The 54,903-nt window shown below is 69.0% G+C and carries 59 protein-coding genes and 1 other RNA gene (2 of these 60 cut by a window edge); 26 read left to right on the top strand and 34 right to left on the bottom strand.

Features of this window, described 5'->3' with window-relative positions; genetic code table 11:
• The 5 genes from leuA to ACT54X_RS02790 all read right to left on the bottom strand — a co-directional run.
• On the bottom strand, positions 1–790 hold the start of the coding sequence (gene leuA, locus ACT54X_RS02770) for a 2-isopropylmalate synthase (protein WP_476344902.1). 920 nt of this gene lie to the left of the window's left edge; only the first 790 of its 1,710 coding nucleotides appear in the window; its start codon is at positions 788–790; its stop codon lies beyond the left edge, outside the window.
• A 190-nt stretch (positions 791–980) separates the two neighbouring features.
• On the bottom strand, positions 981–1,805 hold the full coding sequence (gene pssA / locus ACT54X_RS02775) for a CDP-diacylglycerol--serine O-phosphatidyltransferase (RefSeq protein WP_017759055.1): 825 nt from the start codon (positions 1,803–1,805) through the stop codon (positions 981–983).
• 183 nt (positions 1,806–1,988) lie between these two features.
• Positions 1,989–3,005 carry a ketol-acid reductoisomerase gene (ilvC, locus tag ACT54X_RS02780; protein ID WP_476344904.1) on the bottom strand — a complete coding sequence of 339 codons (1,017 nt, stop codon included), beginning with the start codon at positions 3,003–3,005 and terminating at the stop codon, positions 1,989–1,991.
• Positions 3,006–3,155: 150 nt separating this feature from the next.
• Positions 3,156–3,647: an acetolactate synthase small subunit gene (ilvN, locus tag ACT54X_RS02785; RefSeq protein ID WP_017759053.1), complete on the bottom strand. Its 492-nt coding sequence runs from the start codon at positions 3,645–3,647 to the stop codon at positions 3,156–3,158.
• Between the two features lie 128 nt (positions 3,648–3,775).
• Positions 3,776–5,542: an acetolactate synthase 3 catalytic subunit gene (locus ACT54X_RS02790; RefSeq protein ID WP_476344906.1), complete on the bottom strand. Its 1,767-nt coding sequence runs from the start codon at positions 5,540–5,542 to the stop codon at positions 3,776–3,778.
• A 292-nt stretch (positions 5,543–5,834) separates the two neighbouring features.
• On the opposite strand from ACT54X_RS02790, the gene ACT54X_RS02795 reads away from it, so the two are divergent.
• From ACT54X_RS02795 to ACT54X_RS02820, 6 genes are read left to right on the top strand one after another with little or no spacing between them, the layout of a single operon-like run.
• On the top strand, positions 5,835–6,407 hold the full coding sequence (locus ACT54X_RS02795) for an RNA polymerase sigma factor (protein WP_017759051.1): 573 nt from the start codon (positions 5,835–5,837) through the stop codon (positions 6,405–6,407).
• A gap of 11 nt (positions 6,408–6,418) precedes the next feature.
• Positions 6,419–6,826, top strand: a complete 408-nt coding sequence (locus ACT54X_RS02800) for a DUF3619 family protein (RefSeq protein ID WP_294369518.1) — start codon at positions 6,419–6,421, stop codon at positions 6,824–6,826.
• A gap of 11 nt (positions 6,827–6,837) precedes the next feature.
• Positions 6,838–7,584, top strand: a complete 747-nt coding sequence (locus tag ACT54X_RS02805; RefSeq protein WP_476344909.1) for a DUF3106 domain-containing protein — start codon at positions 6,838–6,840, stop codon at positions 7,582–7,584.
• 22 nt (positions 7,585–7,606) lie between these two features.
• Positions 7,607–8,161 (top strand): RDD family protein, encoded by a 555-nt coding sequence (locus ACT54X_RS02810; protein ID WP_476344911.1) that lies wholly within the window; start codon positions 7,607–7,609, stop codon positions 8,159–8,161.
• A complete protein-coding gene (locus tag ACT54X_RS02815) occupies positions 8,158–8,559 on the top strand; it encodes a diacylglycerol kinase (protein ID WP_476344913.1) in 402 nt (133 codons plus the stop codon). Before ACT54X_RS02810 ends, ACT54X_RS02815 begins: the two co-directional genes overlap by 4 nt.
• Before the next feature lie 16 nt (positions 8,560–8,575).
• Positions 8,576–9,172: an LOG family protein gene (locus ACT54X_RS02820; protein WP_294369527.1), complete on the top strand. Its 597-nt coding sequence runs from the start codon at positions 8,576–8,578 to the stop codon at positions 9,170–9,172.
• Positions 9,173–9,235: 63 nt separating this feature from the next.
• On the opposite strand, the gene ACT54X_RS02825 is transcribed toward ACT54X_RS02820, so the two are convergent.
• Entirely contained in the window at positions 9,236–9,574 is a 339-nt protein-coding gene (locus ACT54X_RS02825; RefSeq protein WP_017757297.1) for a P-II family nitrogen regulator, read from the bottom strand.
• Between the two features lie 184 nt (positions 9,575–9,758).
• On the opposite strand from ACT54X_RS02825, the gene ACT54X_RS02830 reads away from it, so the two are divergent.
• The 3 genes from ACT54X_RS02830 to ACT54X_RS02840 all read left to right on the top strand — a co-directional run bounded on the left by ACT54X_RS02830 (position 9,759) and on the right by ACT54X_RS02840 (position 12,613).
• Positions 9,759–10,706, top strand: coding sequence for a DMT family transporter (locus tag ACT54X_RS02830; RefSeq protein WP_476344915.1), 948 nt, complete (start codon positions 9,759–9,761; stop codon positions 10,704–10,706).
• A 7-nt stretch (positions 10,707–10,713) separates the two neighbouring features.
• Positions 10,714–11,898, top strand: coding sequence for a GNAT family N-acetyltransferase (locus ACT54X_RS02835; protein ID WP_354318665.1), 1,185 nt, complete (start codon positions 10,714–10,716; stop codon positions 11,896–11,898).
• Positions 11,899–11,980: 82 nt separating this feature from the next.
• Positions 11,981–12,613 carry a YitT family protein gene (locus ACT54X_RS02840; protein WP_354318666.1) on the top strand — a complete coding sequence of 211 codons (633 nt, stop codon included), beginning with the start codon at positions 11,981–11,983 and terminating at the stop codon, positions 12,611–12,613.
• Positions 12,614–12,693: 80 nt separating this feature from the next.
• Here the strand turns inward: ACT54X_RS02840 and ppa are convergent, their stop codons facing one another.
• Complete coding sequence (ppa, locus tag ACT54X_RS02845) at positions 12,694–13,221, bottom strand: inorganic diphosphatase (protein ID WP_234192296.1); 528 nt, start codon at positions 13,219–13,221, stop codon at positions 12,694–12,696.
• 236 nt (positions 13,222–13,457) lie between these two features.
• Between ppa and ACT54X_RS02850 the strand changes: the two genes are divergently transcribed.
• Positions 13,458–15,608, top strand: coding sequence for a sodium-translocating pyrophosphatase (locus ACT54X_RS02850; protein ID WP_354318667.1), 2,151 nt, complete (start codon positions 13,458–13,460; stop codon positions 15,606–15,608).
• A gap of 3 nt (positions 15,609–15,611) precedes the next feature.
• Here ACT54X_RS02850 and ACT54X_RS02855 read toward each other — a convergent pair whose 3' ends face one another.
• The gene (locus ACT54X_RS02855; RefSeq protein WP_354318668.1) at positions 15,612–16,202 is read right to left on the bottom strand and encodes a TetR/AcrR family transcriptional regulator; all 591 of its coding nucleotides are present in this window, start codon (positions 16,200–16,202) and stop codon (positions 15,612–15,614) included.
• 141 nt (positions 16,203–16,343) lie between these two features.
• On the opposite strand from ACT54X_RS02855, the gene ACT54X_RS02860 reads away from it, so the two are divergent.
• A complete protein-coding gene (locus ACT54X_RS02860) occupies positions 16,344–17,165 on the top strand; it encodes a metal-dependent hydrolase (protein WP_476344919.1) in 822 nt (273 codons plus the stop codon).
• Positions 17,166–17,260: 95 nt separating this feature from the next.
• Here the strand turns inward: ACT54X_RS02860 and ACT54X_RS02865 are convergent, their stop codons facing one another.
• On the bottom strand, positions 17,261–17,500 hold the full coding sequence (locus tag ACT54X_RS02865; protein WP_017757288.1) for a hypothetical protein: 240 nt from the start codon (positions 17,498–17,500) through the stop codon (positions 17,261–17,263).
• Between the two features lie 159 nt (positions 17,501–17,659).
• Between ACT54X_RS02865 and ACT54X_RS02870 the strand changes: the two genes are divergently transcribed.
• Positions 17,660–19,093: an aldehyde dehydrogenase family protein gene (locus ACT54X_RS02870; protein WP_476344921.1), complete on the top strand. Its 1,434-nt coding sequence runs from the start codon at positions 17,660–17,662 to the stop codon at positions 19,091–19,093.
• Positions 19,094–19,112: 19 nt separating this feature from the next.
• Here ACT54X_RS02870 and ACT54X_RS02875 read toward each other — a convergent pair whose 3' ends face one another.
• Positions 19,113–20,039, bottom strand: coding sequence for a ZIP family metal transporter (locus ACT54X_RS02875; protein WP_476344923.1), 927 nt, complete (start codon positions 20,037–20,039; stop codon positions 19,113–19,115).
• Positions 20,040–20,338: 299 nt separating this feature from the next.
• On the opposite strand from ACT54X_RS02875, the gene moaA reads away from it, so the two are divergent.
• From moaA to moeA, 3 genes are read left to right on the top strand one after another with little or no spacing between them, the layout of a single operon-like run.
• The gene (gene moaA / locus ACT54X_RS02880) at positions 20,339–21,472 is read left to right on the top strand and encodes a GTP 3',8-cyclase MoaA (protein ID WP_354318672.1); all 1,134 of its coding nucleotides are present in this window, start codon (positions 20,339–20,341) and stop codon (positions 21,470–21,472) included.
• A 58-nt stretch (positions 21,473–21,530) separates the two neighbouring features.
• Positions 21,531–22,184 (top strand): molybdenum cofactor guanylyltransferase MobA, encoded by a 654-nt coding sequence (gene mobA, locus ACT54X_RS02885; protein WP_354318673.1) that lies wholly within the window; start codon positions 21,531–21,533, stop codon positions 22,182–22,184.
• Positions 22,185–22,230: 46 nt separating this feature from the next.
• The gene (gene moeA / locus ACT54X_RS02890) at positions 22,231–23,526 is read left to right on the top strand and encodes a molybdopterin molybdotransferase MoeA (RefSeq protein ID WP_476344926.1); all 1,296 of its coding nucleotides are present in this window, start codon (positions 22,231–22,233) and stop codon (positions 23,524–23,526) included.
• Between the two features lie 51 nt (positions 23,527–23,577).
• Here moeA and rnhA read toward each other — a convergent pair whose 3' ends face one another.
• Together rnhA and ACT54X_RS02900 are read right to left on the bottom strand one after the other, a co-directional pair.
• Entirely contained in the window at positions 23,578–24,027 is a 450-nt protein-coding gene (rnhA, locus tag ACT54X_RS02895; protein WP_017761721.1) for a ribonuclease HI, read from the bottom strand.
• Positions 24,024–24,800, bottom strand: coding sequence for a class I SAM-dependent methyltransferase (locus ACT54X_RS02900; RefSeq protein ID WP_476344928.1), 777 nt, complete (start codon positions 24,798–24,800; stop codon positions 24,024–24,026). Before ACT54X_RS02900 ends, rnhA begins: the two co-directional genes overlap by 4 nt.
• On the opposite strand from ACT54X_RS02900, the gene gloB reads away from it, so the two are divergent.
• Both gloB and ACT54X_RS02910 read left to right on the top strand, forming a co-directional pair.
• Positions 24,799–25,587, top strand: a complete 789-nt coding sequence (gloB, locus tag ACT54X_RS02905; protein WP_354318675.1) for a hydroxyacylglutathione hydrolase — start codon at positions 24,799–24,801, stop codon at positions 25,585–25,587. The genes ACT54X_RS02900 and gloB overlap by 2 nt on opposite strands.
• Positions 25,584–27,176 (top strand): transglycosylase SLT domain-containing protein, encoded by a 1,593-nt coding sequence (locus ACT54X_RS02910; RefSeq protein ID WP_476344930.1) that lies wholly within the window; start codon positions 25,584–25,586, stop codon positions 27,174–27,176. The genes gloB and ACT54X_RS02910 overlap by 4 nt, the downstream gene beginning before the upstream one ends.
• A gap of 15 nt (positions 27,177–27,191) precedes the next feature.
• On the opposite strand, the gene ACT54X_RS02915 is transcribed toward ACT54X_RS02910, so the two are convergent.
• The 5 genes from ACT54X_RS02915 to dnaX form a co-directional block, all read right to left on the bottom strand.
• On the bottom strand, positions 27,192–28,226 hold the full coding sequence (locus tag ACT54X_RS02915) for an ABC transporter substrate-binding protein (RefSeq protein ID WP_354318678.1): 1,035 nt from the start codon (positions 28,224–28,226) through the stop codon (positions 27,192–27,194).
• Positions 28,227–28,438: 212 nt separating this feature from the next.
• A complete protein-coding gene (locus ACT54X_RS02920; RefSeq protein ID WP_476344933.1) occupies positions 28,439–28,831 on the bottom strand; it encodes an MAPEG family protein in 393 nt (130 codons plus the stop codon).
• Between the two features lie 10 nt (positions 28,832–28,841).
• Complete coding sequence (recR, locus tag ACT54X_RS02925; RefSeq protein WP_017759409.1) at positions 28,842–29,432, bottom strand: recombination mediator RecR; 591 nt, start codon at positions 29,430–29,432, stop codon at positions 28,842–28,844.
• Positions 29,433–29,454: 22 nt separating this feature from the next.
• On the bottom strand, positions 29,455–29,787 hold the full coding sequence (locus ACT54X_RS02930) for a YbaB/EbfC family nucleoid-associated protein (protein ID WP_017759408.1): 333 nt from the start codon (positions 29,785–29,787) through the stop codon (positions 29,455–29,457).
• 48 nt (positions 29,788–29,835) lie between these two features.
• A complete protein-coding gene (gene dnaX / locus ACT54X_RS02935) occupies positions 29,836–31,812 on the bottom strand; it encodes a DNA polymerase III subunit gamma/tau (RefSeq protein ID WP_476344934.1) in 1,977 nt (658 codons plus the stop codon).
• Between the two features lie 87 nt (positions 31,813–31,899).
• Between dnaX and ffs the strand changes: the two genes are divergently transcribed.
• Together ffs and ACT54X_RS02945 are read left to right on the top strand one after the other, a co-directional pair.
• Positions 31,900–31,996, top strand: an RNA gene (gene ffs, locus ACT54X_RS02940) — signal recognition particle sRNA small type.
• Between the two features lie 246 nt (positions 31,997–32,242).
• Positions 32,243–32,554 (top strand): hypothetical protein, encoded by a 312-nt coding sequence (locus tag ACT54X_RS02945; protein ID WP_294369587.1) that lies wholly within the window; start codon positions 32,243–32,245, stop codon positions 32,552–32,554.
• Positions 32,555–32,595: 41 nt separating this feature from the next.
• On the opposite strand, the gene fliR is transcribed toward ACT54X_RS02945, so the two are convergent.
• From fliR to fliF, 13 genes are all read right to left on the bottom strand, one after another.
• Positions 32,596–33,366: a flagellar biosynthetic protein FliR gene (gene fliR, locus ACT54X_RS02950; RefSeq protein ID WP_294369590.1), complete on the bottom strand. Its 771-nt coding sequence runs from the start codon at positions 33,364–33,366 to the stop codon at positions 32,596–32,598.
• Positions 33,367–33,412: 46 nt separating this feature from the next.
• Entirely contained in the window at positions 33,413–33,682 is a 270-nt protein-coding gene (gene fliQ, locus ACT54X_RS02955) for a flagellar biosynthesis protein FliQ (RefSeq protein WP_017757546.1), read from the bottom strand.
• Between the two features lie 24 nt (positions 33,683–33,706).
• Entirely contained in the window at positions 33,707–34,456 is a 750-nt protein-coding gene (gene fliP / locus ACT54X_RS02960) for a flagellar type III secretion system pore protein FliP (RefSeq protein ID WP_294369593.1), read from the bottom strand.
• Positions 34,449–34,742 (bottom strand): FliO/MopB family protein, encoded by a 294-nt coding sequence (locus ACT54X_RS02965; RefSeq protein ID WP_294369596.1) that lies wholly within the window; start codon positions 34,740–34,742, stop codon positions 34,449–34,451. The genes fliP and ACT54X_RS02965 overlap by 8 nt, the downstream gene beginning before the upstream one ends.
• Before the next feature lie 37 nt (positions 34,743–34,779).
• A complete protein-coding gene (gene fliN / locus ACT54X_RS02970; RefSeq protein ID WP_476344937.1) occupies positions 34,780–35,145 on the bottom strand; it encodes a flagellar motor switch protein FliN in 366 nt (121 codons plus the stop codon).
• Positions 35,135–36,076 (bottom strand): flagellar motor switch protein FliM, encoded by a 942-nt coding sequence (gene fliM, locus ACT54X_RS02975; protein ID WP_476344939.1) that lies wholly within the window; start codon positions 36,074–36,076, stop codon positions 35,135–35,137. The genes fliN and fliM overlap by 11 nt, the downstream gene beginning before the upstream one ends.
• A 27-nt stretch (positions 36,077–36,103) precedes the next feature.
• Positions 36,104–36,694 (bottom strand): flagellar basal body-associated FliL family protein, encoded by a 591-nt coding sequence (locus ACT54X_RS02980; RefSeq protein WP_294369604.1) that lies wholly within the window; start codon positions 36,692–36,694, stop codon positions 36,104–36,106.
• 113 nt (positions 36,695–36,807) lie between these two features.
• Positions 36,808–38,061, bottom strand: coding sequence for a flagellar hook-length control protein FliK (locus ACT54X_RS02985; protein ID WP_476344942.1), 1,254 nt, complete (start codon positions 38,059–38,061; stop codon positions 36,808–36,810).
• 275 nt (positions 38,062–38,336) lie between these two features.
• On the bottom strand, positions 38,337–38,804 hold the full coding sequence (locus ACT54X_RS02990) for a flagellar export protein FliJ (RefSeq protein ID WP_294369610.1): 468 nt from the start codon (positions 38,802–38,804) through the stop codon (positions 38,337–38,339).
• 32 nt (positions 38,805–38,836) lie between these two features.
• Complete coding sequence (gene fliI / locus ACT54X_RS02995) at positions 38,837–40,210, bottom strand: flagellar protein export ATPase FliI (protein WP_476345103.1); 1,374 nt, start codon at positions 40,208–40,210, stop codon at positions 38,837–38,839.
• Positions 40,211–40,232: 22 nt separating this feature from the next.
• Positions 40,233–40,994: a flagellar assembly protein FliH gene (locus ACT54X_RS03000; RefSeq protein ID WP_476344944.1), complete on the bottom strand. Its 762-nt coding sequence runs from the start codon at positions 40,992–40,994 to the stop codon at positions 40,233–40,235.
• Positions 40,995–41,034: 40 nt separating this feature from the next.
• Positions 41,035–42,024: a flagellar motor switch protein FliG gene (gene fliG / locus ACT54X_RS03005; RefSeq protein ID WP_017759319.1), complete on the bottom strand. Its 990-nt coding sequence runs from the start codon at positions 42,022–42,024 to the stop codon at positions 41,035–41,037.
• 6 nt (positions 42,025–42,030) lie between these two features.
• Positions 42,031–43,848, bottom strand: a complete 1,818-nt coding sequence (gene fliF / locus ACT54X_RS03010) for a flagellar basal-body MS-ring/collar protein FliF (protein ID WP_476344946.1) — start codon at positions 43,846–43,848, stop codon at positions 42,031–42,033.
• A 158-nt stretch (positions 43,849–44,006) separates the two neighbouring features.
• Between fliF and fliE the strand changes: the two genes are divergently transcribed.
• Positions 44,007–44,324 (top strand): flagellar hook-basal body complex protein FliE, encoded by a 318-nt coding sequence (gene fliE, locus ACT54X_RS03015; RefSeq protein WP_294369614.1) that lies wholly within the window; start codon positions 44,007–44,009, stop codon positions 44,322–44,324.
• Positions 44,325–44,343: 19 nt separating this feature from the next.
• Here fliE and ACT54X_RS03020 read toward each other — a convergent pair whose 3' ends face one another.
• From ACT54X_RS03020 to ACT54X_RS03035, 4 genes are all read right to left on the bottom strand, one after another.
• A complete protein-coding gene (locus tag ACT54X_RS03020; RefSeq protein ID WP_043114550.1) occupies positions 44,344–44,643 on the bottom strand; it encodes a flagellar protein FliT in 300 nt (99 codons plus the stop codon).
• A 22-nt stretch (positions 44,644–44,665) separates the two neighbouring features.
• Positions 44,666–45,091 (bottom strand): flagellar export chaperone FliS, encoded by a 426-nt coding sequence (fliS, locus tag ACT54X_RS03025; protein WP_017759946.1) that lies wholly within the window; start codon positions 45,089–45,091, stop codon positions 44,666–44,668.
• 68 nt (positions 45,092–45,159) lie between these two features.
• Positions 45,160–46,608, bottom strand: coding sequence for a flagellar filament capping protein FliD (gene fliD, locus ACT54X_RS03030; RefSeq protein ID WP_476344948.1), 1,449 nt, complete (start codon positions 46,606–46,608; stop codon positions 45,160–45,162).
• Positions 46,609–46,711: 103 nt separating this feature from the next.
• On the bottom strand, positions 46,712–47,557 hold the full coding sequence (locus ACT54X_RS03035) for a flagellin N-terminal helical domain-containing protein (RefSeq protein ID WP_234192324.1): 846 nt from the start codon (positions 47,555–47,557) through the stop codon (positions 46,712–46,714).
• 553 nt (positions 47,558–48,110) lie between these two features.
• Between ACT54X_RS03035 and flhD the strand changes: the two genes are divergently transcribed.
• From flhD to ACT54X_RS03065, 6 genes are all read left to right on the top strand, one after another.
• Complete coding sequence (gene flhD, locus ACT54X_RS03040; protein WP_017760131.1) at positions 48,111–48,443, top strand: flagellar transcriptional regulator FlhD; 333 nt, start codon at positions 48,111–48,113, stop codon at positions 48,441–48,443.
• Positions 48,444–48,470: 27 nt separating this feature from the next.
• Entirely contained in the window at positions 48,471–49,022 is a 552-nt protein-coding gene (flhC, locus tag ACT54X_RS03045; protein WP_294369639.1) for a flagellar transcriptional regulator FlhC, read from the top strand.
• 121 nt (positions 49,023–49,143) lie between these two features.
• Positions 49,144–50,007, top strand: a complete 864-nt coding sequence (gene motA / locus ACT54X_RS03050) for a flagellar motor stator protein MotA (protein ID WP_234192326.1) — start codon at positions 49,144–49,146, stop codon at positions 50,005–50,007.
• Positions 50,008–50,054: 47 nt separating this feature from the next.
• Complete coding sequence (gene motB, locus ACT54X_RS03055; RefSeq protein ID WP_354318685.1) at positions 50,055–51,053, top strand: flagellar motor protein MotB; 999 nt, start codon at positions 50,055–50,057, stop codon at positions 51,051–51,053.
• A gap of 130 nt (positions 51,054–51,183) precedes the next feature.
• Entirely contained in the window at positions 51,184–53,634 is a 2,451-nt protein-coding gene (locus ACT54X_RS03060; protein WP_476344952.1) for an HAD family hydrolase, read from the top strand.
• Positions 53,631–54,903, top strand: partial view of a methyltransferase domain-containing protein gene (locus tag ACT54X_RS03065; RefSeq protein WP_476344954.1) — the 5' end (the start) only. It continues 1,328 nt past the right edge of the window; the window shows 1,273 of its 2,601 coding nt (coding positions 1–1,273); the start codon lies at positions 53,631–53,633; its stop codon lies off the right edge, out of view. Before ACT54X_RS03060 ends, ACT54X_RS03065 begins: the two co-directional genes overlap by 4 nt.

Here is a 54,903-nt window from a genome sequence, read left to right on the forward strand (position 1 = left end):
CACCGGCCATCACTGCGAACTCGGCAGCGGCCGTACCCGTCCCACGATCGTTGTGCGGGTGCACCGAAAGCACGATGGATTCACGCCGCGCCAGATTGCGGTGCATCCACTCGATCATGTCCGCGAAGATGTTCGGCGTGGAATGCTCGACCGTGGACGGCAGGTTGACGATGCACTTGCGCTCGGGCGTCGGTGCCCAGACCTCGGTCACGGCATCGACGACACGCTTGGAGAAGGCCAGGTCGGTGCCGGAGAACATCTCGGGCGAATACTGGAAGGTCCATTGGGTGGCCGGCTGGCGCGCGGCCTGGTCCTTGAACATCCGCGCATGGGTCACGGCGAGTTCGACGATGCCGTCTTCGTCGAGGCCGAGCACCACGCGCCGCATGACCGGCGCCACGGCGTTGTAGAGGTGCACGATCGCGCGCGGGGCGCCTTGCAGTGATTCGAAGGTGCGTTCGATCAGGTGCTCGCGCGCCTGGGTCAGCACCTGGATCGTCACGTCGTCGGGAATGCGGTCTTCCTCGATCAGCTTGCGCACGAAGTCGAACTCGGTCTGCGAAGCCGAGGGAAAGCCGACCTCGATCTCCTTGAAGCCAATGGCCACGAGCGTCTCGAACATCCGCATCTTGCGTTCGAGGTCCATCGGTTCGACCAAGGCCTGGTTGCCGTCGCGCAGGTCGGTCGACAGCCAGATCGGCGCACGGGTGATGACGGCGTCGGGCCAGGTGCGGTCCTTGAGACCGATCGGTGCGAAGGCGCGGTACTTGGTGTGAGGCTGCTGAAGCATGTCGATTTCTCTGCAAGAGGTTGGAACCGACCAGCAACCCCATAGACAAACGGCCCGTTGCTGGTGCAAACGGGCCGTGTCGAGGGTGTTTTGCGCGTGCGCCTTTACCTTCTCCGCCCGTCGGGGGAGATCAGTAGTAGGGCCAGGGCAAAAACGTTCATGAGGGCTCCGACTCTAACACAGGGCCCGATCATTCGTGCAACCCACGCTCATCGGGCTCGTCGGTGGAAATGCTGATCATGCTCACCGGTTGGCCCTTGGCCTTGCGCCATGCATAGATCGCGTAGCCACTCAGGCCATAGAGCACGAAGAGGCAGAACAGCACGGTGGGCGGATGGATGTTGATCACCGCGATGCCCAGCGCGATCAGCACCAACGTGGCGAAAGGCACACTCTTGCGGATCTGCATGTCCTTGAAGCTGTAGAACGGCGCATTGGTCACCATCGACAGTCCCGCGTACAGCGTGAAGAAGAAGGTGATCCAGGTGATCTGCGTCCAGCTCAGGTACCAGACGTCGGCGCCGCGCCGGCCCCAGTCGGTCATCAGCCAGATGAAGCCGGCCACCAGCGCCGCTGCGGCGGGCGAAGGGAGACCCTGGAACCAACGCTTGTCGACCACGCCAGTGTTGACGTTGAAGCGCGCCAACCGCAGCGCCGCGCAGGCACAGTACACGAAGGCAGCGATCCAGCCCCAGCGGCCCAGGCCCTTGAGCGACCATTCGTAGGCGATGAGCGCCGGCGCCGCGCCGAAGGACACCATGTCCGCCAGCGAGTCCATCTGCTCGCCGAAGGCACTCTGGGTGTGCGTCATGCGTGCCACGCGGCCGTCCAGGCTGTCGAGCACCATGGCGCAGAACACGCCCACCGTGGCCAGGTCAAAGCGGCCGTTCATGGCCATGACGATGGCATAGAAGCCACCGAACAGCGCCGCCAGCGTGACCAGGTTGGGCAGTACGTAGATGCCCTTGCGGCGCTTGCGGATCGGCGCGTCGTTCAAGGGGGAGTGGTCGTGCATGAATTCGGCCTCCGGCCTTCCGGGAAACGTGGCAGTGTAGTCAATGACGTCGTCGCGCCCCGCGCCGGATTGCCGCTTCCAAAGGACATCGGCGCACACGCCATCAAGGGGTGACGACAAAGAAAAAGGCCACCGCACGCGGTGGCCTTCGCAGCTGGCGGAGCATGCCCCGCCGAAGCCCGATCAGTTGCGACTCTGGTCGACCAGCTTGTTCTTGGCGATCCAGGGCATCATGGCGCGCAGTTGGCCACCGACCTGCTCGATGGAGTGGTCGGCGGTGTTGCGGCGGCGGGCCGTCATCGACGGGTAGTTCAGGCGGCCTTCCTGGATGAACATCTTGGCGTAGTCGCCGTTCTGGATGCGCTTGAGGGCGTTGCGCATGGCGGCGCGCGACTGATCGTTGATCACCTCGGGGCCGGTCACGTACTCGCCGAACTCCGCATTGTTGGAGATCGAGTAGTTCATGTTGGCGATGCCGCCTTCATAGATCAGGTCGACGATCAGCTTGAGCTCGTGCAGGCACTCGAAGTAGGCCATCTCGGGTGCGTAGCCGGCTTCGGTCAGCGTCTCGTAGCCCATCTTGATCAGTTCGACGGCGCCGCCGCACAGCACGGCCTGCTCGCCGAACAGGTCGGTCTCGGTCTCTTCCTTGAAGTTGGTCTCGATGATGCCGGCCTTGCCGCCGCCATTGGCCATGGCGTAGCTCAGGGCCAGGTCACGAGCCTTGCCGGACTTGTCCTGGTGCACGGCCACGAGGTGGGGCACGCCGCCGCCCTGGGCATAGGTGGAACGAACGGTGTGGCCCGGAGCCTTGGGCGCCACCATCCACACGTCCAGATCGGCGCGGGGCACGACCTGGTTGTAGTGCACGTTGAAGCCGTGGGCGAAGGCCAGAGAGGCGCCTTCCTTGATGTTCGGCTCGACGTTGTTCTTGTAGACCTCGGCGATCTGCTCGTCGGGCAGCAGGATCATCACGACGTCGGCGGACTTCACGGCGTCATTGACTTCGAGGACGTTCAGGCCAGCCTTGCCGACCTTGTCCCACGATGCGCCGCCCTTGCGCAGGCCGACCACGACCTTCACGCCGCTGTCGTTCAGGTTCTGGGCATGCGCGTGGCCTTGCGAGCCGTAGCCGATGATGGCGACGGTCTTGCCCTTGATCAGGCTCAGGTCACAGTCCTTGTCGTAAAAAACTTTCATGTCTTCTCTCCGTTTAGCTGAAGGGGTTGCGATGGGTGGTTGCCGTCCGTACTGAGCCTGTCGAAGGGCTCATTGCAGACCCGCGGCCGGCTGGCTTGCGGGGCTTCGACAGGCTCGGACCGGACGGGCAAGGACCGAGCCCCGATTCCGTCACACGCGCAGGATGCGTTCGCCGCGGCCGATGCCGCTCGGGCCGGTGCGCACCGTCTCGAGGATGGCGCTGCGGTCGATGGCATCGAGGAAGGCGTCGTTCTTGCCGTGGTCGCCGGTGAGCTCGATGGTGTAGCTCTTGTCGGTCACGTCGATGATGCGGCCGCGGAAGATATCGGCCATGCGCTTCATCTCCTCGCGTTCCTTGCCCACGGCGCGCACCTTCACCATCATGAGCTCGCGCTCGGTGTAGGCGCCTTCGGTGAGGTCGACCACCTTGACCACCTCGATGAGGCGGTTGAGGTGCTTGGTGATCTGCTCGATCACGTCGTCCGAACCCTGGGTCTGGATGGTCATGCGCGACAGGCTCGGGTCTTCGGTGGGGGCCACCGTCAACGACTCGATGTTGTAGCCGCGGGCCGAGAACAGGCCCACCACGCGGGAAAGTGCGCCGGGCTCGTTCTCGAGCAGCACGGCAATGATGTGCTTCATGGTGTCGATTCCTCTTTTCGCCGCCCTCCCCTGCGCACGGTAATGCGCAGGCTCGGCGGGCAATAGATTCGTCTGGAAGGGAAAGGGAAACGCGGCGCCGGCCGCGCACGGCCAGCCCCGCTCAGGGCTCAGAGGTCTTCGCTGCCCAGCAGCATCTCGGTGATGCCCTTGCCGGCCTGCACCATCGGGAACACGTTCTCGGTGGGGTCGGTGCGGAAGTCCATGAACACCGTGCGGTCCTTGAGCTTGCGGGCCTCGCGCAGCGCGGGCTCGACGTCCTGCGGCCGCTCGATCAGCATGCCGACGTGGCCATAGGCCTCGGCCAGCTTCACGAAGTTGGGCAGCGCGTCCATGTAGCTGTGGCTGTAGCGGCCGGAGTACTCGATCTCCTGCCACTGGCGCACCATGCCCAGGTAGCGGTTGTTGAGCGAGCAGATCTTGATCGGCGTGTTGTACTGCAGACAGGTCGACAGTTCCTGGATGCACATCTGCACCGAACCTTCGCCGGTGATGGTGAAGACCTCCGCCTCCGGCTTGGCCAGCTTGATGCCCATGGCGTAGGGGATGCCCACGCCCATGGTGCCCAGGCCGCCGGAATTGATCCAGCGCCGCGGCTCGTCGAAGCGGTAGTACTGGGCGGCCCACATCTGGTGCTGGCCGACGTCGGAGCAGACGTAGGCCTCGACGTCCTTGGTCATGTTCCACAGCGTCTCGACGACGTACTGCGGCTTGATCACGTCCTGGTTGTCGCGGTCGTACTTCAGGCAGTCGCGGCTGCGCCAGGTCTCGATGGTCTTCCACCAGTCGGCCAGCGCCCCGCCGTCGGGCTTGGTGCCGCTCTCGCGGATCATGGAGATCAGCTCGGTCAGCACGTCCTTGACGTCGCCGACGATCGGCACGTCCACCTTCACCCGCTTGGAGATGCTCGACGGGTCGATGTCGATGTGGATGATCTTGCGTTCGTTCTGCGCGAAGTGCTTGGGGTTGCCGATCACGCGGTCGTCGAAGCGCGCGCCCACAGCCAGCAGCACATCGCAGTTCTGCATGGCATTGTTGGCTTCGATGGTCCCGTGCATGCCCAGCATGCCCAGAAACTTGCGATCACTCGCGGGGTAGGCACCCAGGCCCATCAACGTATTGGTGACCGGATAGCCGAGCATGTCGACCAGCGTGCGCAACTCGTTGGTGGCATTGCCCAGCAACACGCCGCCGCCGGTGTAGATGTACGGACGCTTGGCCGTCAGCAGCAGTTGCAGCGCCTTGCGGATCTGCCCGCCATGGCCTTTGCGCACCGGGTTGTACGAGCGCATCTCGACCTTGTCCGGGTAGCCGTGGTAGGCCACCTTCTTGAAGGAGACGTCCTTGGGCACGTCCACCACCACCGGGCCGGGCCGGCCGCTGCGGGCGATGTGGAAGGCCTTCTTCATGGTCGCCGCCAGATCCTTGGGATCCTTGACCAGGAAGTTGTGCTTCACGATGGGGCGCGTGATGCCGACGGTGTCGCATTCCTGGAAGGCGTCCAGGCCGATGGCCGCCGTGGGCACCTGGCCGGCGACGATCACCATGGGGATCGAATCCATGTACGCGGTCGCGATGCCGGTAACCGCATTGGTCAGGCCCGGGCCCGAGGTGACCAGCGCCACGCCGACGTCGCCCGTCGCCCGGGCATAACCGTCGGCGGCGTGCACGGCCGCCTGCTCGTGGCGCACCAGCACGTGCTGGATGGTGTCCTGCTTGTAGAGCGCGTCGTAGATGTAGAGGACGGCGCCACCGGGGTAGCCCCAGATGTACTTGACGCCTTCGGCCTGCAGTGCCTTGATCAGCACTTCAGAGCCCATGAGTTCTTGGGGTTGGCCAGCCGCGACCGCGGCGGTCTCTGCCTTGGAGATTTCCATTTGATGAACCTTCCGAGTTTTCGGGAACGAAAAACCTTGGGTGCCCCTTGCCAGCCCTTGTGGGGCCGCGCCAGGACTTGAGGCCAAAACCATGGGCGGACAGGTGAACCGCCGGACTTTGACCCGTTTGCCTTTTGACTGCGAGCCGGCGATTATGACACCGGACAGGACAAAAGCCAGCCTCCTGCCAGCCAATGCAATAATCCATGAGTTTGTCTGCGGGCCTTTGTCACAGGTTCGCGCCATAGCCCCTCCGCAGTCGCCCCTCCCTCGCCCTACGGCAACCTCGCGCTTGGCCACCGAACAAGAACTCTCAGATTTTCTCAAGAGCGTCGAAAAGCGTGCATTCAAGCGTTCGCTGTACCACGTTCGCGATGAAGAGGCGGCCCTGGACATCGTGCAGGACAGCATGATGAAGCTGGCCGAACACTATGGCGACAAGCCACCGGCCGAGTTGCCGATGCTGTTCCAGCGGATTTTGTCCAACTGCACCCTCGACTGGTTTCGGCGACAGAAGACGCGCCGGGCCCTGTTCTCGAACCTCAGCGACTTCGAGAGCGACGACGACGACGCGGGCGATTTCGATCTGCTCGGCAGCTTCAACGGTGACCTCGACACCCGCGAGACCGAAAGCGCCGAGGATGTCACCCGCCGCACCCAGGTCTTCCACCAGATCGAAGCCGAGATCGCGGCGCTCCCCACTCGTCAACGAGAAGCTTTCCTGTTGCGTTACTGGGAGGAGATGGATGTGTCCGAGACAGCCGCCGCCATGGGCTGCTCAGAAGGCAGCGTGAAGACGCACTGCTCCCGGGCCATCCAGGCACTCAGCCGCGCCCTCAAGGCGAAGGGGTTTCTGCCGCCATGACTTCGACACGCATGACCTCCTCCTCCAATCCGGAAGACCTGTTCGGCCGCGCCATCGCCGCTCGACTGAGCGCCGGTGCAGACGACCTGCCGCGCGACATCAGCGAGCGCCTCCGAGCGTCCCGCACACGGGCGCTTTCCCAGCGAAAGCGCGAGATGGCCCACACCGTCGTGGTCGAAGCCGGCGGCAGCGCCATCCTCGGCCTTCAGGGCTGGTGGCAGCGCGCGCTGGCCGTGGCGCCCCTGCTGCTGCTGACGATTGGCCTGCTCACCATTGGCCTGACCCAGGAAGAGCGCCGTACCGCCGAACTGGCCGAGGTCGATGCAGCCTTGCTGACCGACGACCTCCCGCCCGCCGCCTACACCGACCCCGGTTTTGCCCAGTTCCTGAAGGCGAACGCCGCCGCTGCGCACCAGTGATGGAGGTCGATATGACCCGGCCTTCGCACGAGAATCTTTCGCCTGGCGACCATGCCAAAGGTCGTCAAATGTTGCCAGCACACAACATTTTTGCGCTGATCATGGCCGTCATGACGATCGGGGCGGGTTCGATTCCAGTGCATGCCGGCGAAAGTGGTCCAGCCGCAGGGTCGGTCAAGTCGGCAGCGCAGACGCGCAGTGGACCGCGGTGGACAACGCTCACCAAGGCCCAGCAGCAGGCGCTTGCGCCCCTGGCACCCCACTGGAACACCCTGAGCGATGCCCAACGCCGCAAATGGATCGCGCTGTCCCGCAACTTCGACCAGATCGGGACAGCAGAGCAGGCCAAGTTGCATGAACGCATGACGGACTGGGCTGCGCTGAGTCCGCGCCAGCGCGCGCTGGCTCGGCTCAATTTCGCCGAAGTGCGCAATCTCGCGCCGGCCGATCAGCTCAAGGCCAAATGGGAGGCCTATCAGGCTCTGAGCGAAGCGGAGCGGCGCAAACTGGCGGAAAGTGCGGGTGGACGCAGCATCGGTGCCGCTCCTGCAGCGCGGCCGGTGCCGGCAGACAAACTGGTTCCCGTACCTGCCACCGCCTTCCAGCAGCCGCATGGCGGCCCGCGGATCCAGATCACGCCCTCGCCCGGGCCGGAGGCTGCCAATGCCGCGCCGATCGGCGACGCCACAGGGCAGGACGCGGGCAGCGTCCTGATGACAGGACGGCCGTCGGCCGAGCCGACGGCCACGGCACCTTAGCCGGCGTGCCCGACAATAGGGCATGCCTTCGTTGCGCACCCCGGCTTCCTCCATTTCTCCAGCCCGCCAAGACGTACCGACGCCAGTGGCTCCCCCCGGCATCTGGCGCCGGATGGCCTGTTGGCTCTACGAGGGACTTCTGCTTTTTTCCGTCGTGTTCGTGGCTGGTTGGCTCTTCAGCACGCTGGGGCAGATGCGTGACGCCATGGATGCACGCCGCCCCCTGCTCCAGGCTTTTCTCTTCGTGGTGTTCGGCATCTACTTCACGGTGTTCTGGTCCCGCGGCCAGACACTCGCGATGAAGACCTGGAGACTGCGCCTGGTGGATCGAAACGGCCGCCCTCTGACCCAGGGTCGCGCGCTGGTCCGCTACCTTCTCGGCTGGATCTGGTTCCTGCCGCCGTTGGCGGCCATCCATGCCCTCCCGTTCAAGGTGAGCGGCGGCGAAGTGCTCGTTCTGATGACAGGCTGGGTCGCCATCTGGGCCCTGCTGGCACGTTTTCACCCTCAACAACAGTTCTGGCACGACGCATGGGCAGGCACCCGCATCGTCGATGCCTCGCCGATTCCCCGATGAGCACTCCTGACCCCACCCTGCATGTCAATCCCCAGAAAGCGCGCAAGGGTCTAGACCGTCTTTGGCATGCCACCCTCTACTCCCTCAATGGGCTGAAGGCAGGCTGGGGTGAGCCCGCCTTCAGGATGGAAGCTTGCCTTGCGATCGTCCTCCTGCCGCTGGCCTTCATCGTCGGGCAGAGCTGGATCGAGACGGCGTTTCTGGTCGCCGGCGTTCTTCTGGTGATGATCGTGGAACTGCTCAACACCGCGGTCGAGGCCGCCATCGACCGCATCGGGCCCGAGTGGCACGACCTGTCCAAGCGTGCCAAGGACATGGGCAGCGCTGCCGTCTTCCTCACCAGCCTTCTGGCCGGGGGCATCTGGCTCGCTGCGCTCTGGCAACGCTTCATCGCTTGAGTGGGAAGGCGCGCGCATGAATCACCCTTCCTCCTTTTCCGTCTGCGTGTACTGCGGCTCCCGGCCTGGCACGCGACCCGAGTACATGGAATCGGCCGAGGCCACGGGCCGCTGGATCGGCACAAACGGTGGCCAACTGGTCTACGGCGGCGGCCGCACCGGCCTGATGGGCGCCGTCGCCGAAGCCACGCGACTTGCGGGCGGCCGTGTGGTCGGCATCATTCCCAAGGCGCTTGTCGACAAGGAACTGGCCAACACCTTGTGCGACGAACTGCACGTGGTCGACACCATGCACGAGCGCAAGGCCATGATGGCCGCGCGGGCGCACGCCTTCCTTGCGCTGCCGGGCGGCATCGGCACCTTCGAGGAACTCTTCGAGATGTGGACGTGGCGCCAATTGGGCTACCACGACAAGCCCATCGGCCTGCTCAACGTCGCAGGCTACTACGACGGACTGCTCGCTTTCGTGGACCAGAGCATCCGTGCAGGGCTGATGAACGACTGGCAGATGGGCTTGATCGAATCTGGCAGCGTACTGGATGTCCTTCTGGAGAAGCTGCGGCAGCAAGCTCCTCGAGATCGCAGCGCGCCGCTCCTCACCCAGAACATCTGAGGGGCGCGGCTGGGCCTTCGCGCAGGCCTATGGCGGACGGCCCCGCGCTGGAGCCGCGCGCCCTCAGACCGCGCTCTCGTTCTCCTCGCCGGTCCGGATACGAACGATGCGCTGCACTTCGGTCACGAAGATCTTGCCGTCGCCGATCTTGCCGGTGCGGGCCGCCGTGACGATGGCGTCGACGCAGTTCTCCACGTCGGCGTCGGCGACCACCACCTCGATCTTCATCTTGGGTAGGAAGTCGACCACATACTCGGCGCCGCGATAGAGCTCCGTGTGACCCTTCTGGCGGCCGAACCCCTTCACCTCGGTCACCGTCAGGCCGGAGACGCCGACTTGACCCAGCGCCTCGCGCACGTCGTCGAGCTTGAAAGGTTTGACGATGGCAGTGATCTGCTTCATGGCGGTGTTCCTGTAATGAGAGTGATGCAAGAGACTGGGTGACAGGCCGCGCGCACGCAGACCCCTGGGGCACGAGGTGTCGCAAGCCGCTGATGCGGCGCGAAGTTGCACCCACGCTCGGAAATTATGTCATTCGCACCATCGCCCAGCGCACCGGGCGGTCGGCTGCTACGCTCGCCGATCCATGCCTTCGACTTCCCCGCCTGCGCTTCACGGGATCGCCGCCGCATACCGGCGCGCCAGCCACAACGCCACGCTGCTGCTCGTGTTCACCACCCTGATGTGGGGATGCAATGCCGTCGCCGCGCGGCTCGCCGTCGGAAACATCTCGCCCATGATGCTGACCACGGCGCGGTGGACGATCTGCTGTGTGGCGCTGTGGTTCACCGCCCGGCACGAGATCGCCCGGCATTGGCGCACCGTGGCGCGATCCTGGCGTCTGATCGCCATCATGGGGACGGCGGGCTTCACCGCCTTCAATGCCCTCTTCTACGCGGCGGCCCACCACACCTCGGCCATCAACATCGCCATCATCCAGGGGACGATCCCGGTGCTGGTGCTTCTGGGAAGCTTCGTGTTCGCAGGCCGACGCTTCCGACCCACGCAGGCGCTGGGGGTGGCCGTGACCCTGGCGGGCTGCGTCGTCGTGGCTTCGCGCGGCCAGCTTCACGTGCTCGCCACGCTCGACTTCAACGTCGGCGACCTCTGGATGCTGCTGGCCAGCCTCTTCTACGCGGGGTACATGCTCGGGCTGACCCGCCGGCCACCCGTGCCGCCGATCGTCTTCTTTGCCGCCGCCGCCGGCGTCGCGGCGTTGACCTCCCTGCCGCTGCTGGCCTTCGAGGTGGTCACGGACCGCTTCTTCATGCCCACGGCGACCGGCTGGGCGTTGATGCTGTTCGTGGGCCTGCTGCCCTCCTTCGTGTCGCAGATCACCTTCATCCAGGCCGTCTCACTGATCGGGCCGGAGCGCGCCGGGGTCTTCGTCAACCTGACGCCGATCTTCGGCCCGCTGCTGGCAGTGCTGGTGCTGGACGAGCCGCTGCGCCCCTTCCACCTCGCCGCACTGGCGCTCGTGCTGGGCGGCATCTGGATCGCGGAGCGCCGCCGGCGCGCTGTCGACACGGAGTGAAGCGGTCATGCCTGGAGCGTCCCTCGAATTCAGGATCGTCCACGATCCATTGCAGATCGATGCCTCGGCCTGGAACGCCCTGCTCGCCCGGCAGGCCGCGCCCAGCCCCTTCATGCGGCACGAGTACCTTGCGGCGATGCATGCGAGCGGAAGCGCAACGCCGCAAACGGGCTGGGCTCCCGCCTTTGCCACGCTGTGGCGGGGCAACGAGTTGGCGGCGGCCTGCGCGCTCTACCTGAAGTCCCACTCCTACGGCGAATACGTGTTCGACTGGGCCTGGGCGAATGCGTATGAACAGCACGGCCTGCGCTACTACCCCAAAGCCCTGGTGGCGGTGCCGTTCACGCCGGTGCCCGGCACCCGGCTGCTGGCGCTCGACCCACCCACGCGCCTGGCGCTCCTCCGATCGCTGGTGGCCTGGGCGGCGGACAACGAACTGTCTTCCCTGCACCTGCTGTTCGGCGTAGACGAAGACATTGCCGCCTGCGAAGCCGCTGGTCTCATGCTGCGGCACACGGTGCAGTTCCACTGGGAGAACGCGCACCCTGCGCAGGACGAGCAGGCGCGCCGCTATCGGGATTTCGACGACTTCCTCGCGGCCCTCAACCAGGAGAAGCGCAAGAAGATCCGCCAGGAGCGCCGCAAGGTCGCCGAGAACGGCGTGCGCTTCCGCTGGGCGCGCGGCACGGACATCCGTGACGCGGACTGGGATTTCTTCTATCGCTGCTATGCGCGCACCTACCGCGAGCATGGCAACCCACCCTACCTGACCCGGGACTTCTTTCACCGGATGGCGACCAGCCTGCCCGACGCCTGGCTCCTGTTCGTGGCCGAACGCGAGGGCCGTCCCACAGCCTGCAGCCTGATCGGCCTTGGCGCCGACGCCGATGGCCGTGGCATCGCCTACGGACGCTACTGGGGCGCGCTGGAACGCGTCGACTGCCTGCACTTCGAAGCCTGCTACTACCAGCCCATCGAATGGTGCATCGCCCATCAGGTGCATCGCTTCGAAGGCGGCGCACAGGGCGAGCACAAGATGGCGCGCGCACTCATGCCGGTCAGGACCACCAGCGCCCACTGGCTCGCCCACCCGGCCTTCGCGGATGCGGTGGAGCGCTTCCTGGCGCGCGAAGACGAAGGCGTGTCGGCCTACCTGTCGGAACTCGGCGAGCGAAGCCCGTTCCGCGCCTAGCACCTCTCGCGCCGTGAGGCCGCAGGACGCACCCCTGCGCCAGATCATGCGGGCCAGCCCTGGCACCCGCTAAGCTCGGTCGATGACCGACGCCGCCGCTCCCGTCTCCCCAGCAGCCCCGCGGACCCGCCATGCCTTGTGGGAGGACGCACTGGCCATCGCCAGCGGCACGCTGCTCATTTCCGTGGGCGTGGCGCTGTTCACCACGGCCGGACTGCTGACCGGCGGCACGGCTGGCATCGCGTTCCTGTTGCACTACGGCACCGGCGCCAGCTTCGGCACCCTCTTCTTCCTGCTCAACCTGCCCTTCTACTGGCTGGCCTGGCGCAAGCTGGGCCCGGCCTTCACCATCAAGACCTTCCTGGCCGTTGCCTCGCTGTCCTTGCTGACCCTTTGGCAGCCGGCATTGCTGCACTTCGACCGACTGCACCCACTCTATGCCGCCCTGGCCGGCGGGCTGGTGACGGGCACCGGCTTCCTGATCCTGTTCCGCCACCGCTGCAGCCTGGGAGGCATCGGTATCCTCGCGGTCTGGCTACAGGAGAAGAACGGGTGGCGCGCCGGGCAGGTGCAGATGGGCTTCGACTGCCTCATCGTCGCGACCGCCTTCGCGCTGGTGGAGCCGCAGCGGGTGATGCTGTCCATTGCCGGCGCCGTCGCACTCAATGCGGTGCTGGCCATCAACCACAAGCCGGGCCGCTACCTGGGCTTCTGACTCGCACGGCGACCAGTGCGCCGAGTGCCCAAGAAAAAGCCCGCCGAAGCGGGCTCATGATCGCGATCCGCGGCGGCGGATTACTTCTTGTACGCGGCGATGCCGTCGGTGATTTCCTTGTGGGCGGCTTCGATGCCGTCCCAGCCCAGCACCTTGACCCACTTGCCGGCTTCGAGGTCCTTGTAGTGCTCGAAGAAGTGGCTGATGGCCTTCAGGCGCATCGGGTTCACGTCCTGCACCGTCTTCCAGTGGCTGTAGATCGGCAGGATCTTGTCGGTGGGCACGGCCAGCACCTTGCCATCCACGCCGGCCTCGTCTTCCATCTTCAGGATGCCCAGCGCGCGGCACTTGACCACCACGCCCGGCAGCAGCGGATAGGGCGTGACCACCAGCACGTCCACCGGGTCGCCATCGCCCGACAGCGTCTGCGGCACGTAGCCGTAGTTGGTCGGGTAGTACATCGCCGTGGTCATGAAGCGGTCGACAAAGATCGCACCGGTTTCCTTGTCCACCTCATACTTGATCGGATCGGCGTTCATCGGGATTTCGATGACGACGTGGAACTCTTCAGGGGCCTTGGGGCCCGGGGGGATTTTGTCGAAGGACATGGCTTGTCTATGGTTGGAATGGCGTTCGCCCCGCGGCTCGGGACAAACCCCGAGTTTAGCCAGCGGGCCGACGCCAGCCTGACACCGACGCGGTTTGCCTGTAAATTCGTTGCGTTGGCCAATCAGTGCAAAGCGGGTTCTACCCCCAGCATTGAGGAAGCAACGCGGCGGCAGTTGGGCCCGGCGCGTTGTGGCAGGGTCCCGGCTGGCGTCTTCACAACCATATGGAGACGGCAATGACTGGCAACTTCCCTTTGTATGCGGTGATCGCCTGTGGGCTGATCGCTGTCATCTACGGCATCTGGGCGCGAAGCTGGATTCTTTCCCGCGACCCGGGCAACGCCCGCATGCAGGAGATCGCCGCGGCGATCCAGGCCGGTGCCTCGGCCTACCTGGCCAAGCAATACACGGCCATCGGCATCGTAGGCCTGGTGCTCGCGGTGCTGATCGCGCTCTTCCTCGACAGTCTCACGGCGGCCGGCTTCGTGGTCGGCGCCGTGCTGTCGGGCGCCTGCGGCTTCATCGGCATGAACGTCTCGGTGCGTGCCAATGTGCGCACAGCGCAGGCCGCAGCGCAGGGCATCGGACCGGCGTTGCAGGTGGCATTCCGGGGTGGCGCCATCACCGGCATGCTGGTGGTCGGGCTGGGGCTGCTGGGGGTCGCCGGCTTCTATGCCTTCCTGGGCGCGGGCACGGCCACGCCGCAGGCACTGAATCCGCTGATCGGCTTTGCCTTCGGCTCCTCGCTGATCTCCATCTTCGCCCGGCTCGGCGGCGGCATCTTCACCAAGGGAGCGGACGTCGGCGCCGATCTCGTCGGCAAGGTCGAAGCCGGCATTCCCGAGGACGATCCGCGCAACCCCGCCGTGATCGCCGACAACGTGGGCGACAACGTCGGCGACTGCGCCGGGATGGCGGCCGACCTGTTCGAGACCTACGCCGTCACGCTGATCGCCACCATGGTGCTGGGTGCGCTGATGGTCACGGCAGCGCCGGCGAATGCGGTTATCTATCCGCTGGCGCTGGGCGGCGTCTCGATCATCGCGTCCATCGTCGGCTGCTTCTTCGTCAAGGCGTCACCGGGCATGACCAACGTGATGCCGGCGCTCTACCGCGGCCTGGCAGTCGCCGGCGTGCTGTCGCTCATCGCGTTCTGGTTCGTCACGTCCTGGCTGATGCCCGACAACGCAGTGGTCGCCGCCGGCAGCCAGCTGCGCCTGTTCGGCGCCTGCTTCGTGGGCCTGGCCCTGACGGCCGCGCTGGTGTGGATCACCGAGTACTACACGGGAACGCAGTACAAGCCGGTACAGCATGTGGCCCAGGCCTCCACCACCGGCCATGGCACCAACATCATTGCCGGCCTGGGGGTGTCCATGCGGTCCACGGCATGGCCGGTGATCTTCGTCTGCGCCGCAATCCTGGCGGCCTACACGCTGGCCGGCCTGTATGGCGTGGCCGTGGCGGCAACCTCGATGCTCTCGATGGCCGGCATCGTGGTCGCGCTGGACGCCTACGGCCCCATCACCGACAACGCGGGCGGCATCGCGGAGATGGCCGAACTGCCGTCGTCCGTCCGCGACGTGACGGACCCGCTGGATGCCGTCGGCAACACGACCAAGGCGGTGACCAAGGGCTATGCCATCGGTTCGGCGGGTCTGGCTGCGCTGGTGCTGTTCGCCGACTACACGCACAAGCTCGAAAGCTATGGCCAGGCCATCGACTTCAACCTGTCCGATCCGCTGGTCATCGTGGGGCTGTTCATCGGGGGGCTGATTCCCTACCTCTTCGGCGCCATGGCCATGGAAGCCGTGGGCCGCGCGGCCGGCGCGGTGGTCGAGGAAGTGCGACGTCAGTTCCGCACCATCCCCGGCATCATGGACGGCACCGGCAAGCCCGAGTACGGCAAGGCGGTCAGCATGCTCACCGGCGCGGCCATCAAGGAGATGATGATCCCGTCGCTGCTGCCGGTACTCGTGCCCATCGTGGTGGGCCTGGTGCTGGGGCCGAAGGCCCTGGGCGGCCTCCTGATGGGCACCATCGTCACCGGCCTGTTCGTCGCGATCTCGATGTGCACTGGCGGCGGCGCCTGGGACAACGCCAAGAAGTACATCGAGGACGGCCATTTCGGCGGCAAGGGCAGCGAGACCCACAAGGCGGCCGTCACAGGCGATACGGTGGGCGACCCCTACAAGGACACGGCCGGGCCGGCCGTCAATCCGCTGATCAAGATCATCAACATCGTGGCGCTGCTCATCGTGCCGCTGGTGGTGCAGTTCCACGCGCCTCAGCCCCCGCGCGCGGCGAGCCTCGGCGCGCCCGTCTTCGGGCAAGTGGCCCAGGCACAGCCGACCACCTCGAACCCAATGCCGACGCCGACGCAACGCTGACCGTCAGCGCTGCGCCACGGCACGCACCAGGCGCGTGGCCGGCTCCACCAGCGCGGTGAGGTCGGCCTCCCGCCCCTCCTCCACCGCGAGGAGCACGAGTTCGTGGATGCCGCCCACGACCGTCATGGCCATCTGCCGGTCAAGCGGCTGGCCCTGCGCATCGGGAACGGCCGCGCCGATGAAATCGGCGATGGCCAGATGTACCCGGCGCCGGACCGCGAGGCCTTCCAGGCCCAGGCCGAGGATCTCGACGAACAGCGTGCGCAGAAGAACCGGATCGGAGGCCAGGCACTCCAGATAGGCCCGCACCGCGCCGTCCACCTGGACCTGCCAGGGCCTCGACCGGTCGACCGACTCGACCAGCACCTTCAACGCCACACCGCTTGCCGCTTCATATAGCGCAAGCAGGCACTCGGTCTTGCCCGCGAAGTGCTCGTAGAAGGTCCGGCGCGACACCGCGGCCTCCCGCACGATGTCGGCGATGGAGGTCTGGGCATACCCGCGCGCCGCCAGGGCGCGGGCCATGCCTTGCAGCAGGCGCTCGCGATGGCCGGCCTCTGTGAGCTTCTCTTCGGGTGCGGTGGAGCTGTTCATGCGGTGCGAAGGCCGCGGAACGCGGCCGGCAGTAGATCGTACAAAGCCCCTCATCGGGGCCCGGTCGGCACTTGAGCGTACCGGCTCCTGGGAGGATGATCGCGGTACGCTTCCGTACCAATTCTCCGAAAGTGACCCCTGATGAGCCAGCTCGTGATTCGAAGACTGCTGATCGACCTCGACGCGCCGTTCGAGCGCCAGTGGTGCGCGGGCAATGCCTTCCAGACGGCTTTCTTCAATGCGCTCTCCATGAGCTTTCCGTTCGGGGAGCAGTTCTTCATCGATGCCGTGCGGGGCGCGCTGCCGATGCTGACGCCCGACGCCCAACAGGGCTGGCAGTCCGAGGTGCGCGGCTTCATCGGCCAGGAAGCCACGCACCGGCGCATCCACGCCCTGTTCAACGGCCAACTCGAACGGCAGGGCCTCAAGGATTCCTGGACGCCACGCATGAAGCAACGGATGGCGCTGCTCGACGGCCAGGATCCGCGACACGCCCTGGCGATCACTGCCGCGACCGAGCATTTCACCGCCATCTTCGCGGACTGGCTGCTGCGCCATCCCCAAACCCTGGAGGGCGTCGAGCCTCGTCTACGGACGATGTGGATGTGGCATGCGGCCGAGGAGTCGGAGCACAAATGCACCGCCTTCGACCTCTATCGCGCCGTCGGAGGCGCCGAATCATGGCGGCGGCGCTGGATGCGGCGCGTCACCCTGCTCTTCCTGACCGACCTGCTCCGACAGACCGTGGCCAATCTGCGCCATGAAAAACAGCTGTGGAAGCGATCAACCTGGCGGCAGGCCTGGCACACCCTGTTCGGTCGCAAAGGCCTGCTGACCAGCAATGTGCGCGCGTGGCGCGCCTACTTCCGCCCGACGTTCCATCCCTCCGAACAGGACGGCACGCTTGCGCAGCAGTGGCTGGCCGACCACCGTGACAGCTACGCCCCTGTCGGCGCAAACTGAACATCGGCAAACGACGAAGGCGGGGTGCCCCGCCTTCAGCCTCCTGGAGCAACGGTCCAGGCTTCAAAGCGCCCCATGCGGGGCGCCCCGTGGGTTCAGCCTCCGCCCTTGAGCGTCGCTTCCAGTTCCTTGCAGGACGGCGCGCACACCGGCTGGGCCTTGCCCAGGACGCGCTTGGTCTGCATCAGGGAGCGGGGGCGGTGCTTGCCGCACAGGAAGCACGACATCGTGGCGCCGCTGAAGGAGGACGAGGCCTTGAAGGGAGAACCTGGGGTCTTGGACTTGTAGCGCAGCCCAGCCTCGTCCATGGTCGTCTTGACATCAGAGCTGGCCATGGGCGCCTCCCTGTTGAACGAACACGCCGCGGACGGCAGAGAGAAGTGGGGAGTACATGCACGGCATGTCGTTATTTTCGGCGATTTCCGGATACCTGTTTTGACGGGGGACATTATCCCCGCCGACGCAATGGCGACGGCTCCTCCACAATTGGGGGCATGCAACTGAATTTCATCGCCAACGAGCATGCCGCCTCCGCCAGCGGCCGCGTGATTCCGGTCCTCGACCCCTCCGACGGTCAGGCCTTCGACGAGTTGCAGCGCAGCGATGCGCGCGACATCGACGCCGCCGTGCAGGCTGCGCGCGCCTGCTACGAGGGCGCGTGGGCGCGCCTTTCGGCCGCCGACCGCGGCCGCCTGCTGTACCGCCTGTCCCTGAAGGTGGCGGAACATGCCGACGAACTCACGGCGCTGGAGCAACGCGATTGTGGCAAGCCGACCAAGCAGGCGCGTGCCGATGCGCTGGCCCTCGCGCGCTACTTCGAGTTCTACGCGGGCGCGTGCGACAAGTTCCACGGCGAGACCATTCCGTACCTCGACGGCTACAGCGTGATGACCTGGCGCGAGCCGCATGGGGTGACGGGCCATGTGATCCCCTGGAATTACCCCATGCAGATCTTCGGGCGCAGCGTCGGTGGTGCGCTGGCCGCGGGCAACTGCTGCGTGGTCAAGCCTGCCGAAGACGCCTGCCTGTCGCTCATCCGCGTGGCGCAACTGGCGGCCGAAGTGGGCTTTCCCGCAGGCGCCATCAACATCGTCACCGGCTACGGCCATGAAGTCGGCGACGCGCTGGCACGCCACCCCGGCATCGACCACATCAGCTTCACCGGAAGCCCCCGCGTGGGCACGCTGATCCAGCAGGTGGCCGCCGAGCGCCACTGCCCCGTCACGCTCGAACTTGGCGGCAAGAGCCCGCAGATCGTGTTTGCCGATGCCGACCTGGACGCTGCCATTCCGGTGCTCATCAATGCCATCGTGCAGAACTCGGGCCAGACCTGCTCGGCCGGTTCGCGCGTGCTCATCGAAGGCAGCATCTACGAACCGCTGCTCGACCGCCTCGGCGCGGCGTTCGAGAAGCTGCGCGTCGGCCCCGCCGCCATGGACCTGGACCTCGGCCCGCTGATCCGTCAGACCCAGCAGCAGCGCGTGTGGGACTTCCTCTCGGATGCCCAGACCGCCGGCATCCCCATGGTGGCCCAGGGCCAGGTCGTAGAGGAGGCGCCCGACTCCGGCTTCTACCAGGCGCCCACGCTGCTGCGCGACGTGCCGGTGGACCACCGCATCGCCCAGGAGGAAGTCTTCGGCCCCGTGCTGGCGGCCATGCGTTTCGATGGCGAGGACGACGCGGTGCGCCTGGCCAATGCCACGCAGTTCGGCCTCGTGGCCGGCGTGTGGACGCGCGATGGCTCGCGGCAGTTCCGAATGGCCAAGCGGCTGCGCAGCGGCCAGGTGTTCATCAACAACTACGGCGCGGGCGGCGGGGTCGAACTGCCCTTCGGCGGCGTGAAGTCTTCCGGCTACGGCCGCGAGAAAGGCTTCGAGGCGCTGTACGGCTTCACCACGATGAAGACGATCGCCATTCGCCACGGCTGATGCCGGCCGTGCACGGGGCTCAACCGAGCGCCGTGTCCAGCAACATCATCAGGACGAAGCCGACCATCAGCCCACCCGTCGCGAAGGCCTCATGGCCCTTCCGATGGGACTCAGGGATGATTTCGTGGCTGATGACGAAGAGCATCGCGCCGGCCGCAAAGCCCAGTCCCCAGGGCAGGAGCAGGGCCGAATGCTCAACGACTGCCGCGCCGAGCACAGCGCCCAGCGGCTCGATCAGGCCGGACGCCATGCCCAGCGCAACCGCGAGACCGCGCCCATAACCCGCAGCCAGCAGCGCCACCGCGACCACCAGCCCCTCGGGCACGTCCTGGATCGCGATGCCCGTCGCCAGCGCGTTGGCACGCAGCCCATCATTGCCCGCGTAGCCGACGCCGATGGCCAGCCCTTCGGGCAGGTTGTGCAAGGCGATGGCGATCACGAACAGCCAGGTGCGCCGCAACGTGCGCACGGCATCGGTGTCGCGTCCTTCGCGGCCCTTGATGAAATGCTCGTGAGGCAGCAGCTTTTCCATGGCCATCAAGGCCGCTGCGCCCAGCAGGATCGCGGCGCCGATCACGCCGCCCGCGGACCAGCGGCCGCCGCCGAACAGCGCCTGCTCCTTCGCCACCTCCAGCCCGGGCAGGATCAGCGAAAAAGCGCAGGCCGCCAGCATGACGCCCGCGCCGAAGCCGAAGAGCGTGTCCTGCACACGCTCCGAAAGCCGTTGGGAGAACAGCACCGGCAGCGTGCCCAGTGCCGTGGCCAGGGCCGCGACCGAGCCACCCACCAGGGCCTGTCCCACCACCTCGCTGCTGGCAACCAGCGACCAGAACTGCCCTGCCAGGACCGACACGCCCAGTGCCATGATCGCCAGCCCGAGCCAGCGGCGCGCGGTGCGCGGATGCCGGCGCGTGGCAGGCCAGGCAGCGGTTTCAGAGTCGTTCATGGTCGGTCCTTGCGGTGATGGCGTCGCTCCGGCACCGGGAGGGCGCCCGCCCTCCAACACTGGAGCGCTGGCAGTGAACCACCGGGCCAGCCCCGTCGATGTAGTCCGGGCGCCGGTCCGGCTACCAGCGGACGCAGGGGGTGCCGACGGCTGGGCATCGCCTGCCCGCGGGCAGCGTGCGTCCGCCCCCCGGGTTCTCCCGCAAGGGCAGACCCCACGCTGCGCCGGAATGCACCCCGTCGATAAACTGCAACGCCCACCGACGTCGCCCTTGCGAGGCGCCGCTCCACACAGATCCCATGGCCTTTCGCGTGATTCCCCTCGTCGACCAGCGCCGCGATGCGCCCCTGCCCGCGCCGCGCGACGAAGAGGGGGTGCGCGCAGGCCTGCTGCAGGACAGGCTCGGGCGTCCCCTCACCGACCTGCGCATCAGCGTGACCGACCGCTGCAACTTCCGCTGCAGCTACTGCATGCCCAAGGAGGTGTTCGACAAGAACCATGTCTACCTCCCGCATTCCGCGCTGCTCAGCTTCGAGGAGATCACGCGTCTGGCGCGCGTATTCGTCGACCAGGGCGTGCGCAAGATCCGCCTCACGGGGGGCGAACCGCTGCTGCGCAAGAACATCGAGCACCTGATCGAGCAACTCGCCGCGCTGCGCACGCCCGACGGGTCGCCACTGGATCTGACGCTCACCACCAACGGCTCGCTCCTTGCACGCAAGGCGCATGCGCTCAGGGCCGCCGGCCTGCAGCGCGTGACGGTCAGCCTCGATGCGCTCGATGACGCCGTCTTCCGCCGCATGAACGACATGGACTTCCCGGTCGCGGACGTGCTGGCCGGCATCGATGCCGCGCGCGAGGCGGGGCTGGGGCCGATCAAGGTCAACATGGTCGTCAAGCGCGGCACCAACGAGCAGGAGATCCTGCCGATGGCGCGGCACTTCCGTGAGCGGCATGGCGGCGACGTGGTGCTGCGCTTCATCGAATACATGGATGTGGGCGCCACCAACGGCTGGCGCATGGACGAGGTGATGCCTTCCGCCGACGTGGTGGCGCACATCGCCGCCGAGTTGCCGCTGCTGCCCCTGGAGGCCAACGCCCCGGGCGAGACCGCGCAGCGCTGGGCCTACGCCGATGGCCGTGGCGAGATCGGCGTCATCAGCAGCGTCACGCAGGCCTTCTGCCGCGATTGCAGCCGGCTTCGCCTTTCCACCGAAGGCCGCGTCTACCTTTGCCTCTTCGCCTCCCAGGGCCATGACCTGCGGCAACTGCTGCGCGGTGGCGCAGACGACGAGGCGCTGGCGCGCACCGTGCGCAGCATCTGGACGCAGCGGGGCGACCGCTATTCCGAGTTGCGGGCCCGCCGGCCTGCCGACGAGGTGGACGGGGGTCCGGCCCCTCGCCGCGTCGAGATGAGCTACATCGGCGGATGAACGCCAGCCCTCTTGCCGCGTGGATGCGCACGCCGCCAGCCAGGCCGGAGGACCGCCGTTGAGCGCCGCTGACGCGCCGCTGCATCACCCACCCGCCCTCGGGGCGGCCGCCCTCACCGGTGCCGTGCTGGCCGGCGGCCAGGGCCGGCGGATGGGCGGCGCCGACAAGGGCCTCCAGCCCTATCGCGGCCAGCCGCTGGCGCTGAACGCGCTGCAACGGCTGCAGCCCCAGGTGGAGGCCTGCCTCATCAGCGCCAATCGCCATCTGCCCACCTACGAGACTTTCGGCGTACCGGTGGTACAGGACAGCATCGCCGGCTTTGCCGGCCCGCTCGCCGGCATGCTGGCCACCATGGAGCACTGCACCACGCCATGGCTGCTGACGGTGCCGTGCGACGTGCCGGCGTTTCCCCCCGACCTTGCCGCACGCCTGTTGCAGGCCGCCCGGTCCGCGGCGGCCGACATCGCCATCCCCACGGTTCGAAGCGGGCCCGGCGACGACGACGCGCGTCCGCAACCCGTGTTCTGCCTCGTCCACACGCGGCTGCACGCCAGCCTGCGCGACTGGCTGGCCCGCGGCGAGCGTCGCGTCATGGGCTGGGCACGCCAGCAGGGCGCGCAGTTGGTGCCTTTCGACCAGCCCGGCGACCCGGCTGCCTTCGCCAACATCAACACCCTGGAAGCGCTCGCCGCTCTCAACGACCAGCGCTGAGGCGGCCGATACTCGGCGGCCGCGCCCTGCCGGCACGCCTCCCGCCATGACCTCTCCGCCCAACCATCCCTCCCACGCCGACACCACGCCCGACCTGCATGTCGACGAAGTGCACCAGCGCATCGCCCGCCTGGTCGCGCGTGGCCGCAAGGACCTGTCGACCGAGCAGATCGCGCTGGGCAAAGCAGTGGGCCGCATCCTGGCGGCGGACGTCCTGTCGCCGGTTTCCGTTCCGCCGCACGACAACGCCGCCATGGACGGCTATGCCTTCTCCGGCGCGGCGCTGCAGTCCGCGGGCGCGGAGCTGGACCTGCGCGTGGTGGGAAAGGCCCGCGCGGGCGCACCCTGGACCGGCCAGTTGGGCCCGGGCGAAGCCCTGCGCATCATGACGGGCGCCGTGATGCCACGGGGCGCCGACACCGTGGTGCCTCAGGAGCTGTGCCAGCCGCAGGCCGACCGGGTGCGCTTCGACCGCCTCCGCGTCGTCGCCGGCGCGCACTGCCGCAAGGCGGGCGAGGACCTGCGGGCCGGGGGCTTGGCACTGGCTGCGGGGACACGCCTGGCGCCCGCGGCGCTCGGCCTTCTCGCGAGTCTCGGACAGGCAGAGGTGAACGTGCGGCGCAGGCTCCGCGTCGCCGTCCTGTCCACCGGGGACGAACTGCTCCAGCCCGGCGAGCCGCCACGTCCCGGTGCGATCTACGACAGCAACCGCACCACCCTCTCGGCGCTCGTGCGCAGCCTGGGCCTGGCGCCGCTCGACCTGGGCCCGGTGCCCGACCGGGCCGACGCCCTGGCCGCAGCGCTGACCGATGCCGGACGGCAGGCGGACGTGGTGATCAGCTCCGGCGGCGTGAGCGTGGGCGAGGCCGACCACACACGGTCCGCACTCGCAGCATCGGGCGAACTGGCCTTCTGGCACGTCGCGATGCGCCCCGGCCGCCCCTTTGCTGCTGGCGTGCTGACGGGCGATGCCGGCGCCCCGCTGCCCTTCTTCGGCCTTCCGGGCAACCCGGTGGCCGCGATGGTGAGCTTTCTGGTCTTCGTGCGGCCGGCGCTGCTGCAACTGGCCGGGTGCGGCGCAGCCGAGGCGGTCGCGCCGCCCCTGGTGCGTGCACGCACGAGCCGCGCGCTGCGCAAGCGCCCCGGCCGGACCGAGTACCAGCGCGCGGTGCTCCGCCGGGTGCCCGGCGCCCTGCCGGTGGTCGACGTCGCGCTCAACCAGAGTTCGGCGGTGCTCAGCGCGATGGTGGCGGCAGACGCCCTGGTCGTGCTGCCGCACGATCAGGGCCACGTCGACGCCGACGAGGAAGTCGACGTGCTGCTGCTGGACACGCTGTCCTGACGGCGGCGCGCGCCTGGCGCCCGGCGGTCGCCGTGAACAACGACGGAAAGCTCAGGCGCGCCCCTGCGCGTGCAGCACGCCACGGTTGGCGAGTGCGTCCGCGCGTTCATTGCCTGGATCGCCCGAGTGCCCGCGCACCCAGCGCCATTCGATCTGGTGCCCGCCGTCGGCCACCAGCTGATCGAGCCGCTTCCACAGCTCCACATTCTTGACCGGCTGACCGGTCGAGGTGCGCCAGCCCTTGGCCTTCCAGCTGCGGATCCAGGACGTGATGCCCTGGCGCACGTACTGGCTGTCCAGGAAGAGCACCACGCGGCAGGGCCGCTTGAGCGCGGCCAGCGCCTCGATCACCGCCATCAGCTCCATGCGGTTGTTGGTGGTGTCCAGCTCGCCGCCGAAGATTTCTTTTTCAAAGGTGCCGGACTTGAGCCAGGCGCCCCAGCCGCCTGGGCCAGGATTGCCCTTGCAAGCACCGTCGGTGTAGATCGTGACTTCGTTCAAAGGTTGTGTTTCTTTCCAGTTCTGGACGTCCGGCCGGCGATCGGGCGCGGTGCCGCCGCCATCGCCGGCCGCCGTTTCCAGTCGGCCGGTAGCAGACGCATGCCGCGCACGCGCTTGACCGCGACGACGAAATAGACGGCGCCGAAGATGGGCCACCAGCGCTCGCCCAGCTCGTCCATCCAGCGGTAGCGCTGAAGCCAGGCTTCACCGCGCGCGGCCGGCCGGTACAGGCCGAAGCGGCCGGACTCGACCTCGAAGCCCAGCAGACGCAGCCAGTCGCGCAGACGCCAGTAGTTGATGAGTTCGGAGGGGCCCGGCAAATAAAGTTCGCCGCCGCCCAGATGCCGGTACAGTCGGGCCCGGCGCTGCCGCAGGCCCCAGAGACTCGCCGGGTTCAGCCCGCAGACGACCACGCGGCCTTCGGGCACCAGCACCCGTTCCACCTCGCGCAGCGTGGTGTGCGGGTCGGCAGCGAGTTCGAGCGTGTGAGGCAGCGTGACGAGGTCCAGGCTGTTGGCGCCGAAGGGCAAGGCCGAGAAGTCCGTCAGCAGGCCGGCCGAAGCGGCCGGCGGCTCCTCGGGACCGCCGGCCAGCCAGCGATGCGGCATGCGGTTGGTGCGCAGCGTGTCGATCTCGGCACAGCCCAGCTGCAGTGCGTGATAACCAAAGATGTCGACCACCGCCTCGTCGAACTGCGACGCCTCCCAGGCCTGCAGCAGGCGGCCGGGCGGGGTCTTCAACCAATCGCCCAACTTTATAATTTGATCGGTCATGACCCTTGTTCCGTTGCCTGCTTTCGCCGACAACTACATCTGGATGCTCCAGATTGGCGCGCAGGCCGCCGTGGTGGATCCAGGCGACGCCGGACCGGTGTTCGACGCCTTGGCCCGGGAGCCCGGGCTTGAACTGGCGGCGATTCTAGTCACACACCATCACGGCGATCACACGGGCGGCGTGGCCGCGCTGCGCGAGGCCACCGGAGCTCAGGTCTTCGGTCCGGCCACTGAAAACATCCCCCAGCCCTTCACGCCACTGCGCGGTGGCGACCCTGCGCGCGCGCTCGGTCTGACCTTCGAGGTGATCGACGTCCCCGGCCACACCGCGGGCCACATCGCCTACGTGCTGCGCGAGCCGCCCGCCCCTCTTTCCCATCCGCTGCTCTTCTGCGGCGACACCCTCTTCTCGGGCGGCTGCGGCCGCCTGTTCGAGGGCACACCGGCGCAGATGCTGGCCTCGCTCGATGCGCTGGCTGCCCTGCCCGACGACACCCAGGTGTGCTGCGCGCATGAGTACACCCTCTCCAACCTGCGCTTTGCCCTGGCGGTGGAACCCGGCAATGCCGCGCTTGTCGATCACGAGCGCCACTGCCAGACGCTGCGCGCCCAGGGGCGCCCCACCCTGCCGGCCCGGCTGGCGATGGAGCGCCGCACCAACCCCTTTCTGCGCTCGCGCGAAGGCACCGTCATCGCCGCCGTCCAGGCGCACGCGCCCGGCGTGCAGTCCGACGACGAGGTTGCCGTCTTCGCTGCCCTGCGCCAATGGAAAAACGACTTCCGATGAAGAGACTTCTCGCCGCCGCCATGGTGGCTGCCTCGCTGTTCCTGGCCGGCTGCGCCAGCACCCCGCCCGACTCCAAGGCGATCCAGGCCGCTGCGGCGGCCTCCTCGTCCTCGGCCGCGCCGGTTTATCCCACGGGCCGGCTGACGCCGCTGGTGCCCGGCAGCCAGGAATGGAGCGGCCACAGCGTGGTCACCCTCGCGCCGCCGGTGGACATGTGGGACCGCATCCGCCGCGGCTTCAAGATGCCCGACCTGGACAGCGACCTGGTGCGTGACCGCGAGCAGTGGTACGCCACCCGGCCCGACTACATCCAGCGGATGACGGAGCGCTCCAGCAAGTACATCTTCCACATCGTCGAAGAGCTCGAACGGCGCGGTATGCCCACCGAGCTGGCGCTGCTGCCCTACATCGAGAGCGCCTTCAACCCGCAGGCCGTCTCCAGCGCCCGGGCCACCGGCATGTGGCAGTTCATGCCGGCCACCGGCAACGACTACGACCTCAAGCAGAACCTGTTTCGCGACGACCGGCGCGACGTGGTCGCCTCCACCCGCGCCGCCCTCGACTACCTGCAGCGCCTGTACACCATGTTCGGCGACTGGCAGTTGGCGCTGGCGGCCTACAACTGGGGCGAGGGCAATGTGGGCCGCGCCATCGCGCGCAATCAGAAGGCCGGCCTGCCCACGGGCTACGCCGATCTGAAGATGCCCGACGAGACCCGCTACTACGTGCCCAAGCTGCAGGCGGTGAAGAACATCGTCGCCAACCCGCAGCAGTTCGGCGTCGACCTGCCCTTCATTGCCAACCACCCCTACTTCCAGACCGTCGAGCTCACGCGCGACCTGGACGTGGAACTCGCCGCCAAGCTGGCCGACGTGCGCATCGAGGACTTCCGGGCCCTCAACCCCGCCGCGCACAAGCCGGTGCTGCTGGCCGCCAGCGGCACGCCCATCCTGCTGCCCTGGGACAACGCCGCCGTCTTCAAGCGCAACTTCGAGGCCTACAACCAGGGCCAGTACGCGAGCTGGACGGCCTGGACGGTGCCCTCGACCATGACCGTGGCCGACGCCGCCCAGCGCACCGGCATGAGCGAGGCCGACCTGCGGGCGATGAACAACATCCCGCCGCGCATGCTGATCAAGTCGGGCTCCACGCTGATCGTGCCGCGCACCGCCCGCGTGAAGGAAGACGTCGCCGCCGTGGTGGCCGAGACGGGCCACCTGAGCTTCGAGCCCGAGATCGTCACCCGCCGCACCGTGGTCAAGGCGGGCCGCAACGACAGCGTCACCAGCATCGCCAACCGTTATAAGCTCAGCCCCGCACGGGTGGCGCAGTGGAACGACGTGGCAGCGGGCCACCGCTTCAAGCGCGGCTTCCAGGTCGTGGTGTACCTGCCCGTGCGTGCGGCGGCCGCCGAGAACGTGGGCAGCGGCGCCAAGCATGCCGTGGTCACCAGCAAGCGCGGCGGCGGTGTGGCCCGGGCCGCGGTCGCGCCGGTGTCCACGCGCGCGGTTGCGCGCAGCACCACGGCCAGCTCCAAGAAGGCGGTCACGTCGCCCCGTGGCGGCTCGCCGTCCAAGAAGAAGCGCTGACCGGCGCGCCGCCGATCAGGCCTTGAAGCGCTCCTTGGCGCGCTGGGCGAAGTCGTTGGTATAGAGCCGGTCCAGCTCGATCCGCTCCGGCCTGAAGCTGGCGTCGAAGGTGGTCATGGCGGCCAGTGCCGTGCGCGGCCCTTCCGGGGGAACCAGCCCGTCCAGCGCGATCGACTCGCGCACCTTGTCGAAGGCCGCCAGGTACAACGCGCGGTCGCCGAGCAGGTGACTTTCGGGAAGCGCCTTGATGAGGTCGCCGGGCCCGGCCGTCTGCAGCCACTTGAGGCTGTGCACGACCGCATTGGCCACCGCCTGCGCCGTGTTGGGTGCGCGCCGCAGGAAGTCCTCGGACGCATAGAGACAGGCGGCCGGCATGGGACCGCCGAACACCTCGGCCGTGCCACGCAAGGTGCGGCAATCGGCGATCAGCTTCACATCGCCTTTCTGTTCGAGCATGGTCATCACCGGCTCGCTGTTGCTCATGGCATCCACCTGGCCCGTGCGCAGCGCGGAAAGCGCGCCCGCGGACGAGCCCACGCCCACGTACTGCACGTCGCCAGGGCGCAGGCCGCCGCGGGCCGCCACCAGGCTGGCCATCATGTGCGTGGCCGATCCCACGGCCGACACGCCCACGCGACGCCCGCGCAGATCGGGCACCGCCTGATAGGCCGCAAAGCCCTTGGTCGACGTGCCCATGGCCACCTGGGGCGCGCGGCCCTGCAGCACGAAGCAAGGGAAGAACTGGCCGCCGGCCTGCAGGTTCAGCGTGTGCTCGAAGGCGCCCGAGCAGATATCGGCCGAACCGCTCAGCAGGGCCTGCAGGGCCCGCGCGCCCGCCGCATGGTCCACCACCTCCACGTCCAGGCCCTCGGCCCGGAAGTAGCCCAGCTGCTCGGACAGCGTCAGGGGCAGGTAGTAGAACGAGCCCTTGCCCGCGACGGCAATGACGACGCGGTTCTTTTCGAGCCGCGGCTGGGTGCGCACGCCAGGCGCGATGGCCAGCGCGGCACCTGCGGCGGCCGCGGCGCAGAAGGCGCGGCGGTGGAGCATGGCGGCGGTGGTTCCTCTCTGGCAAGGCTGTGGTGCTCGCTGACAGGGTCGCCGCCCCGTCGCATCGAGGGGCCGCGCCCTTCAGGAGAGCCCGGGCATTTGCCACGAGCTTAGGAGGCGCCGACGCGCAGCAGCATCCGGACCATCCCCCACACGGGTTTCCACGGAACGCACCGCGGGCAGCGGCGGCCACCTACCGCCCACCGGGTGGCTCAGCGCCCGACGAATAGGATCGCGATGTTGACCAGCAGCGCCAGCGCGAACACGGCGCTGCGCATCGTGCTGCGTCCGCGGATGTAGAGCGACACGAACACCACCCGCAGCAGCACGTAGGCGACCGCGAGGGCATCGAGCCGCGCCTGCGCCGCGCCGTACTGGTGGGCGATGACCACCGCACCGATGAAGAAGGGCAGGCTTTCGAAACCATTGGCATGGGCCGCCATGGCCCGCGCGCGCCAGCCCTCCAGGCGGCCGGCCCAGTCGCGTGGCGCATCGTTGTCGCGGCGGGCGAAGGCGCCCGCCTTGGCGATGTAGGCCGTCAGGTAGGGCAGCAAGGCGGCCACCAGCACGCACCAGTAGGCCAGCGTCAGATGGCTCACGTTCATGCCTTGCGCCTCAACGGCGGTCGACCAGCGCGTGCGCGATGGTGCCTAGGTCGACGTATTCCAGCTCGCTGCCGGCCGGCACACCACGCGCCAGGCGCGTCACGGTCAGGCCGCGGCTGCGCAGCGCCTCGGCGATCACATGGGCCGTCGCCTCGCCTTCGGCCGTAAAGTTGGTGGCGACAATCACTTCGCTCACATGGCCGTCGGTGGCCCGCGCCACGAGCTGGTGCAGGCCGATGTCGCGCGGGCCCACGCCGTCGAGCGGACTCAAACGCCCCATCAGCACAAAGTAGTAGCCGCGGAAGGCGCCCGTCCGCTCCAGTGCCGCCTGGTCGGCCGGCGTCTCCACCACCGCCAGCTTGCTGGCGTCGCGCTGCGGGTCGCGGCAGACCTCGCACAGCTCGGCCTCGGTGAAGGTGTTGCAGCGGCTGCAGTGGTGCACCTGCAGCACCGCGTCCTGCAGCGCGCGGGACAGCACCTGCGCGCCGTTGCGATCATGCTGCAGCAGATGGAAGGCCATGCGCGAGGCCGACTTGGCGCCCACACCCGGCAGGCGCCGCAGCGCCTCGATCAGCGTGTCGAGCGAATGGGCGTCGGACATGGTGGAGCGGCGGAAGGCTGGCTCAGAAGGGGAACTTCATGCCACCGGGCAGGCCCGGCATACCGGCCGTGATCTTGCCCATCTTCTGCTCGCTGGTCTCCTCGGCCTTGCGCACGGCGGCATTGAAGGCGGCAGCCACGAGGTCCTCAAGCATGTCCTTGTCGTCGGCCAGCAGGCTGGGGTCGATGGTCACGCGCTTGACGTCGTGCTTGCAGGTCATGACGACCTTGACCAGGCCGGCGCCGGATTCGCCTTCGACCTCGATGTGCGCCAGTTCTTCCTGGGCCTTCTTGAGGTTGTCCTGCATGGCCTGGGCCTGCTTCATCAGGCCGGCGAGTTGTCCTTTGTTGAACATGGGCGGGTTCCTTCCTAGGTCTGGAGATAAGGTTGTCGGTGAACGGAATCAGGCCGGCTTGAGGGAGCCGGGCACGATGCGGGCATCCCACTGGCGCATCAGCGCCTGCACATCGGGATCGCCCATGATGGCTTGCTCGGCCGCGAGTTGGCGGGCCTCGGCAGCCGCCCTGTTGCGCAGCGCCGGGCTGTCGACCACGGCGCCCACCTCGATGGCCAGCCGCACAGCGTAGCCGGCGCCGGCCAGGGCATTCTGCAGCCGCTCGCGGCTGGCGCCCTGGTTGAGGGTTTCGCGCTCCACGCGCAGCAGCCACTGGTCGACGTCGCGCGCCACGAGCTGCGACTGCAGCGCCAGTTCGCGTGCCAGGGCATTGATCGCCTCGGCGGCCACGAGGCCCATCACGGTCTGGTGCCAGAAATCGCCCTCCTCGCTGGGACGGATGCGCCCGGCGGCGGACTCGCGCGGCGCCTCGCGCGCGCCCGGCGGCGGCTGCACGCGCAGCGGCACGGCAACCACCGGCGTGTCGGGCTCGCCGGTCGCGGGCGCCGGCCTGGGCGGCGGCGAAGGACTGCGGCCCGGCATGTCGACGACCGGCAGCCTTTGCACGGGGTGCCCGGCTGCGGGTGCGGAAGCGGGCGCCACGGGGGCGGGACGTGCAACGGAGACGTCGTGCGTCTCGGCCTCGGCACGCAGGACGACGGGCGCCGGCGATGCTTGCTGCGCAGGGGGCATCCGCTCCGCCGGTAGCCGTTCGGAAGGCGTCTCCGGCAACTGTGCGGGATGCGCATGCGCAGCCGGTGGCGCGGATGCAGACGCCTGCGCCGCGGACGAGCCCCGCGGCGTCGCAGGCGCCACCGCCATGCCGGCGGGTGCCGGCCGCGCCTCAGCGTTCAGCGGACTTTTTTTTTCAGCCGCGCCCGCAGGCTTGAAGGCCAGCAGACGCAGCAGCACCATGGTGAGCCCGGCGTACTCGTCGGGCGCCAGACCCAGTTCCGCACGGCCATGCAGGCAGATGCTGTAGAGCAGTTGCGTCTCGTCGGCGGGCATGGCGCCGGCCAGCCGCGCCACCTCGGCCGCATCCGGGTCGGCGGCATCGACGGCCGCGGCGCGGGCGGGCACGGCCTGCAGCACCGCCATGGCCTGGAGCACGGCCGTCATCTCCTCCAGCGTGGACGCGGCGGCCAGGCCGGCCACGCGCATGGCCTCGACGGTCTCGACCACGGTGCCACCATCGCCACGCGCCAGGGCGTCGATCAGCGCATGCACATGGCCCCGGTCGGCACTGCCCAGCATCTGGCGCACACCGCCTTCGGCCAGGCTGCCGTTGCCATAGGCGATCGCCTGGTCGGCGAGGGACAGCGCATCGCGCATGGAGCCGCGCGCCGCACGCGACAGCAGGCGCAGCGCGCCCGGCTCAGCCTCGATCTGCTCGGCGCCCAGGACACGCGTCAGGTGATCCAGCACCGTCTCGGGCGCCATGGGCCGCAGGTTGAACTGCAGGCAGCGGCTGAGCACCGTGACCGGTACCTTCTGCGGGTCGGTGGTGGCCAGGACGAACTTCAGGTACTCGGGCGGCTCTTCCAGCGTCTTGAGCATCGCGTTGAACGCGGTGTTCGTGAGCATGTGCACTTCGTCGATCATGAAAACCTTGAAGCGCCCCTGCACCGGCTTGTAGACGGCCTGCTCCAGCAAGCCCTGGACCTCGTCCACGCCACGGTTGGAGGCCGCGTCCAGTTCGGTGTAGTCGACGAAGCGGCCGGCATCGATGTCGGTGCAGGCCTGGCACACGCCGCAGGGCGTGGCGGTGATGCCGCCCTGGCCGTCCGGCCCCTGGCAGTTGAGCGATTTGGCCAGGATGCGCGAGACGGTGGTCTTGCCCACGCCGCGGGTGCCGGTGAAGAGGTAGGCATGGTGCAGCCGCTGCTGCGTGAGCGCATTGCTCAGGGCCTGCACCACATGCTCCTGGCCCACCATCTCGCCGAAATTGCGAGGACGGTATTTGCGGGCGAGCACGAGGTAGGACATCCGGTCGATTCTAAGAGGCGGTGCCCTCTGCCCCGGGATGGCCCGCCGCCGCGGGATGGCTTGCAAGCCTGGGTTATGATCGACCCCGACGGGCCTCCCCGCATGGTCAAGCGGCCAACCGGGTCAGGTGGGGAACCAAGCAGCCCTAACTGCGTAGCCAGTGCCGGGGGTAAGGCTCGTCACCTTCTTCTTCGATCATCGTGTCCGCGCCAGCGGGCCTCGAACCCGCCGGGTTCGCGATCCCTCCCCCCATCTCCTCTGTGTCACCGCTGTGGGTCGGGCGCGTGCATTCGCGCCCTTTCCTCGGGTTCGTGAATGTTGCTTTGCAAATGTTAAGCGCTTGACAGCAGGCCGATCCGACGCCCGCATCGATTCCTAGACTGCCGCCCAGACCCCCATCCCGGGGCTATTGGCTCGACTGGAATACACCGTGAAGCGCTCGACTTTCCTGCTGCCCGTGCTCGTCCTCCTCACCCTGCAGGGCTGTGCCTGGATGGCCCGTCCCGGGGACCGCGAGGACCCGATTCCTCCGCGGCTCGTCAAGGAAGGCGACACCTGGGTGTGGGACCGTCCGGGCGCCTTCGGCCCGGTGCCCCAGACGCTGGCTTCGGCCGGCGACCGCGTGTGTGGCTCGCTCGACAAGAACGGCACACACTGGAAACCCACCGGCTACCACGCACGCGCCGAAGACGGGCTCGGCCGTCCCTTCGACGGGGGCGGCTACTTCTGCGTACCGCAGTAGGCCCAGCGCCGGCGCAAGGCAAGCGCAGTTGAGGCCTGGCCTCAACGGCCACCCACGAAACCGCCCAGCATCCGGTCGATCAGGCCCAGCAGCGGCGACTCCAGCATCGGCAGCACCCAGGCCATGGCCGCCATGCCGGCCGTGAGCGTCACCGGAAAGCCGATGGCGTAGATGTTCATCTGCGGCGCCACGCGCGAGATGATGCCGAGCACCAGGTTGACGAAGAGCAGCAGCCCGACCATCGGCAATGCGATCCATAGTGCGCTGGCGAAGAGCTCGGCGCCCAGCTCGTGCACACGCACCCGCATCAGCGCATCCATGAGGCCGCCGCCGATGGGGAACACCTCGAAGCTCTTGATGACGGCCATCAGGACCGCGAGGTGGCCATTGACCACCACGAAGAGCAAGGTGGCCAGCGTGCCGAAGAAGCGCGACACGGCGCTGGCCTGCGTGTTGTTGATCGGATCGAAGAAGCTGGCGTAGTTCAGGCCCATCTGCAGGCCAGCCAGTTCGCCCGCCAATTCCACGGCGGCCAGGATCAGCCGCGCCGCGAAGCCGATGGCCATGCCGATGCCGGCCTGCTGGACCAGCGCTCCCAGGGCCAGCGGGCTGTCCACGCCGATGGCGGGGGCCGGCGGCAGCACGCCCTGCGCGCATAGGGCGATGACAAAGGCCAGGCCGATGCGCGCGCGCACGGGCAGCGCGCGCGAGGAGAACACGGGGGCGGTGGTGAACAGGCCCAGCACCCGCAGGAAGGGCCAGAGCACGGGCGTGATCCACGCCGTGAGCTGGGCTTCGCTGAAGGTCAGCATGCGTGGGCTCGCACGGCCGGCCGACTGCCCGGTGCCGGGCGGGAGATCACGCGACGACGCTGGGCAGCGACTCGATGATGCGGCGCAGGTAGTCCACCAGCATCGTCAGCATCCAGGGCCCGGCGATGGCCAGCACGGCCACGGCCGCGACCAGCTTGGGCACGAAGGCGAGCGTGGCCTCGTTGATCTGCGTGACGGCCTGGAAGATGCTCACCACCAGGCCGACCGCCAACACGGCCAGCAGCACGGGCGCGGAGACCATCAGCAGCAGCAGCAATGCGTCCTGGCCGGTCGTCAGCACCATCTGGGCGTTCATGGAAGAGGTCCTCGAAGAGAGCGGTCAGGTGATGAAGCTGGCGGCCAGCGAGCCCAGCAGCAGGTTCCAGCCGTCGGCCAGCACGAAGAGCATGAGCTTGAAGGGCAGCGCCACCAGCACCGGCGACAGCATCATCATGCCCAGCGACATCAGCACGCTGGACACCACGATGTCGATCACCAGGAAGGGGATGAAGATCATGAAGCCGATCTGGAAGGCCGATTTCAGCTCGCTGGTGGCGAAGGCCGGGATCAGCACGCGCAGCGGCGCCGTCTCGGCCGTGGTCTCCGAGGGCAGCTTGGCCAGCCGCGCGAACAGCGCGAAGTCGGACTGCCGCGTCTGCTTGAGCATGAACTGGCGCATCGGCTGCTCGGCGCGCGAGAGCGCCTCGTCGAAGGCGATGGCGTTGCGGCTGTAGGGCTCGTAGGCCTCGGCGTAGACCTTGTCCAGCGTCGGCCCCATCACGAAGAGCGTGAGGAAGAGCGAGAGGCCGATGATCACCTGGTTGGGCGGCGCAGCCTGCGTGCCCATGGCCTGCCGCAGCAGCGACAGCACGATCACGATGCGGGTGAAGCCCGTCATCATCAGCACCACGGCCGGCAGGAAGCTCAGCGCGGTGAAGAAGAGCAGCGTCTGGATGGGCACCGAGTAGCTGGTGCCGCCGGCGCCCTGCCCGATCAGCAGCGGCAGCTGGCCGGCCGCGGGCGCCTGCTGCGCGAGCACCGGCGCGATGAGCGCCAGGCCGAGGCCCGCGCCCGCGATCCACTTACGCATCGCCGGGCTCCTGGACAGGGAGGATGCCGGCCGCAGGCAGGGTGTGCAGGCAGTTCACCGCCTGCGCCGTCACGCCCAGCACCAGCCAGGTCCTCGCATGGGCCGGCCCGACTTCCACGGTGACCACCCGCTGCTGCGGCCCCACGGCCACCGCCGACACCACGCGCGACGCCGCATCGGCCGCGCCCGGCGCCAGCAATTGCCGTGCGCGCAGGCGCCGCAGCACGAAGGGCAGCGACGCGATCAGCGCAATGAAGAGGACGATGGTGAGAAGGCTCTGCGTCACGCGGCAAGCACCCGGATCGGATCGAAGGAAAAGGCGCTCAGGCGCGGTGCACGCGACGCAGGCGCTCGGAAGGCGTCACCACATCGGTCAGCCGGATGCCGAAGCGGTTGTTGACCACCACCACCTCGCCCTGCGCGACCAGGTAGCCGTTGACCAGCACATCCATGGGCTCGCCGGCCAGCGTGTCCAGCTCGACGATGGTCCCCTGCCCCATCTGCAGCACCTGCTTGATCGGCACCTTCTTGCGGCCCAATTCCACCGACAGCTGCACCGGGATGTCCAGCACGCGCTGGATGTCCTGTGCCATCGCCGCCGCATCGGGCGTGGCCGCGGCGGCGCCAGGCTCGCCGGGCTCCAGCGGCTCGGCCCAGGCGGCGGAAGAGGAAGAGGTGTCATTGCTCATGGAAGGCTCCTTGGCTGCCGAGGTGCTGCTCGATGCGCAGCGCATAGCGGTCGTTGTGCGTGCCGTAGCGGCAGGCGAAGACGGGGGCGCCTTCGATGGTGGCCAGCACCATCGGCTGGCGGTCCAGCTGGATGAAGTCGCCGGGCTTCATGGCCAGCAGATCGGCCACGCTCAGTTCCGCCTGGGCCAGTTCGGCCACCAGCGTGACCTCGGCGGCCTGGATCTCGCGTGCCAGCTGGCCGACCCAGCGGCGGTCCTCCGCCAGCGCGGTGGCCTGTTGCGGCCCATAGAGCACGTCGCGGATCGGCTCCAGCGCCGCGTAGGGCAGGCACAGGCGCAGCTGGCCTTCGTAGGTGCCGAGCGCGACAGACAGCGTGGTCACCACCAGCGCATCCTGCGGCGTCGCAACGCCGGTGAACTGCGGCAGCCGCTCGTGGCGCAGATAGCTGGGCACCAGTGGATAGACGTCCTTCCAGGCGCGGGCGTACTCCTGGCCCAGCAGCACCATCAGCCGCTGGATCACGCGCTGCTCGGTGGGCGAGAAGTCGCGGTCGATGGGGGTGTGGACCGTGCCGCCGCCACCGTACAGCGCATCCACCAGGGCCGAGACGAAACCGCTGTCGCAGGCAAACAGCGCCTGGCCGCGCAGCGGCTGCAGGCCATACACGCCGAAGCAGGCGGGCATGGCCAGCTCGCCGGTGTAGTCGGCCATGACCTCTTCCCAGCGGCGGACCTGCACGCTCGCGGCGCCCAGTTGCGCACTGCGGCGCGACAGCTGGAACAGCCCCTGGCCCAGGTGGCGCACGAAGCGTTCGTTGACCACGTCCAGCATGGGCAGCGGCTGGCGCACGCGCCGGTCGCTGGGCAGCAGCTCCAGCACGCCAGGCGGCGTGGCGGCCTGCGCGGGGTCGGAAAGGGTGTCCTCGCTCATCGCTTCACCTCCGGGCACGGCACGTGCTCACTGCACGATGAAGCTGGCGAACAGCACGGCGCGGATGGGGCCGGTGTAGCGCTGGGTCAGCGGTCGCCTGTCGCCCTCGCCGTCGGTGCGGATGGGGCGCGGCGTGCGCAGCCCGGCCACGCGGGAGACCTCCATGACGATGTCCTGGGCCAGCTTGTCCTTGCCGTCGCGCCGCAGCAGCTCCTCCGCGGTGCGCTGCGAGACCAGCATCAGGATGCTGCTGCGCACGGCCGGCAGGCGCTGCTTGATCTGGTCGCCCAGCTTCTCGTCGCTGAGTTCGAGCGTCACGCCGATCTGCGCGAAGCGGTCACCGCCGGGGTCGGCCAGGTTGACCACCATGTTGTCCAGGGCCATGTAGATCGGGGCAGGCTTCTTGGCCGACGAGGGCGCCTCGTCGTCCTCCTCGTCGCCGGCCGCGGCCTCGGCATGGGTGTCCTTGCCCTTGGCATGGCTGCCACCCTTCATGAAGAACCAGGTGCCGCCGGCGGCGCCGCCCGCCAGCACGAGCACGGCCACGACGATCAGCACGATCTTGATGAGGTTGCTCTTGGGCTTGGCGGCCCCTTCGGCGGCGGCATTGGCGGACACGGATCATTCCCCTCGGTTTGCAGGGCCCGGCACCGGACCTTGGCGGAATTATTCGGCGCACCCGCCCGGGCCGAGCCGCGGAACAAAGGCAGGAAAACCGGCTTCTTTCCGGATTACACGAAGAGGTCGAGCGCGCCACGGCCCGGTCGGCGCGTCCCGACCGATGCCATCGCGGGGGGCATGTCGGCCGGGTCGGCCGAAGACCGGCCGGCCCCGGACTCCGGCGGCGTCGAGCCGCCGCCCTGCGCCTGCGTGCCGGCGCCCTGCCCCTGGCCCGGCGCGGTGCCCACGCTGGCCGAGCCCAGGCTCAGGCCCTGGCCGGCCAGCATCTGCTCCAGCTGCGGCAGCGACTGGTGGATCAACTGGCGCGCCTGCCGGTCGTCGCTCTGGAAGAGCACCTGCGCCTCCTGCCCCTGCAGCCGCAGTTGCACCGAGACGGGCGCGTCGCCCGGCCCCGCGACCGTGAGCTGTGCGCCCTGCACCTGCTGCGCCGCCCACCAGCTGATCGGGTCGAGCAGCGCGTCCGAGGCGTCGCCCCAGGCGGCGCCCACGTGCGTGGCGGCCAAGGGCGCGGTGACGGGCAGCGTGCCGCCCAGATCGGGCGCACCACCAACCGGCCAGCCGGGCGGCACGACCGTCGTCGAAGTCGTAGCGGACGCATCGGCATCGGGCTCGTCGACGCGCTTCCAGCCCGCGGCAAGCACCGCCTCTGCCGGCAGGAGGGCAGACGGCGGCTGGACCGCTGCCGCATCCGGCGCGATCGGCGGCGTCGCCGCTGCCCCATGTTGTGCGGCCAGCACCGGATTCGACGGCGACTGCGGCAGCAGGGCGCCCGCGGCGCCGGCGTACCCATGCGCGGACGCGCCGGCCGGATGTGCGGGCGCGGCCACCTCAGGCACCGGCCGGTGATCGGCCAGGGCCTGGCCCAGCATGCGGGTCTGCCAGCGGGCGGACCCGGCCGCGGTGGCCGCTTCGGCCGGCGTCTGGACGACGGGGGTCGCGGCGCTGCGCGCGCCATGCGGCGCTGCCGGGCTCCCAGCCATCGCACCCTCGCGCTCCTGGGTACCGCCGCCCGGCCCTGCGGCGGACGCCAGGCCGGCGCTGGCCGACATGACGGACGCGCGGCCTGCCGGCCCGCCCGCCTCGGCATCGCCGACGGCCTCGACGCCCAACCCTGCCGCGGGCTCCGCGCGGCCAGCCTGGGCACCATCGGGCGTCTGCTGGCGCTGCGAGAGCATCAGCGCCAGGTCCTGCGCAGCGACGGCGGCCGGCGGATCTTCCTGCAGCGCTTCCATTTCATCCTTGTCGCTGTGGTCCGTGCCGGGCGCTGCCAACGGGTCCGCGGCCGCATCGGGCGGCGTGGGCACCGAGGGCGCCGCTTCTGCCTCCGCGGCCGCCGTCGCCGGGCGATGCGCTCCGTCCGGGGCTCGTTCGGCGCCCGGAGGCCGCGCGCGCGCGGCGCTCCCCTGCGACGCGCCGGCCGGCGCCTGCGCCTCGGCCCCGTTGGCTTGCCGAAGCAGCGACGCGAATCCAGCGCCCTCACCGCCCGCCCGGGCCTGCAGGCCCACCTCGCCACCCGGAGCCGGCAGCCCCGTCGGCGCCTTGGCCGTGGCGGCGCCGGCCGCAGAGGCCGACACGACGGTCACCGGCCCTCCCACGACGCACGCCCCGGGCCACGCCGGTGCACCTGCGCCGCCAGTTCGTCGGCGGCCTTCTGCTCCCGCCGCTGCTCGGCCTGGCGTGCCTTGGCGTCGCGGCTGGCGATCACCTGGCGCAGCGCTTCGAGCTTCTGCTCGGCCTCGCGCACCTTGGCAGAGATCCGCGAGACCGCCTGCGCATGCTGCTCCAGGATGCCGGTCTGCATCCGGATGGTGTGGTGCAGCCGGTCCATGAACTGGTAGTGGTGCCGCATGATCTCGGGCGCATGCCGCGCTTCGGAGGCACCCCAGCGGGCGGTGGTTTCCTGCGCATAGCCTTCCAGCTGGTCCAGCTGCAGCTGCGCCGCGACCCAGGCCTGGCGCGCCACAGCCAGCTGCTGCGCCACGGCATCGCGCCGGGCCCGGGCCATCTGCTCGGCCATGGCCAACGCGTCGGTCTTGGGTGCGGTCATGGACATCCTCGGAAAAAAAGATCGGGCGCCGGTCAGTTCGCCTGCACGGCGTCGGCGATGTACTGCAGGCCGGTAACGCTTTCGTCCATGGGCGCGCCTTCGCGCATGTCCTGCTGCAGGAAGGCGCTCATCACGGGCTGCAGGCGGATCGCCTCGTCCAGCACCGCATCGCTGCCCGCCGCGTAGGCGCCCACCCGCACCAGGTCGCGGCTGCTGCGGTAGCGGCCATAGAGCGTGCGAAAGCGCCGCGCCGCCTCCAGGTGTTCCGGCGTGGCCACGTTGTGCATCACGCGCGAGGCCGACTGCTCGATGTCGATGGCCGGGTAGTGCGCCTCTTCCGCCAGGGCGCGGGACAGCACGATGTGCCCGTCCAGGATGGCGCGGGCCGCGTCGGCGATCGGGTCCTGCTGGTCGTCCCCTTCGGACAGCACGGTGTAGAAGGCGGTGATCGAGCCCACGCCGTTGAGGCCGTTGCCGCTGCGCTCCACCAGCTGCGGCAGCCGCGCGAAGCACGAGGGCGGATAGCCCTTGGTGGCTGGCGGCTCGCCGATGGCCAGCGCGATCTCGCGCTGCGCCATGGCATAGCGGGTGAGCGAATCCATGAGCAGCAGCACATGCTGGCCCCGGTCGCGGAAATGCTCGGCCACGGCCGTGGCATAGGCGGCGCCCTGCATCCGCAGCAGCGGCGGCGCATCGGCGGGCGCGGCCACCACCACCGAGCGGGCGCGCCCCTCCTCGCCCAGGATGTCCTCGATGAATTCCTTGACCTCGCGGCCGCGCTCGCCGATCAGGCCAACCACGATGACGTCGGCCGCGGTGTAGCGAGCCATCATGCCCAGCAGCACGCTCTTGCCCACGCCCGAGCCGGCGAACAGGCCGATGCGCTGGCCACGGCCGACGGTGAGCAGCGCATTGATGGCCCGCACGCCCGTGTCCAGCGGCAGGCGCACGGGGTCGCGGTCCATGGCGTTGATGGGGCGGCGGTCCATGGGCTCGGCGACCACGTCCTGCAGGGGCCCCTGGCCGTCCAGCGGAATGCCCTGGGAATCGACCACGCGCCCCAGCAGGCCCTGCCCCTGCGGCAGGCGCAGCATGCCGCTGCGCGCGCGCACATCGCGTTCGGGCTCGCCCAGGCGGGGCACCGGCACGTAGGGAGCGGCGGGCACAACGCTGGCACCGGCCGACAGCCCATGCACATCGCCGGCGGGCATCAGGTAGGCCAGCTCGCCGGAAAAGCCCACCACTTCGGCCAGCACCGGCGCGCTGCCGGGCATCACCACCTGGCACTGGGCGCCGATGGGCTCGCGCACGCCGCGCGCCTCCAGCACCAGGCCGGCCACGCGCGTGAGCGTGCCCCGCACCTCCAGGCCGGGCGCCTGCTCGACGCGGCGGCGCGCGTCGTCCATGAAGCGTTGCCACACGGCGCGCTCAGGCGGCATCAACGTCGGACTCCTGTTCGTCCGCCGAACGGGCCGCGGCCGTGGCCGGCACCTGGTCCGCGCCGGGCGCCTCCCAGGGCACGGTCAGGCCCAGGCTGGCCACGGCGCGGGCCCAGCGTGGGGCGATGCCGCCGTCGACCATCGCGCCGGCCGATTCCAGGCGGCAGTCGCCCGGCGGCATCGCACCCTCGGCGACCACGGTCAGGCCGCGGCTGGCGAATTCCTGTTCCAGCGCAGCTGCCAGCCAGGCATGGTCGTCGGGTGAGAGCACCACGCGCACGCTGCGGCCGTCGGCCACCAGCAGGTCGATGGCCTCGCGTACCACGGGCTCCAGCAGTTCGGGCCGGGTGGCCAGTTCCTGGCGCAGCACCTGGCGGGCCAGCGCACAGGCGATGTCCAGCGTGCCGCGGGCGATGTCCTGCTGGGCCGCATCCAGGCCCTCGCGGGCGGCATCGAGCAGGGTGGCGAAGCGCTCGGCCTGCTCGTGCAACTGGCCATCGGTCAGCGCACGCATGGCCTCGTCGGCCTGCGCCCGGGCCTCGGCGGCGCCGGCGGCGTGGCCTTCGGCATAGGCCTGGGCACGGGCCTCGGCCAGAAGCGCCTCGATGTCGATGGGCGGCTCGGGCGGCGGGCCCTCGTCCTCGGCGATGGCCGGTGGCGGTGCGTCCATGCGCTCGAAGGCCCAGGGCGCGGCCGTGCCGCCGGCCAGCAGGGCCAGGCGCTCGGCGCTGATCAGTCGGGATCGGCTCATGGGCGCAAGCAAGGCCAGGGACATGGCAGGACGGGCGGCCTCACACCATGCCCGCGCCACCGCCCAGCACCACCTGGCCTTCTTCGGCCAGTCGGCGCAGCGTCTTGAGGATCTCCTTCTGCTGCGCCTCGACCTCCGAGACGCGCATCGGGCCACGGGCCTCCAGGTCCTCGCGCAGGGCCTCGGCGGCGCGCGAGGACATGTTCTTCAGGAACTTGTCGCGCAGCGGATCGGCCGCCCCCTTGAGCGCGACGATGAGCGTCTCGGTGGCCACTTCCTTGAGCAGCAACTGCACCGAGCGGTCGTCGAGCTTGAGCACGTCGTCGAAGACGAACATCAGGTCGGCGATCTCCTGGGCCAGGTCCGGATCCTGGATGCGGATGGCGTCGAGCGCGGAGGTGTCGTTGCCGGCGCCCAGCAGGTTGATCATGCCGGCCGCCGTCCTGGTGCCGCCCGGCGAGGGCTTGCGCACCTTGCCGCCGCCGGCCAGCACGCGGAACATCACGTCGTTCAGGTCTTCCAGCGCGGCCGGGTGGATGCCTTCCAGCTTGGCCACGCGCAGCAGCACGTCGCCGCGCATGTCCTCGCCGAGCTGCACCAGGATCGCGGCGGCCTGCTCCGGCTCCAGGTGGGCGAGGATGGCGGCCACGATCTGCGGATGCTCGTTGCGCAGCACCTCGGCCACGGCCACGGCGTCCATCCACTTGAGGTTCTCGATGCCGGTCAGGTCGCTGGTCTGCAGGATGCGGTCGGCCAGGATGCCGGCCTTTTCCTCGCCCAGGGCATGCTGCAGCACCGTGCGCACGTACTGGTGCGTGTCGGCGGCGTACAGGCCCTGGCCCGACGTCGCGGCGATGAAGCGCTCGGCCACCGCACCCAGGCGCTCGCGCGAGACGACGTGCGTGCGCGCGATGGTCTCGCCGATCTTCTGCACCTCGCGCGGCGACAGGTGCCGCAGCACCTCGCCGGCCTCCTGCTCGCCCAGCGACATGAGCAGCACGGCGGCGTCTTCGAGTCCTTGTTCGTCCATGGCGGCTCAGGCCTTCTCGGTGTCTGCGTTGATCCAGCCGCGCACGATGTTGGCGACGGCGGCGGGGTTCTGGCGGGCCATGACGCGGGCGCCTTCGAGCTGGGCCTGTTCCAGCAGCAGCTCCGGGCGCGGCAGCGCGATGGGCTCCGGGCCGCCCTCGATACCCGGGGCTTCCAGCGCCGGGCGCTCGGGGTCGTCGCCCACCACGGCGTCCAGCGCGCCGCCCGGGCCCGGCAGGGCCGCGGCGATGGGCCCGCCTTCCAGCGCGAGGGGCTCCTGCGGCGCCTTGTCCTTGGCGGCCTCGGGCTTGGGCGGGGCCAGGGCCTTGAGCGCCGGGCGTACCAGGCCGAAGAGCACGGCCAGGCCCAGCACGGCCAGGGCCGCCGGCCAGGCCAGGCTGCGGGCCAGTTCGTACAGCTCGGGCCGCTTCCACAGGGGCAGCTCGGGCGCCACGGCACCGTCGGCCATGAAGGCGGCGTTCATCAGGTTGACCGAATCGCCACGCTCCTTGCTGAAGCCGATGGATTCGCGCACCAGCGCGGTCATCTGCTCCAGCTGGGCCGCGGGCAGCGCGGTGGGCGTGACCTTGCCCTGCGCATCGGGCACACCCTGGTAGTTGACGACCACGGCCGCCGACAGGCGCTTGACGGTGCCCACCGCGCCGCGCACGGTGCGCACGGTCTTGTCGACCTCGTAGTTGGTGATGGACTCGCGCTTGCCCGGCGGGCGCTGGCCGGCCTGGGCCTGGCCTTGTGCCTGGGCACCGTTGGGGGCCAGCGGGGCGGCCTGGCCGTTGATGGGCGCGGCCGGCGCCCCGGGCGGTTGCGGCTGGTTGGAGGCCGCCCCCGGCACGCCCGAGGGCTGGGCCGGCGTGGCGCCCACCGTCTCGATGGTCTGCTGGCTGCGCACCGCGCTGGCGTCCTGCGACAGGTTGGGCCGGTGCTCCTCGCTGGTGGCCTCGGTCTGGGAGAAGTCCACGTCGGCCGTCACCTGGGCCTTCACGTTCTGCTTGCCGACCACCGGCTCCAGCATGTCCAGGATGCGACGGGTGTAGAGCTGCTCCAGCTGCTGCACATAGGCCAGTTGCTGGGCATCGACGCTGCCGTTGGCATTGGCGTCGCCGGTGCTGGACAGCAGCTTGCCGCTGTCGTCCACCACGCTGACGGCCGCGGGGCTGAGCTCGGGCACGCTGGAGGCGACCAGGTGCACGATGCCGGCGATCTGCGCGCGGTCGAGCGTGCGGCCCGGATGCAGCGTCAGCAGCACCGAAGCCGAGGGCTTCTGCTGCTCGCGGAAGAAGCCGTTCTGGTTGGGCAGCGCCAGGTGCACGCGGGCCGACTGCACGGCCGCCAGGGCTTGGATGGAACGCGTGAGCTCGCCCTCCAGCCCGCGCTGGAAGCTCAGCTTCTCCTGGAACTGCGTCATGCCGAAGCGGTTGGCATCGGTCAGCTCGAAGCCGGCGACCGAGCCCTTGGGCAGGCCCTGCGAGGCCAGGCGCAGCCGCACGTCGTGCACCTTGTCGGCCGGCACCATGATGGCGCCCCCGCCCTCGGTGTACTTGTAGGGCACGTTCATCTGCGCCAGCTGGGCGACGATGGCGCCGCCGTCCTTGTCGCTGAGGTTGGAGAACAGCACGCGCCATTCGGCCGAACGCCCCATGACGATGGCGGCGATGGCCACCGCCGCCAGCAGCACGGCGCCGAGCGCCAGCTTCAGGCGCTGGCTGCGGTCCAGGGCGGCGAAGCGGCTGGCCAGGCCGGCCGGCACCAGGGCATTGCCGGGCATGGGGCTGGTGGCGGGAAGCTGGGCGGCAGCGGCGGACATGAGGGGAGCGGCGGCGTTGGAGGGCGGACGCCAGGACAGCCTCCGCATGGCCGCCGATTATTCGAAGCACCGCCGCCGCCAAGCCTTGGATAAGGCCCCGGATTCGGCCTCAATTCCCGCCATGGCATGCCGACGGGCGCCTTAGCATCCGGGCCATCATGGAACTGCGCCTGAACACCGTCACCCCCTCGGCCGCGGGCCTGCGGCCGGCAGGCGCCGCCCGCCCTGCACCCGGCGTGGATGCCGCGGCCGGCGGCGGCTTCTCGTCGGCGCTCTCGGGCGCACTGCGCGAAGTGAGCAATGCCCAGAACGAGTCGTCGCGCCTGCAGAAGGAAGTGCAGATGGAGAACCCGCAGGTCAGCCTGGAGCAGACCATGGTCGCCATCCAGAAGGCCCAGGTGGGCTTCCAGGCCACCCTGAACGTGCGCAACCGGCTGGTGCAGGCTTACACGGACATCATGAACATGCAGGTGTGAGGCGCGGCCGGGCGCTCCCTCAGTGCATGGTCTGCAGGCGAGCGTCGAAGAGCTGGGCCACGTCCGACAGCCAGGGCTCGGCCAGCACGCGGATCTCGGCATCGTTGCGCAGGATGCGCTGCATGATGCGCGCCTTCTCGGCCCGCTCGGTGCGCTCCAGCTTCTCGCTGCGGCCCTTGAAGCGCAGTTGCTCGATCAGCACCGCGCAGGCGCCCTCGCAGCGCACCACCTCGTCCCAGTCCTCGCGGCGTGCGGCCTCCAGCATGCGTACGCTCGCGTCCTCGATCGCCTTGTAGTAGTCCAGCAGTCGATGGGACATCGCGAGCTCCTGCATAGCGGCTTCAGGCCGGTTGGGGGGCCACTGCATGCGCCTGCGGACCGATCTCGCGCCAGGCCTGCGCCACGGGACCGATCAGGGCGGCCACCTCGGCCACGATGGCCGCGTCGTTGCGCAGGTTGGCCGTGGTGAGGCGGCCGATGCAGTAGTCGTACAAGGCGCGCAGTCTACCTGCCAGCTCGCCGCCGCGCGACAGGTCCAGGCCAGCCTTGAGCCCCTCTTCGAGCAGGCGGACGGCGCGTCCGATCTGCTCGCCCTTGGCGGCGATGTCGCCGCGGGCCAGCGCGCCCTGCGCAGCCAGCAGCGACTGGCCGACGCCTTCATAGAGCATCTCCACCAGGCGGTGGGGGCTGGCACCGCCTTCGATGCTGGATTCGACCGCGACGCGCTGGTAGGCACGGGCGACGCGGGCGGCGGGAGGTGTGTACATGGCGGCTCCTGATTCGATGCTTTCCTTCTTTATCGGCCGCCGCCGCCCAAAATCAAGTCAGTTACACGTCAACTGCCCGACTTGTTCCACTGCGCGATCTGCTGCTTGACGTAGGTGTCCAGCGAGGTGAGCGTGCTCAGCTTGGCGTCCAGCGCCGAGTACTGGGCCCGCAGGCGCGACTCGACCAGCGTCATGCGGTCGGTCTGCTTGGTCTGGTCGTCCGAGTTGGCGTCGAGCTGCTTCTGCAGCGCCGCGGTGCGCGTCTCCAGCGTGCCGTCGGTGCCCACGGCGCCCTGGGTGAAGGCCGAGAAGCGCGAGGCCCAGCCGTCCGTCGTGCCGCCGGCACCATCGCTGCCCCCCATGAAGAAGGTCTTGACCGCATCGGGGTTGGCCAGCGCTTCGGACAGCTTGGTGCTGTCCAGCGTGAGGCCGCCGTCCGCGCTCTTGCCGATGGAGATGCCCAGCTGCGACAAGGTGGTGAAGGTGCCGCTCGCATTCGCGGTCCCTACCAGCCGCCGCATCATGGTCTGCAGGCCGGTCACCATGCTGTCGCCCTGCATCAGCCCCGCCTTCTTGCTGGCCGCGTCGTACGAGGTCAGCGAGTTGATCTGGCTGTTGATGTTGTTGTAGGCGTTGACGAAGCCCTGGATCGCGTTGGTGAGCGCATTGGTGTCGGTGCTGGCGGTGACGGTGACCGGATCGGCACTCAGCTGCGACAGCGTCAGCGACAGGCCCGGGACGGCGCCCGTGACGGTGTTGGTGGCCGAGGTGACGGTCACGCCGTCCACCGTCGCGACGGAGTTGGCCGCCCACTGCACGCTGTTGGCCGCCATGCCGGCGCCCGAGCCCGGCGCGTCGAAGGCCAGGCCGCTCAGGGCGGTGCCAGTGCCCGAGCCGCTGGCCGAGACCTGGAAGCCCGCGGCCTCGCCGGTGGTGGCCGAGCGCATCACGAGCCGCTGGCCGCTAAGGTCGGTGACCACGCTGGCCGTCACCCCGGCGCCGGCCGCGTTGATCTTGGAGGCGACGGTGGAGAGCGTGTCGCCTTCGCTGATGGCGACGTCCACGGCAGCGGCACTGCCGGCCGCGAAGCTGGGGCTCGTGCCCGAGGTGCCGCTCCAGGTGCCGACCTGGATCGACAGCGTGCCCGCCTGGAAGCCATCGGTGGCGGCCACCGCCGAGGACGACACCGACTGCGAGCGCGCCAGTTGCGACACGCTCACCTGGAAGCTGCCGGCGGCCACCAGGCTGGAGTCCAACACCTTCACGCCCACCGCCGCGGAAGAAGAACTGGCCGTCTTCGTGGCCCACAGCGTCGCCTTGGTCAGCGCGGTGGCCGAATCCGACAGCGTGGACAGCATCGACTTGACCGTGCCCACCGCCGACACCTGGCTCTGGATGGTGCTCGCCTGGTTCTGCAGCTTGGTGACCGAGGTCTGCTCGATCGACATCAGCTTGCTGACGATGGAGTCGATGTCGATGTTGGTGCCGCTCGACGTCACGGTGCCGGTGCTGGCCATGTACGGTGCTCCTCAATGGTTGAAGGCGGCGGGCGAAGAATCGCCAGCCGCCTCGATGGAGACGCCCTGCCGGGCGGCAGCGCGCCCCTCGTCCTGCGAACGATCAGCCCAGCAGCTTCAGCACGGTCTGGGGCATCTGGTTGGCCTGCGCCACCATCGAGGTGCCGGCCTGCTGCAGGATCTGCGCGCGCGACAGGTTGGCCGTCTCGACGGCGAAGTCGGCATCGGTGATCCGGCTCTTGGCGGAGCTGGTGTTCTCGGCCGCGGTCTGCAGGTTGGTGATGGTGGCCTCGAAGCGGTTCTGGGCGGCACCGAAGGTGGAGCGCGAGTTCGAGATGCTGTCGATGGCCGAATCGATCGCCGTCATGGCGGTGCGTGCACTGGCGGCGGTCGTGCCCAGGGTTGCCGAGGCGCCCTGGGTGGCGGTGGTCATCGCGCCTGCCACGTCGGTGGTGGCGACGGAGATCTGGTTGTCCGCCGACGTGTTGGCGCCCACCTGGAAGGTGAACGTGCCGCTGGAGCCCCCCGTGCCGGTCAGCAGCGACTGGCCGTTGAACTTGGTGTTGGTGATGATCCGCGAGTTTTCCTGGGCGAGCTGCTTGAACTCGTTGTCCAGGGCCGTGCGGTCGGTGCTGGTGTTGGTGTCGTTGGCCGACTGCACGGCCAGTTCGCGCATGCGCTGCAGGTTGTTGCCGATCTGGGCCAGCGCGCCTTCGGCCGTCTGCGCCAGCGAGATGCCGTCGTTGGCATTGCGGGCCGCCACGTTCATGCCGCGGGCCTGGGCGTCCAGGCGGGAGGCGATGGCGAGGCCAGCGGCGTCGTCCTTGGCGCTGTTGACGCGCAGGCCGGACGACAGACGCTGGATCGAGGTCGCCAGCGAGTTCTGGCTCGCGGCCAGGTTGCGCTGGGCGTTGAGCGAACCGATGTTGGTGTTGATGATCGAGGCCATGGTGACTACTCCTGTTGCAAGCCGGTGGATCCGGCATCCGTTGCCAATGTCTGCCAGTGCCGACACTGGCTGCCAGACGGACCGGTGAGGCCCGTTGCCTGGATTTCGGGTCTCGCGGGGCTCGACTTGAGCACTTTATTTTTCGGTGCAGACCCTAAAGATTCCGGCCCTGCGCAAGACACCCGGCCCGTTGTCCGGCAGTCGGCGGCGGCCTGCCCAACACCGATACGACCTGTTACTGTTCTAACGCATTGCCCGCGACAGCTGTAACTCGCTAGAACTTTCGCGGACTCGACGCCAAAACCCCACAGTGTCCTTGACAGCGCCATCCATCGCGGGAACGCTGACACCTGGTGTGACAAAGTTAATGCGTAGGCACTAGATGCACCGGATTGCTGGCACCAAGTCTTGGAATGAATACTTTCCGTGTAACCAAAAATCTCGCGAAGTTGTAGCTTGGATGACACCAAGTACCGCCTGCTTCGCATTAAGTTTTTTGTTACCAATCTCACAATTACTTCCATCGACTGACACAGTTCCTTGGGGGCCCACCATGACCAGCGACCAGATCCTTTCCGAGATCAAGGAAGCCAACCTCACCTACCTGATGCTGGCCCAGAGCCTCATCCGCGAGGACCGCGCGCAGGCGCTCTACCGCCTTGGCATCTCCGGCGAATCGGCCGACCTGATCGCGGCGCTGTCGCCGGCCCAGCTGATGAAGATCGCGTCGGGCAACATGCTGCTGTGCACCTTCCGCGCGGACGACGACATGGTCTGGAGCCTGCTGACCAACCACAACGTCGGCCACCGCACCATCAACGAGGCCACGGCCCGGCTGCATGCCAACATCGTCATGTCCAGCCGCATCGCGGAGCAGGGTCTCTGAACCTGTCACCTCGTGGATAGCAAGAAGATGCCTACCCCCAAGAGCGTGCTCGACGAGTCGCGCCAGATCGACCGGGCCGTCAGCCTGATCGAGATGGGCGCCCGGCTGCAGGTGCTCGAAAGCGAAACCGATCTGTCCTACGAGCGCCTGCTGCGCCTGTACAAGGAAGTGGCCGGCCGCTCGCCGTCCAAGGGGCAGTTGCCCTTCTCGACGGACTGGTTCCTCACCTGGCAGCCGAACATCCACGCCTCGCTGTTCCAGAACATCCACGCCTACCTCAGCCGCTCCAGCGCCGACCTGGAGAACGTCGACGTGATGATCAAGGCCTATGGCCTCTATTCCGAGCAGGTCGGTGCGCAGGGCCTGGAGCCGCTGCTGACCATCACCCGCGCGTGGCGCCTGGTGCGCTTCGTCAAGAACAACATGCTCAAGATGGTGCCCTGCACGCGCTGCGGCGGCCACTTCGTCGCCGATGCCTACGAGAACCCCCGCCACTTCGTGTGCGGCCTGTGCGAGCCGCCGGCTCGGGCGGGCAAGGGGGCGGGTGCAGGTTCGGCCAATGGTGTGCATCTTCAGTGAATTGAACCCCAGGCACCCTGCCTCCGAACTGTCGATATGGGCCCGTGATCGGGCCCTTTTTGCGGGACCGGTTCAGCCCGCCGTCAGGCCCAATAGCACCACCTGATCTTCGATCTCCACCATGTTCGTCATCCTCGGTTACCTGGTCGCCCTGGGCTGCATCTTCGGCGGCTTCATCGCGCACGGCGGCAACATCGGCGTGGTGCTGCATGCCCTGCCCAACGAGATCCTGGTGATCGGCGGCGGCGCCATCGGCGCCTTCGTGGTCAACAACCAGCCCAAGGTGCTCAAGGCCACGATGAAGGCCCTGCCCGCCTCGCTCAAGGGCTCCAAGTACACCAAGGCGCGGTACATGGAGCTGATGGCGCTGCTCTACGACATCCTCCAGAAGGCCCGAAAGGACGGGCTGATGTCCATCGAGAAGGACGTGGAGTCGCCGGCCGAGTCGCCCATCTTCCAGGCCTATCCCAAAGTGGGCAGCGACCACCACGTGGTGGAGTTCACCACCGACTACCTGCGCATGATGGTCTCGGGCAACCTCAACGCGCACGAGATCGAGTCCCTGATGGACAGCGAGATCGAGACCCACCACCAGGAGGCCCATGGCCCCGTGGCCGCCCTCACCCGCCTGGCCGGCGGCCTGCCGGCCTTCGGCATCGTGGCCGCCGTGCTGGGCGTGGTGAACACCATGGGCTCAGTGGGCCAGCCCCCGGCCGTGCTCGGCGCCATGATCGGCTCGGCGCTGGTGGGCACCTTCCTGGGCATCCTGCTGGCCTACGGCGTGGTGGAGCCGCTCGCGGGCCTGCTGGAGCAGAAGGCCGAGGACGCGGGCAAGGAGCTGCAGTGCATCAAGACCACGCTGCTGGCCAGCATGCAGGGCTACAACCCGACGACGGCCATCGAGTTCGGCCGCAAGGTGCTGTTCTCCACGGAGCGGCCGACCTTCAGCGAGCTGGAAAACCACGTCAAGAAGAAGCCAGCTTGAGGTCCCTGAACGCCACGCCGCCCCGTCACTGAAGCACGAACGCAACCATGGCCACCGGCTCGTCGGGGCGCAAGCTCCAGCCCATCATCGTCAAGCGCGTCAAGAAGACGGTGCATGCGAGCCATGGCGGCGCCTGGAAGATCGCGTATGCCGACTTCGTGACGGCCATGATGGCCTTCTTCCTGCTGATGTGGCTGCTGGGCTCGACCACCAAGGGCGACCTGCAGGGCATCGCCAACTACTTCAACTCGCCGCTCAAGGTGGAAATGGCAGGTGGACCGGGCACCGGCAGCAGCTCCAGCATCGTGACCGGCGGCGGCAACGACCTCACCCGCACCACCGGCGAGATGCGCCGCAGCACCGAGGTGGGCAAGGACCCGACCCGCTCGCACACGGCCGAGGCCCGCGCCCAGGCCGCGCGCGAGGACGCACGCAAGCTCGAAGCCCTGCGCGGCCGCATCGAGGTGCTGATCACCAGCGACGTGAAGCTGCGCGAGTTCCGCTCGCAGATCCGCCTGGAGACCACGCCCGACGGCCTGGAGATCCAGATCGTCGATGCCCAGCAGCGGCCGATGTTCGACACCGGCAGCGCGCTGGTGAAGCCCTACATGCGCGACATCCTGGGCGCCATCGGCGGCTCGCTCAAGGGCATCGACAACAAGGTGAGCCTGGCCGGCCACACCGATTCCACCCCCTACGGCAACGGCGAGCGCGGCTACAGCAACTGGGAGCTGTCGGCCGACCGCGCCAACGCCTCGCGCCGCGAACTGGTGGCCGCCGGCATGCCCGAGGACAAGCTGATCCGCGTGGTGGGCCTGGCCGCCAGCGACCCGCTGGACAAGAACGACCGCACCGCCGCCATCAACCGGCGCATCAGCATCACCGTGCTCACCCGCGAGGCCGAGGCCCGCATGGACGGGCGCCGGAGCATGGAGGCCGGCGATGCCGTGAAGGCGTTGCAGGAGCAGGCGACGCCCGCGCCGGCCGCCGCGGCCAGCGCGCCGGCGGCAACGCCCCGGCAGAACGTGGCGGACGCCAAGCCCTGAACCGGCGCACGCGTGCGCAGGGCGGCCTGCCGAAGGCCCGAACAGCCACGCCACGCCGCCGCATATCGGCCCTTCGGCGCAAGGATGCCGCCCCTACAGTGGCAAGGCCCCGATTGCGTCGAAAGCGACCATGCCTCCTTCCACCCTCCGGCCCTCCGAGTTGCCCGCACTGCCGGCGCTGCTGCCGCCCGGCGTGCGCACGCTGTCGCTGGACTGCTTCGACACGCTGCTGTGGCGCCGCGTCGCGCAGCCCATCGACGTGTTCCATGCCCTGCAGCAGCGGCCTGCGGCCCAGGCAGCGGGCCTGACGGCCGCCTGGCGCGCCATCAGCGAAACACAGGCCCGGCGCCGCAAGGAGCTGCGCACCGGCCTGCCCGAGGTGACGATCGACGAGATCTACCGGCAGGCCTTGCCCGAGGCCACGGCCGCGCAGCGCCAGGCGCTGCGCGACGCCGAGTTCGACTGCGAGGCCGAGGCGGGCTTCATCCATCCACGCACGCTGGCACTGATCCGCGAGGCCAAGGCCCGCGGCCTGCGCGTGATCATCGTGAGCGACACCTACTGGAGCGCCGCCGAGCTGCGCCGCCTGCTGTGCCGGGTGATGGACGACCCCGACTGCGCGGGCATCGACGCCATCCACTGCTCCAGCGAACTGGGCCGCGGCAAGAGCGCCGGCGGCTGGAAGGAGGTGCTGCGGCGCGAAGGCGGCAACCCCGCCCATCTCTTCCATGTGGGCGACCATCCGGTGGCCGATGCCGAGGCCGCACGCCAGGCCGGCATCGGCGCGGCCCAGTTGCTGCCGCTCGACGAGACCACCACGGCCCAGGCGGGCGACCGCCTGCAGGCCGCGCTGCAGCTGATGCCGCAGCTGCGTGCGGAACGCCCCGTGCCCAGCCTCTTCCACGGCGTCCTCTCGCTGGGGGACGAGCAGGCGGCCACGGTGGCCGATCGCATCGGCCATGGCGCCGTCGGACCGATCCTCGCGGCCTTCGCCGAATTCATCCTCCAGCAGCAACAGGCCCTGGCCGCACGCGGGCCGCAGGTGCGCACGGCCTTCCTGATGCGCGACGGGCACCTGCCGCAGCGGGCCTGCGAGGCCCTGGCGCCGGGCGTGCTGGACGCCAGTGCGCTGCACATCTCGCGCTTCGCGGCCATCGCCGCCTCGCTGCGCACGCAGGACGACGTGCTGGGCGTGCTGGCCAGTTCGCTCAGCGTGCACACGCTGGACATCCTCGCGCGCCAGCTGCTGCTGCCGCCCGACATGGCACGCCAGCTGGTGGCCCAGGCCAGGCGGCAGCCAGACCCGGCCCGCGCCTTCGCCAATGCCGTGCAGCAGCCGGCCGTGTTGCGCACCATCTTTGCGCAATCGCAGACCTACGGCCGCCGGCTCGTCGCCCATGTCCGCAGCCGCACCGGCGTGCAACCGGGCGAGCGGCTGATGCTGGTGGACCTGGGCTATGCGGGCACGGTGCAGACCGCGCTGGCGCCCGTGCTGAAGGAAGCCCTGGGCGTGGAGCTCTTCGGTGCCTACCTGCTCGCACGCAATGCCACGCTGCATGGACCGGACCGCCGCGCCCTCATCGATGCGCACTGGGCGGACGAACGGCTGGTGGTCGCGCTCACCACGTTCATCGGCATCTTCGAGAAGATCTGCGCCCTGGCGGCCCCCAGCACGGAGGACTACGACGACGACGGCACGCCGCGGGCGGCGGCCGGGGCGCGCCCGCGGGTGGCATCGCCGCAGGTCGAGGCGATGCAGGCGGCCTGCCTGCGCTTCGTCGCACAGTGGCGCGATTGGCCTGCCGCCTGCCGCGGCCCGGCGGACCTGGTGGAGCTGGGCATCAATGCCGCAGCCGACCTGGGGCGGCTCGTCTACTTTCCCTCGCCCGAAGAGACCGAATGCCTGGCCGGCCTGCAGTTCGACATGAACCTCGGCTCGTCGCTCGCCCATCCGGTGATCGACCTGGCGGCGGCAGCGCAGGAGTTCCGCCGGGAGGGCTTCGCCATGCTGACGCACGACTTCCGCGATCTCCGCGTGGGGCATCCCGCCGAATTGCGGCACCTGGATGCGGGACTGTCCAACCTGCTGCTCGACGCCGTGCGCTTCGGCTTTGCGCTGGACGCCGGCCGCGGTGGCCAGCGTCGGCAGCAACTAGCCGTCCTGCTGGCCAACCGCACGCAGCATGCCCTGCAGGAAGTGACCGCCATCGCCACCCATGACGGCTACCACCAGCTGGTGCTGCCCCTCAGTGCCAGCTTCGACATGAGCGTGCTCTGGGGCCGCCATCTGCGCTGCATCCAGCTCGACGCCATCCAGCGCCTGACCCTCGGCACCCTGCAGGATGCGCCGGTCGACCTGCAGCTGGGCCGCGATGTGCTGCTGGACCAGGCCGCCTTCGACGACGACGGCCTGCTGCGCCTGGAGCCGGGCGGAATGATGTACGTCCCCGCCGCCCGCGCCCCCGTGGCCCCGGGCACCGTGCTGCGCATCGTCTACCGACCCCTCGTCGAGCGCGGCACGGTGCCGGCCGCCCATCCCTCCCCCGCAGCCGATGCCGCGGCACCGGAGCTCGTTTCGTGAACGCCCCGCTCGCCGCCTTGCCCGCGCCCTTGTTCGCCCGGCGCGCCGCGCAGCTCTGCCTGGGCCCGACCGCGCCGCTGTGCCTCGGCAGCTCGGCCGAACTGCTCGCCGAGCTGCTGGGCCCTGCCGATGCCGGCGCCCCGCGGCTCGTGGGCGCCGACGCTGCGATGGACGTGCAGGCAATGCGCAGTGCACTGGGTGAATGGCCGCGCGCGCGCGGCGCTAGCACCCCTGGCATCGCCTGGGCACTGCGCTGGGCGGACGCGGACGGCCCCGGCCTGCGGGCCCAGCTCGATGCACTGCGCGCCGCGGGCGCGCAGGATCTGCTGGCCCTCGTGGCCGAACCGCCCGCTGGACTGCCGGCCGCCGCCGCCCGCGCGCACATCGAGCGCCAGGCCTTCGCCGCGGGCTTCCGCAAGCATCCGGCCTACCACCTGTGCCTGCCCTACGAGGCACTGGACGCCGACGCGTGGCCGCTCGTCGTGCCGCTGCAGCGCATTCCCGATGCGGCCTTGGCGGCGTATCCGCAGGACCAGCTGCTGGCCGAGCGCGACCTGCACATGGACATGCTGCGCGAGACCGGCGAGCGCGCGGACGCCCACCTCATCCGTTACCAGTGGGCCGCCAGCCTGGCCCGCGCCGGCGACCGCGTGCTCGACGCCGCCTGCGGCCTGGGCTATGGCAGCTACATCCTGGCGCGGCACAGCACCTGCGCCAGCGTCACCGGCATCGACGGCAGCGCCTATGCCATCGACTATGCGCGGCAGAACTTCGCCACGCAGGACGAGCGCCTAGCCTTCCACGCCGGGTACCTGCCGCGCGACCTGGCGCAACTGCCCGACGCCAGCTTCGAGCTCATCGTGTCCTTCGAGACCCTGGAGCATGTGGAGGAGCCGCAGCAGACGCTGGCCGCCTTCGAGCGCCTGCTGGCGCCGGGCGGCCGCATCGTGGTCAGCGTGCCCAACGACTGGAGCGACGAGACCGGCGAAGACCCCAACCCGCACCACCTGCATGTCTACACCCTGGACCGGCTGCGGCGCGAGTTCTCGACGCATTTCGTGCGCGACCGGCTGGTGCAGCAGATCGCCAGCGGCTGCAAGTCCGGCCTCAACGGGGGCCAGTGGATGCGCATGCCGCGCACCTGGCGCGAATTGCCGGCCGAGACACGCATGCCGCCCGACAGCGAGTGGTGGATCATGGGTGGCCACAAGCCGGCACTGCAGCCGGCGGTCGACCTGTCGCACATCAGCTATGCCACGGCCCAGCGTC

Source organism: Pseudacidovorax sp. DMC4, assembly GCF_056314265.1.

Coding starts and splice junctions, on each gene's coding strand:
- ACT54X_RS02790 (WP_476344906.1), bottom strand. CDS start 5,542: ATGGAAATCTCCAAGGCAGAGACCGCCGCGGTCGCGGCTGGCCAACCC.
- fliQ (WP_017757546.1), bottom strand. CDS start 33,682: ATGAACGCCCAGATGGTGCTGACGACCGGCCAGGACGCATTGCTGCTG.
- fliD (WP_476344948.1), bottom strand. CDS start 46,608: ATGGCCAGCACCGGCACCGTGACGTCGAGCGGCACCAACATCGACATC.
- flhD (WP_017760131.1), top strand. CDS start 48,111: ATGACCAGCGACCAGATCCTTTCCGAGATCAAGGAAGCCAACCTCACC.
- ACT54X_RS02910 (WP_476344930.1), top strand. CDS start 25,584: ATGAAGAGACTTCTCGCCGCCGCCATGGTGGCTGCCTCGCTGTTCCTG.
- flhC (WP_294369639.1), top strand. CDS start 48,471: ATGCCTACCCCCAAGAGCGTGCTCGACGAGTCGCGCCAGATCGACCGG.
- ACT54X_RS02855 (WP_354318668.1), bottom strand. CDS start 16,202: ATGAACAGCTCCACCGCACCCGAAGAGAAGCTCACAGAGGCCGGCCAT.
- ACT54X_RS03035 (WP_234192324.1), bottom strand. CDS start 47,557: ATGGCCTCGATCATCAACACCAACATCGGTTCGCTCAACGCCCAGCGC.
- motA (WP_234192326.1), top strand. CDS start 49,144: ATGTTCGTCATCCTCGGTTACCTGGTCGCCCTGGGCTGCATCTTCGGC.
- fliG (WP_017759319.1), bottom strand. CDS start 42,024: ATGGACGAACAAGGACTCGAAGACGCCGCCGTGCTGCTCATGTCGCTG.
- ilvC (WP_476344904.1), bottom strand. CDS start 3,005: ATGAAAGTTTTTTACGACAAGGACTGTGACCTGAGCCTGATCAAGGGC.
- ACT54X_RS02840 (WP_354318666.1), top strand. CDS start 11,981: ATGACCGACGCCGCCGCTCCCGTCTCCCCAGCAGCCCCGCGGACCCGC.
- dnaX (WP_476344934.1), bottom strand. CDS start 31,812: ATGTCCTACCTCGTGCTCGCCCGCAAATACCGTCCTCGCAATTTCGGC.
- ACT54X_RS02805 (WP_476344909.1), top strand. CDS start 6,838: ATGACCCGGCCTTCGCACGAGAATCTTTCGCCTGGCGACCATGCCAAA.
- motB (WP_354318685.1), top strand. CDS start 50,055: ATGGCCACCGGCTCGTCGGGGCGCAAGCTCCAGCCCATCATCGTCAAG.
- recR (WP_017759409.1), bottom strand. CDS start 29,432: ATGTCCGACGCCCATTCGCTCGACACGCTGATCGAGGCGCTGCGGCGC.
- ACT54X_RS02930 (WP_017759408.1), bottom strand. CDS start 29,787: ATGTTCAACAAAGGACAACTCGCCGGCCTGATGAAGCAGGCCCAGGCC.
- fliI (WP_476345103.1), bottom strand. CDS start 40,210: ATGGACGACGCGCGCCGCCGCGTCGAGCAGGCGCCCGGCCTGGAGGTG.
- fliS (WP_017759946.1), bottom strand. CDS start 45,091: ATGTACACACCTCCCGCCGCCCGCGTCGCCCGTGCCTACCAGCGCGTC.
- ppa (WP_234192296.1), bottom strand. CDS start 13,221: ATGTCCTTCGACAAAATCCCCCCGGGCCCCAAGGCCCCTGAAGAGTTC.
- ACT54X_RS02900 (WP_476344928.1), bottom strand. CDS start 24,800: ATGACCGATCAAATTATAAAGTTGGGCGATTGGTTGAAGACCCCGCCC.
- ilvN (WP_017759053.1), bottom strand. CDS start 3,647: ATGAAGCACATCATTGCCGTGCTGCTCGAGAACGAGCCCGGCGCACTT.
- ACT54X_RS02825 (WP_017757297.1), bottom strand. CDS start 9,574: ATGAAGCAGATCACTGCCATCGTCAAACCTTTCAAGCTCGACGACGTG.
- moaA (WP_354318672.1), top strand. CDS start 20,339: ATGGCCTTTCGCGTGATTCCCCTCGTCGACCAGCGCCGCGATGCGCCC.
- fliF (WP_476344946.1), bottom strand. CDS start 43,848: ATGTCCGCCGCTGCCGCCCAGCTTCCCGCCACCAGCCCCATGCCCGGC.
- ACT54X_RS02835 (WP_354318665.1), top strand. CDS start 10,714: ATGCCTGGAGCGTCCCTCGAATTCAGGATCGTCCACGATCCATTGCAG.
- ACT54X_RS02830 (WP_476344915.1), top strand. CDS start 9,759: ATGCCTTCGACTTCCCCGCCTGCGCTTCACGGGATCGCCGCCGCATAC.
- fliR (WP_294369590.1), bottom strand. CDS start 33,366: ATGCTGACCTTCAGCGAAGCCCAGCTCACGGCGTGGATCACGCCCGTG.
- ACT54X_RS03000 (WP_476344944.1), bottom strand. CDS start 40,994: ATGAGCCGATCCCGACTGATCAGCGCCGAGCGCCTGGCCCTGCTGGCC.
- ACT54X_RS02850 (WP_354318667.1), top strand. CDS start 13,458: ATGACTGGCAACTTCCCTTTGTATGCGGTGATCGCCTGTGGGCTGATC.
- moeA (WP_476344926.1), top strand. CDS start 22,231: ATGACCTCTCCGCCCAACCATCCCTCCCACGCCGACACCACGCCCGAC.
- ACT54X_RS02915 (WP_354318678.1), bottom strand. CDS start 28,226: ATGCTCCACCGCCGCGCCTTCTGCGCCGCGGCCGCCGCAGGTGCCGCG.
- ACT54X_RS02870 (WP_476344921.1), top strand. CDS start 17,660: ATGCAACTGAATTTCATCGCCAACGAGCATGCCGCCTCCGCCAGCGGC.
- ACT54X_RS02990 (WP_294369610.1), bottom strand. CDS start 38,804: ATGACCGCACCCAAGACCGACGCGTTGGCCATGGCCGAGCAGATGGCC.
- ACT54X_RS03060 (WP_476344952.1), top strand. CDS start 51,184: ATGCCTCCTTCCACCCTCCGGCCCTCCGAGTTGCCCGCACTGCCGGCG.
- ACT54X_RS02810 (WP_476344911.1), top strand. CDS start 7,607: ATGCCTTCGTTGCGCACCCCGGCTTCCTCCATTTCTCCAGCCCGCCAA.
- ACT54X_RS02820 (WP_294369527.1), top strand. CDS start 8,576: ATGAATCACCCTTCCTCCTTTTCCGTCTGCGTGTACTGCGGCTCCCGG.
- fliP (WP_294369593.1), bottom strand. CDS start 34,456: ATGCGTAAGTGGATCGCGGGCGCGGGCCTCGGCCTGGCGCTCATCGCG.
- ACT54X_RS02875 (WP_476344923.1), bottom strand. CDS start 20,039: ATGAACGACTCTGAAACCGCTGCCTGGCCTGCCACGCGCCGGCATCCG.
- fliE (WP_294369614.1), top strand. CDS start 44,007: ATGGAACTGCGCCTGAACACCGTCACCCCCTCGGCCGCGGGCCTGCGG.
- pssA (WP_017759055.1), bottom strand. CDS start 1,805: ATGCACGACCACTCCCCCTTGAACGACGCGCCGATCCGCAAGCGCCGC.
- ACT54X_RS02800 (WP_294369518.1), top strand. CDS start 6,419: ATGACCTCCTCCTCCAATCCGGAAGACCTGTTCGGCCGCGCCATCGCC.
- fliM (WP_476344939.1), bottom strand. CDS start 36,076: ATGAGCGAGGACACCCTTTCCGACCCCGCGCAGGCCGCCACGCCGCCT.
- ACT54X_RS03020 (WP_043114550.1), bottom strand. CDS start 44,643: ATGTCCCATCGACTGCTGGACTACTACAAGGCGATCGAGGACGCGAGC.
- gloB (WP_354318675.1), top strand. CDS start 24,799: ATGACCCTTGTTCCGTTGCCTGCTTTCGCCGACAACTACATCTGGATG.
- ACT54X_RS02920 (WP_476344933.1), bottom strand. CDS start 28,831: ATGAACGTGAGCCATCTGACGCTGGCCTACTGGTGCGTGCTGGTGGCC.
- ACT54X_RS02815 (WP_476344913.1), top strand. CDS start 8,158: ATGAGCACTCCTGACCCCACCCTGCATGTCAATCCCCAGAAAGCGCGC.
- fliN (WP_476344937.1), bottom strand. CDS start 35,145: ATGAGCAATGACACCTCTTCCTCTTCCGCCGCCTGGGCCGAGCCGCTG.
- ACT54X_RS02865 (WP_017757288.1), bottom strand. CDS start 17,500: ATGGCCAGCTCTGATGTCAAGACGACCATGGACGAGGCTGGGCTGCGC.
- ACT54X_RS02860 (WP_476344919.1), top strand. CDS start 16,344: ATGAGCCAGCTCGTGATTCGAAGACTGCTGATCGACCTCGACGCGCCG.